The sequence below is a fragment of the Acidovorax sp. DW039 genome, assembly GCF_037101375.1.
In the GTDB taxonomy this organism is placed as follows: Bacteria; Pseudomonadota; Gammaproteobacteria; order Burkholderiales; family Burkholderiaceae_C; genus Acidovorax.
Genome location: NZ_AP029019.1, coordinates 3,176,553 through 3,231,721, shown reverse-complemented (window position 1 = coordinate 3,231,721; position 55,169 = coordinate 3,176,553). Strand labels below are relative to the sequence as shown.

Below are 55,169 nucleotides of genomic sequence, written 5' to 3'. Positions count from 1 at the left end.
GAACTTCCTGTCCTTCGACAAGGGCAACTATCGCTATGTCGTTTATGCCGGTGACGGTGAAAATGAGCGCAAGGGAGTAGTGGTGGAGCAGAGTGGCAAGCGTATTGCGGATTTGCGCTGTCAGATCGACGCGATGTCCGCGATGAGCGCGAAGGAGCTTGATCGCTATGGGATGCGTGTGGACTCACGGCCTCTGCAGCTTCCCTGATGGATCACCCAACAAAAAGAGCATTCATATGACCAGACGATTTCTCAAGGCTCTTTCTCGCCTAACCGCCGTGGTGGCTATCGGCTTGGCTTCAATGACCAGCCATGCAAATGACGATGTGATCCCTGTTGAAAAGTACCAGCCGCCTATCACCGTGCAGCATCCACCGGCATCGTCCCATGGCTGGAACATGGAGCGGCCACTGGTGAACAACGGGCTCAACTTGTTTGCCGCAAACGTTCCGTCTTATGACGGTAAGGGCATGCTGTTCTCAAGCTGGACAGCACAGAACGGTCGAGTGTTCGAGCGTCCTACCATCATCATTGTTCATGGTGGTCATGGTGTGGCACCCGGCAACCTGGACACTGCAGTGTGGGCCAAGCGTAACCTCGACGCCAACATCCTGATTCTCGATTCGTATTGGTCACGGGGTCGTACGGAAAACTGGCTCAGTTGGACTCGCTTTGGGGCAAACATGCGTGTGCTTGATCTGATCGCCGCTGCTCGGTTCACGCAATCCGAAGGTGCTGATCCCAAGAAGACGTTCGTGATTGGCGACAGTCAAGGAGGGTGGACTGTGTTGCGAGCTTTCACCAATCACAACCTCAGTGGCGAAGTGAGATCGTTGCTGGCAGGTGGTGTGTCGCTGTACCCCAACTGCTACGTGAAGGAGTCCATTTTTGGTCGTGCCCCCAGCGGCAGTACGGACAAGGAAGACGCGCCTCCGCTGGGCAACTATGTGGCACCTGTGATTGCGTTTACGGGTAGTGCAGATACCGCCACGCCGCTATCTCAGTGCAACGTGGGCAAAGTATTCAAGGGCGTCGAGAAGTGGACAAACTTTGAGGGCGCTACGCACGCATGGGACTCGCCAACCCGAGGTGTCGGTCGTCGGGCGGAAGACAACGTGTGCACTCGGGCGCTCAACAAGTACAACCCATTCCCCATCTGCAGCAGCAACAAGTTCACGGACATTACGCGGAGCGATATTCAAGCGTTTGTTGAGAGGCATCTGCTTAAAGCTCAATGAACGGCATGGCGTCGGCGTGACATCAAGCCGGATCACGCTCCCTATGCCGGTTGTTCTCAAACCGAAGCAATCTTCGGAATCATCAGAATTTTTTCTGATCGTCCGAAGTGTTCTCCAGCCAAGAAGCGCGGATGCCGTAGGTGTACGAACTCGTGCATGGTTGGAGCCTAGTCACACGCTAAACTGCGAAGTAGAGTGTTGGATGGTTATGAATGATCTTGTCTTCGCTCAGCAGCCCACGAATTTCAGTGACGGTATTGGTGACGGTATCGTCGAATTTATTGCTTACCCCCGAATGACCAACACGAAGCAACAGTGTTCAAAAATGTTCCCTGCAAAAAAGTCGTTGACGATTGAGTGGGAATGAGCCGTCGTTGATAGCGTGCTGTCAGCCAGTGCGCGTATCCGATACAAAATGCTAATAAATGGGGGGATGCATGAAAGATTGGTTTAGTCGTGTAGCAGCGTGTTTGTTTTTGGTCGTATTGGCTGGGTGTGGTGGTGGGAGTGGTGGAAGCACTGGAGGTACCGGAGGTACTGGAGGTACTGACACTGGACCGAGTAGTCCTGACGGGGCGTGGTTAGCGTTTGAGCCTGCCAGTTTGGAGGTCAGTCAGTACGAAGGTGAGAGTGTTCCTGTATCGGTTACTGCTTATTCCAGCAAAACATTCGAAACGCCTTTTAACGTGGCAATTATCGATAAGAATGGATTGATTACCACGCGGGTAAATGTCTTTGCCTTGTCGCAACTGAGTTATCGGGCCGTATTGAATACAGCAGCGAATCTTGAGGTTGGAAGGCACAACACTAGCCTGGAGGTGCGCGTTTGTGAAGACGACCCTGTGACTTGCGCCAAGCCTCTTCCGGGATCCCCATGGAGGCTTGCTTTGGGTATACAGGTTAAACCTAAGGCTGAAGCTGCGAGTCGGATGACTCTGTCTGTGCCGAGTGTTAATTTGACTAAGTACGCTGAAGAGTCGGTTGATTTTAGTATTGAGGCTCAATTCACTGGCGAATTGGATTCGCCAGTGAATATAGGTTTTTATGATCCAGGGAAGTTAACTGCGGCATCAACTAGCCAATTGATGATGCCTGCAGGTGGGCGTTATATTTTCAATCTATCAACTGTCGCTGGCTCTGCGTTACCCGTAGGTAAACACACTAGCAATCTGCAATTGAGGGTTTGTCGTGATTCGGTTGACGTGTGTCAATCGCCGGTCGCTGGATCTCCTTGGATAGTGCCCCTTGCGGTTATTGTGAAGTCTGACTTAAATTTGCTGCCATTGCAGCCTGTTCCTGGCTTGGGAGCTTGGTCTACCTATCAAGGCAATGCCAAGCACACAGGTTTCGTTGAAGCTAACTTCGATCCTGCGGTTTTTTCACGTCGCTGGAGATTTAAGTCGAATGATTTTAACTTCAGTTCTTACGCATCCAACGCTATCGATAATGGCCGCATTTTCATGGTCGGCACGCCGGGTTCCTGGGGGGGCTGGGAGTTGGTTGCTTTGTCAGAAGACCGTGGGGATGTGGCCTGGAGAGTGAATTTAAAAGGTTCCTTCTCAAATGTGAGTTCTCCCGCTGTGGGTAATGGACGCGTATACGTGACTTCAACTGCAGTTGAAGGGTCATTTTTATGGGTGTTTGATCAGTTCACTGGTGCATTAATCCATAAAATGCCAATTGCTTCGGCTCAGGGTACTTATTCAGCTCCAACCATATTTGGATCAAATGCCTATATTTATTCCGACAGCCTGAAGAATTTTGATGACCGGAACGGTGCTTTTACATGGAGCGGTGGAGCGGCATCCGTGGTGTGGCGGGGGTGGACTCCTTCGACGGATGGACGGTTTGTTTATACCTACACTACAGAAAAACGAATGCTAGCGTTCGGGGCGAACGACGGAAATCTCGCGTTTTCGATTGGTTCTGCGTCAAACTTTAGCGCTTCCTATGACGCCGTTCCCGTTGTACTAACCGACGACCAAATGGGAATCGTTGTTTCCGAAAACCTGATGGCCTTCGATTTGGTGAGTCGAAAACTTGCTTGGGCGATGAGCTTGGCTTCGTCAGGCGTGCCTGCAGTTGGCAATGGTGTCGTGTATTCGTTCGGAGCGAATGGAAGCGTGCTCGAGGCACGTGAACCCAAAACGGGTAATTTGTTATGGACCTCGCAGAGGTTGGGTGATAGGAAATTTACTGCAGTGATCGTCAGCAGGAACTTAGCTTTTGTAAGTTCTTCGTCGAGTACTGTGGCAGTTGATTTAGCGACCCACCAAGTTGTCTGGCGCTACCCTTTGGGTGGAAGTATGGCGATTTCTGCGCAAGGAGTTCTCACCATCATGAACGATGTTGGTGATTTGGATGCAGTCAATCTGCGCTGATATACCTCGGGCGACTCAGTTCTAAAATAGCTCCGCATTTGCCGCCATCTATTTCATCTTGTAGTGCAACGAAGCTAAAAAAGCCCCGATCTCGTGAAATGGGCTTTTTGGCCTGTGATATGGGGCTTACTCGCTGCTAGCTACTGCCCACCAAACAACCCCCCTTCGTCCAGCAGTTCGTAGCTGATCTCTGGCCGCTGTTCCAGGCTTTGCTTGATGGCCGCAGGGATGGACTGACGGGTTTTGCGGCACAGGCCTTGTTGTTCATGAACCAGGATGGTGATACCGCGCAGGGTCCGCACCTCGTTCGGGCCGGGGGCAATGGTGAGGCGAATGCCCAACTGCTGTTCCATCCGGTCTTGCATGCGGCGTAACTCGGCCAGGCTGGTGATTTGCTCCAGGCGCTGCAGCAGCCGTTTTTCTTCTTCGCGGGTCAGCAAAAGCACGCGGGTGTCGCCCTGCGGGTTTTGCAGCAGGGCGTCGCGGTCGCACACGCAGGCGCCGGGCGGGCATTCTGTGCGGATGGGAAGTTTTGCGGGCAGCGCACTCATGGAGTCCCATTGTGCCGCCGCCCGCGCAAAACCGCAGAGGCCTGGGGGAAAGCACGGAGGTGTAGCCTTCGCTTTTTGAACAGCTTCCTAGATAACCTTCATTGGTAACTTGCATGCAGCCCACACACGATTTCTGGCCTGACAGTGGCTTTACGCTTTTGCGGCGCGACGAGCGCGGCTGGCTGGTTCCAACGCAGGCCTATGTGCGGCTTCTGCTGGCGCGGCCAGAGCTGGCGCTGGTGCCCGAGTCTTGCGAGGCAGAAATCGCGTTGAATTCGCAACTTCAGGAGCAGCCGCTGGGGGCAGTACCCCGCCAGGCCCTGGATGCCGTGCAGGATGCGGACGCACGGGAAAACTATGCCGTGTTTCTGCGATTCAGGGACGGGCTGCTTGCTGCGGGTACGCTCGAAGCGTATTACCTGCAACTCATGCGCAGCGGCGCAGTGAATGTGCCCGCGGTCTTTATCGATGCCGTGGTGCATGCCTTGCTGCGCAACATGCTGGATGGCTGCACCGACGCCCTGGAAGCCCGTGCTGCGGAGCTGCTGTTTCGCCCGCAGCGCATTACCTTGCACGAAGGGCAGATGCTGGCGGGGGACCGTGATGCATTGGACTTTTTGCACGATACGGCGGGGCTGGGCGAGATGGGACGCTTGCTGCGGCAGAGTGGGGCGCTGCAGCCCACGGCGCAAGTCCAGGTGCTGACGCCTGACAACGCTGCACAGTATTGGCAGACCAGCGATCGCCATCACTTCTTGCTGGATTTAACCCATGAACTCACCCAAGACCTCAGCCATGGGCTGACCCTGAAAATGACCCGTGCGCGCTCCGGTCTCAAAGCGCTGTCCCGGGTGCTGGAGCGTTGGGTGCAGCACATGCTGGGCGTGCAGGTCCACATCGAGCCCGTGCATCAGATCAGCGACAGCGCCTGGCGTTGGCATGTGGGGCTGGATGTGGAGGCCACCGCTCTCCTGAACGACCTCTACCAGGGCCAGACAGTCGATGAGGAGCGGATGCGCAGGCTGGTGAGCCTGTTCATCCTGAAGTTTGAGAACCCGGCAGAGATGCGCGCAGATGTAGCCGGAAAGCCTGTGTACCTGGGGCTCGCAACCAATGCAGAGGGCATTGTTCGCCTCAAACCGCAAAACCTGTTGTTGAACCTGCCATTGCCGGAACTGACGGCCTGAGGGACAAATTCTGAAGGGTGTGCGACCTTTGCGGCTTGCTCCACGATTCCCACACAATTGCTCGATGTTGGATCAAGGTTGAGGTTGCAGACTCGCACGTGCATGTGGTGATGTCACCCGGATGGTCGGGCGCCAAGCATGTGCGCAATCTCTTCCTGGAGTCCCTTCTGACATGAGCAACGATCACGTTCAACTGCTGGCAGACGAAGCAAAATACTGCTCTTTCGGCGATACCGTCCACTACGTCAACCCTCCCAAGATCTTCGACGGCTGCGAGGGTAGCTACATGTTCGATGCAGAAGGTACGCCGTATCTTGACTTGCAGATGTGGTACTCGGCCGTGAACTTCGGCTACAAGAACAAGCGTCTGGAAGAGGTGATGATTCGTCAGTTGCAGACCTTGCCGCAGGTTGCAAGCCAGTATCTCCACCCCACCAAGATTGAGCTGGCCAAGTTCATTGCGCAAGATGCCCAGGCCAAGTGGGGCAAGCCGGGTCGCGTGCATTTCAATGTGGGCGGTGCTCAGGCGATAGAGGATTCGCTCAAGGTGGTGCGCAATGCCTCTGGTGGCAAAAGCCTGATGTTTGCATTTGAAGGTGGCTACCACGGACGCACGCTAGGTGCCTCGAGCATTACTTCCAGCTACCGCTATCGGCGGCGCTTTGGTCACTTCGGTGATCGCGCACAGTTTCTGCCCTTTCCATACCCCTTCCGGCGCCCCAAGGGTATGACGGCCGAAGAGTATTCGGAATCGCTGATCAAGGAATTCGCACGCAAGTTCGAGAACGAATATCACGCTATCTGGGACCCCAAGACCAACCAGTGTGAGTACGCGGCTTTTTATGTGGAGCCCATTCAGGGTACGGGTGGGTATGTGGTGCCACCCGCCAACTTCTTTAAAGGTCTGAAGAAGGTGCTGGATGAACACGGCCTGCTGCTTGTGGTCGATGAAATTCAGATGGGCTTCTGGCGCACCGGCACGCTCTGGTCTATCGAAAACTTTGGCGTACAGCCCGATGTGCTGGTTTTTGCCAAAGCATTGACTAACGGGTTGAATGCCTTGTCCGGTCTGTGGGCACGCGAAGAACTGATCAACCCCACCATCTTCCCTCCGGGCTCCACCCACTCCACTTTCGCCAGCAATCCGCTGGGTACTGCATTGGGTCTTGAAGTCATGAAAATGACGCACGAAATCGACTTCGGTGCCCAGGTGCGAGCCAGCGGAGCCTACTTTTTGGATGGCCTCAAGCAACTGCAAAAGCGCCACAAAGAAATCGGTGATGTAGACGGCCTTGGCCTGGCGCTGCGCGCAGAAATTTGTACCGAGGACGGCTTCACACCCAACCGTGCATTGCTGGACAAGATGGTCGACATTGGCCTGGAGGGCAACCTTGAATACCAAGGTCAGAAACGCGGCTTGGTGCTGGATGTCGGGGGGTATTACAAGAACGTGATCACACTGGCTCCTTCCCTCATGATCACCCGCGCTGAAATTGACGAAGCGCTGGTGTTGCTGGACCAACTGATTACCCGGGCCAAGCAGCACTGATGGAGTGGCGAAATCAGCTCGAACCGGGCGCCTTGATCGGCCACTTTGGTGGCAATCCACCACAAGGGTTTTCCTTGTTCCGGGGATTGCCCCTACCAGCGTTCATTGCACCTTTTGATTTGCTCACGACAGCAGATGAAGATCTGAAGAGCAAGTTGGCCGAGCTGCCGTTGTTCGCTCGCTGGTCGCGCTGGCTGAGATTGACTACAGGGTTTGTCGGGACCACGGTGACTGAATATGCACCACTTCCCCCCACGGGCCACAAGCCAGAGGAGTTGGCTGAATCGGTGCGCCAGACTTTGGGCAAGCGCTACCTTCTGTCCATCATCAAGGACATTCCGCAGCAGTGCCCCATGCTCAGCGACAGCGACAACGCCTACGCCCAGGCGTTGGTTCAGGCATGCGAGGCGCAAGGATTCGTGCTGGTGGAGGGGCAGGCGCTGGCTTATGTGCCCATAGATTTCGATCATCTCGACACATATCTGTCGCGACTTTCTTCCAGCAGAAGACAAAACCTGAGGCGCAAATGGCGCAGCCGCTCCGGCATGCAAGTGCATCACCTGCCCACAGGGCCTGCCTTTGCGGATGATGATGTGGTGGACAGCTACTATGCCCTTTACGAAGGGGTTTACGCGCAGAGCGAGGTCCACTTTGACAAGCTCACCCGCAGCTTCTTTGCAGCCTTGCTGCGAGATGCCTCCAGCCAAGGAGTCGTCTTTGAGTACCGCCGTGTAGATACGCAGGAGTTGTTGGGTTGGAATCTCTGCTATGTGCATGCAGGGCGGCTGGTAGACAAGTACATCGGTATGTCTTACCCAGCGGCCCGCGAGGTCAACCTGTACTTTGTGAGCTGGCTGGAGAACCTGCAGTACGCCATTGACCACGGTTTGACCCATTACGTTGCAGGCTGGACAGATCCTGAGGTCAAACGGAGTCTGGGGGCCAGCTTTACTTTCACACGCCACGCGGTCTACGTGAGGCAACCGTTGCTGCGAGCAGTGGCAAGGCGATTCGCTAGCCGTTTTGAAAGTGATCGCCAATGGCGCGATCAACTGGAGCAGCGCTGATGGACGCTGGAAGGCCGCCTGTGGTGCTGGATCTCGACGGGTCCGTAGGAGCGTTACCCAATGAGGTAAGGCTGATCTTGCCAGAATGGCAGGAGGCGGTGCGCTTCGGCTGCAGTCATGCCCGCATGGGCCTGTTTCAGCAACGCCTCCACAAATGCATGCCTGCGTTCCAGCAGCATGGCACAGTCTTCATGGGCAGTGGGGACTTCCATCACCTCAGCTGGCCACTGGTCACGCGCTGTGTCGAGGGTGTAGGCCATACATCTCGCCAGCCCTTGCGTGTGGTGGTTCTGGACAACCATCCCGACAATATGCGGTTTCCGTTTGGTGTGCATTGCGGCTCCTGGGTACGCAGGGTGGTCATGTTGCCTGCGGTTTCCCATGTGCATGTCATCGGCATCACCTCTGGCGATATCAGTGTCCGCCACGCCTGGGAGAACTACCTTGCACCGCTCAAGGCCGGACGATTGACCTACTGGAGCATCGGTGTCGATACCCGTTGGTCGCAATGGCTGGGATTGGGTAACTGCTTCCGCTCATTCAGCGATGCCAATGCACTCACTGCCGCAGTGTTTCGCATGCTTTCAGCGCATCGGCAGCGAACGTACCTCAGCATCGATAAGGACGTGTTTTCCCCAGCAGTAGTCCGTACCAATTGGGACCAGGGCATGCTGGAGAGTCATCATGCCTTTGCCATATTGGAGGCATTGAGAGGCCAGCTGGTGGGCAGTGATGTGACGGGGGACGTATCTGAGTACCGTTACCAGACAGCCTGGAAGCGCTGGTTGAGTGCAGGTGATGGGCAGGACACCAGCCAAGTAGGTGCCGCGTTGCCAGATTGGCAGGCGCAGCAATCTGCCTTCAATCAGGTGCTATTGGAGCAAATCGCCTTGGCCAGTTAAGGAGTAAACGCAGCCGATGTTGGCCGCTTATCCTCACACTGTGTTTTCAATAGTGGCGCAAATGCGCTCGAAGTCCGTATTGCTCAGCCAAGGGCTATTGCTGATGGCGATGACCCTGGCAGCAAAGCTGCGTGCGTTGGGTAACTCGTCAGGACCTGCATGGGGTACCTGTTCGGCATAGCAGGGGTAGTCTGGCAGTGCGTGGGCAAAAGGCAGTGAAACGCCGAGTCCTGCGCCCCAAAGCTGGCGGAGCACCTGATCTCGGAAACTGCTGTTCGGAAGCAAGATCATGATGATCGGCCATGTGCCTGCCGCGTAAGCCACATGGGTGCTGTCTTGCACTACTTTCACAGCAGGGATGCGGCTCAACCGCACCAAGCGCTCCATGGCCCGGGTTCTTCCTTCATCAAGCCATGCAGGTAGCCGCGCCAAGGCTCGGGCTCCCACACTGTTGCGCCAGCGGCCTACCCTGTGCAGGGGGATGGAAGGTGAGAAGTCATCGCCCGCTGCAGTGATTGGGTCACCTTGTGCCAGGGCTTTTCGCAAGGGAGCACCGTAGACCCAAGGTAGCATGGTCGGGCGATAAACAAGGGAGTAGGCCAGCAGTTCAAAAGACCGGCGCAGCTCCCAGACCAGCTTGAACGGTGCGAGTGTTTTGGCAGTCTGCTGGCATTCCTTTCTTAACGAAGGATCGGCTACGCTCAAAGCGCCGCCCTCATAAATGCTCAGGCCTTTGCCTACTGCAAGGCTGAAGAACACCATATCGCTTTGCGCGCCCACGCTGGCGCTGTGGATGCGAGCTCCCAAGGCCTGAGCAGCATCTTCAATCACCCAAGCTCCCACCGCCCGTGCAGCTGCATGCACGGCAGCTACACCGACCACCCGCCCGCCCAGATGGGTAGGAAGAACTGCCAGTGTCTTGGAGCTGCAAAGTCGCTGGAGATGAGTTGGGTCCAGATCCAGACTATCAGGAGACAGATCGCAAAGCCGGAGTTGCAGACCGCTGTGGGCTACCGCCAGTGCCACCAAGGGGCAGGTATAGGCAGGGACGATCACCTCGGTTCGGTCTGGTGAGTGCCTGGCCAAGGTCGTCAGCGCGATGACCAGTGCTGCCGTGCCAGAGCATTCCAGTTGCATCTCTGGCAGACCCAGGAATGAAGAGAGGGCGCTGGAAAAATCCTGCCCACGTCTGGGCCACAGATCCGCTATCTCCAGTGGCAGTCCCGCTGTGGGTGGGACTTCACGTCCCATGGCCATATTGTTTGGCGTGTACGGTTTCGTCGCCCTGGTCCGTCTCACTGCGTGCAAGACAGGCTATTCCTGCCAGGATCAGCACGGCACCCAGGACCTGGGGCCAGCCAATGTGTTCTCCGAAAAGCCATGCAGAAAACGCCAGTACCGAGACAACTTCGAGGTGCGAGGCTGCAAACGCAGGACCGATGGGCGCGTGTTCCAGCAGTGTCATCCAAGTAAAGAAGGCCCCCACGTAGCCGATGAAGGCACCGTAAATCCAGGGCTGTCCGAACACACGCCACAGCCAGCCAGCAGACAGTTCCAAGGGCAGGGCATGCTCACCGGCCAGCTTGAAACTGAGCTGGGCCAACGTGTCAAACGCCACCAGCGCAAAGAAGCCTAATAGATAAAAGCGCTTCATGCTTTCATGCCCACGACAGCTACCCCTGCAGAGACCAGCAGAATGCCCAGTACACGCATGCGCGAAAGCTTCTCGTGAAACAGAAAGCGGCCTGCCACCATCACTGCCACGATGTTGATGGAGCCTAACAGCACGCCGTCAGACAAAGGTACCAAGGACAGGAAGGCCAGCCACACCAGAAACTCTGCGATGTAGCAGCCCACTCCGATCCACAGCCAGGGCCGCTGTGCCATCCAGATCCAGCGGGAGAGTCCACTCCCTGCCTGTGGATCGGTCATCGCTGCAGCCTTGAAGGCCAGCTGTCCTCCTGTGTCCACCAGCATGTTCATCGTCCACAACACCACAACCAGCGGTGTGATGCTGCCCTCCGTGCTACCTGCCATCATGAAGACCCTTTGGCGCTGAGGCTCTGTGCAAACCGCACCGCGCGAGCCAGCACCGTGCGGCGTTCGCGGTCAATGGTGATCATGTGATAGCAGTCGTTGAGAAGTACCAACTCCACCGGGGCATTGCGCGCGCCATGCACAATGGCCTGGGCGTTGGCAATAGAGGCGATATCGTCTTCTCTCGCGTGTATGACCAGACAGGGAGCTTTCACCTTTTCGAGGTGCTCCCTCACAAAGGCCGAAAGAGCCTTCATTTCAATCACTGACCACCATGGGTTGCCTGGAAGGCCCGCCGCGGCACTGTCACCAGAGTGCATCTGGGCCACCACGCGCTCACGCAAAGCCACGTCCTTGATACCGTAGGGGGGCTGTTCCATGAACACGCTGTTTCGCCCAATCCCCAATGCCTTGAAAAGGGGGAGCAGGAAGGACAACCGGGTGTACAGAGGAATGCTCCAGCCGTCATATTGGAAGGTGGTGGACAGTGCGATGACACCCGCTACCTGCTGTGGGCTGTTCTCGGCGAGGGCGAGGGCCAGCACCGCTCCCATGGACAGGCCGCAGGCCACCACAGGTCGTCCCGTCATCTGCTGCAATTGGCTGGCTCCGCGCTGTACGCTGGTGAGCCAGTCTTGCCAGCTGCTGGCGAGCAGGTCCTCCTGGGTGCCGCAATGGCCTGCCAGTTGCACGGCCAGCACGGTAAAACCCTCGCGGTGCAAGCCTTTCGCGAGCAAGCGCATTTCATTGGGTGTACCTGTGAGTCCGTGGATGAGCAGGATGCCGGTACTGGCATTGGGGCCACTGCCGTGCATCACGTATTCATGCTCCAGCGTGACGACGGACCTCACGGTCGCGGGCAGATCTTCCCGCAGACTGGTGGAGGTGAAGGGCATGGCGGTTGCGTTCATGCTGCCAGCTCCATGCCCTGGGGCAGCATTGCCAGTGCCTCAGAGAAATTCGAGAACGTCGAATGAGCGATTCCGTGGCGTACGCAATGGTCTACCAACTTGTCTTTGGCCAGCACATAGTCTGCTTTGGCAGACACACAGAAATCGGAGCTTCCGTCGCCGATGTAGAGCACCTTCCCGTGGGTCAGTTGCTGTTCTGCCAGACGTTCGCATTTGCAATTTCCACTGGCGCGTGCACACGCTGCGCTGGCCCAGGGAGACTGGAGCTGCCAGTTGCGAGTCCCCGTTTGCACCAGCCTGTTGGCAATCACCGGGAGATGGCCCAGGCCATGCCGCTGCAATATGTAGCGGATGGCATAGTCAATCCCGTCGCTGACCACTTGCACAGGAATACCGCGTTCGTCGGCTACGGCTATGAAGTGGCTGAAATGCGGGTCCAGCTCGATGGTGTCGAGGTGGGCGTGGAGTTCATCGCGATCCATGTTGAGCAGGGCTACCTGGCCCTGCATGCATTCGCGTGAACCAATCTCTCCTCGCTCCCATGCGTCTTCCAGGGCTTGCCAGCCAGGCAGGCCGAATTTCTGAAGAAGGGAGTCAGTGACATCCACCTTGCTGATAGTTCCGTCAAAATCGCTCTGCACCATCCAGCCGATGTCTGATCGGGGGGGCACTGCTGGCGAGCGCAGGCTCAGGTTGATCTGTTTATTCATGAAAACTGACCCTCACGTTTTGACCCACTCGGACTGCTGGCGACTGTTCGAACTCCAGTACGCACTCCACGACCCGGACAGGGCCGCGCTGCGCATCGTCATGGAGGCGGCCATTGCCCAGAACGGGGCTGATGCGAACCACCTTGGCCGCAGGTAGTGCAACCGGTGTGCTGTCTCCGTCCGTGATCACCGAGGCCGTGGTCCCCACTTGCACCTGTTTGGCAAAACTCTCGTTGACCTCTGCTCGCACGATGAGGGGACGGCGCGGCAAAAGAGTGATGGCAGGTTGTGCAGTAGTTCGCTGGCCCGCATGTGTGGTGACCCGCACCACGTTCCCCGCCTCGGGGGCACGCAGTTCCAGCTTGCTTTGTTGAGCACGAATCTGTGCGATGCGGCTTTGGGCCACGCGTATTTCCGCCTGCGAAATGCTCAGTTCTGATTCGGCATCTTTGAGCGCTTGCTGTGCTTCTTCCGCACGCTGGGGCTCTGTAGCTCCTTCTGCCACGGCTTCAGCCAGTCTTGCCGCATGACGCTGCAGCGATGGCAGCCTTTGCTGGCGGGCTTGGTGTCTGGCCTGTGCCAAGCTCAGCTCAGACTCGGCGACAGCGATGTCGGCAACCGAGGTGTGATCTTCCAGGCGAAGCAGCAGCTGCCCTCTCTGTACGTCCTGTCCCTCTCGCACGGATAGCGTCTGCACAATCCCTTCCTGGGCCGGAGCAAGCTCAAGTAGCCCGCCCTGCACCTCGACTTTTCCTCGGGCCATGGCGATTTCTTTGCCGTGCGCGGCTTTGGGTGCTGCCGCGGGTGCCGTACCTGCAGGTGGCTGAGCAGATTGGGCATCACAACCCAGCAGCAATGCAGCAGTGAGCAGCGATGCGCTGCTGAGGGTGAGTCGATGGAACATGTCTGCAGTCATGAAATCTTGGTTTCTTCTTGAAGGGCGGACGGACGCCAGTCACTGCGGATGGCGCCGTCTTCCATGCCGAGCACGCGATCTGCGTGTCGTACCAGTCGCGGGTCGTGGCTAACGCACAGCACCGTGGTGCCATGGGTACGCGCAATGCGGTGCAGGATGTTGATCACACGCTGACCGCTCTCAGCATCCAGCGCGCTGGTGGGCTCATCGGCAAACAGCAGTTGCGGCTGCTTTGCGATGGCGCGGGCAATCGCCACTCGCTGTTTTTCACCTCCCGAGAGTTCTGCCGGGCGCATGTGGGCTCGGTGCGAGAGGTCTACTTCCTCGAGTGCGCGTTGAGCCCGCTTTTCGCTCTCCTTGGCACTCATGCCGAGATACCCAAGAGGTAGCTGCACCTGCTCCAGCGCTGTCAGTGCAGGGAAGAGGTTGAAGCCCTGAAAAACGAATCCTGTGTGGTGAAGTCTGAATTGTTCCAGGTCCCGCGTACGGAGCTTCCCGAGGTCCTCTCCCAGCGCCATGGTTTTGCCTGCATCCGGGCTTTGCAGGGCAGACAGAAGAGACAGCAGGGTGCTCTTTCCACATCCTGAAGGCCCTGAGATGAGGGTCAGCTCTGCTGGGTAAACGGAGACCGTCAAGCCTTGTAGTACAGGAACCTTCAATAGTCCAGATACAAAAGACTTGTGCACCTGCAGAGCTTGCAGGCTGGGCGGTACCGCCACTGCAGCGTTGGGGTGTGTAGGGCTTTTCATCGCAGAAGGAGCGCGGGATCTGCACGTAGGAGAGCGCGAATGGCAAATACTCCGGAGAGCAATGCGACGAGTCCGATCAACACGGCGCAGCCACCAGCCACTGGTGCATTCATCGCCACTGGCACTCCGTAGGCCACGGCAACGCCGAGCAATACGGCGCTGGCGACCGATGCCAGGACCAGACCCAGACCGCCAATCCAGCACGCTTGCTCAATCACCAGGCGCGCCAGAGCACCGCGGCTGGCCCCAAGTGCATTGAGTACGGCGTATTCCTTGGCTGTGCCCGCGACCACTCCCATCAGCGACTGGCTGGTCACCACCGTACCTACCATGCAGACGACGATGGCCATGAACAGCACCGCCACCCCGGCCCCGGTGTCAAACATCCAATAAAGCTGTGATCTCCGGGCAAACTGCTCTGCAGTCCACACCTCGAAGGGACCAAAGCCGACATGATGGCTTTGGGTCAGGCGTGCCTGGGTTGCCTCGGCATTTTCTGAAGTGCGAGCGACCAGGTAGGTGCTACCACTAGCTGGATCGTTGCCGCCGATCTCGCGGGCGGTGTCTAACGAACTGAGCACATTGATTCCGCCGAGACCGCGCAGGCCATCGACGGCTGCAACGACTCGCACGCGCTGGTTGTTGATCCATGCAGACTGACCGACCTCTACACCCAGCGTGTCCAGATCTGCGTTGTCCACGATAACCGCGCCGGGCTCACGCAGGGCATTGCGGTGCCATGCAGCCAGAATTCGCGCAAAGAGCATTCCGTCCGCTGCTGTACGGATGCCGGAAAGGTAGACGGATACTCCGCCTGCGCCAGCCTTGGCACTTCGCCAGTCTCCGTCCACCCACAAATAGGGCTCTACAGCCGACACGGAAGGGTCCATGCGCAAGCGCATCTCCACATCCGGATTGATGGATCTTCCGAAGTTCACGCTCTGTGTGCCTGGGTAACCTGCCCACAGGTCAGCACTGGATGCCCTCACATAAACGGCAGCGCTGCCAAAAATTCCCAATACCAGCGCGGCTTGCACTACCAGCAGCAATCCGGAAAAACCTACCGCAAACACCGCTGGCACAAAGCGGCGCCATTCATAAATCAGCGTCTTGCGTGCGAGTGGAATCATTGATCCACCTTTGCATGAGCGGATGCAGAGGTTTGCGCTGCTACGTCTTGCTCAGGCAGCGGGGCTCCGCCCAGTGCCTTGTAAAGTGCAACAAACGCCAGCGCATGAGCGTGGTGTGCTGCCTCCAGTTCTTGCTGCGCTTGCCATTCGGCCCGCTGGCGGGCCAGCACTTCATACTCACTGGCAAGGCCGAGGCGTCGTTGCTTCTGGGTGGCTTGCGTGCGCTGCCGCACCAGTGAAAGCGCTTGGTCCAAAGCTTGAGCGCGGGCTTGTTGTGCGGCCATGGCAGCGAGTGCACCCTCTGTTTCCGCCACGCCCTGGTTGACGCTGCGCTGGTAGCTGATCAAGGAGGCATTGAGCGCTTCCTCTTTGATGTCTACTTGCGTCAGTCGTCGGCCCCAGTCAAACAGCGGGATATCCACGATGGGACCTACCGCAGGTGCGTTGTTGGTCTTGGTGCGGAAGTTGCGCGTGATGTTGTAGGAGTAGAGGAACGACCCCGCCAAGGTGATGCGTGGATAGAGTTCTGAGCGAGCAAGTCCCGCTGCTGCGGCGGCACGCATGACGTCCGCTTCGGCAGCTTTCACGTCGGGGCGGGTACGAAGAAGATCTGTGGGAAATTGCGGCAGTGAGAATGGTGCGAGCAGGCCGGAGGTATGGGTTGGGTGTTCAAGCCACGCCGGGTCGGGTGTTGCGCGCCCGAGCAAAATGGCAAGAGCCTGGGCCGCATTGCTGGCAGCCAGTTTTACCTGCGCCTGGGATGCGCCCAGTTGAGCGACCTGTAGCTGGATTTGAACCACCTCTTCTGCGGTGCCTTGCCATGTGCGCAACCGCACCTGCGTGAGTGCAGCCAAGCGTTGTGCTGAATCGACGAGCTGCTCCAACTGGGCCTGCTGGCGTTGCGCCGAGCGCAGGTCAAGGTAGTTGCGAACTACGTCGGCAATCACCGAGACGCGCACCCCCTGCACGTCAGCGTCTGCATAAGCGGCTGCGGCTTCCGCGATTTGCCGCGTGCTTTGTGCAGCACCAAACAGACCCAGTTCCCACACCATGTCGATGCTGGCGTGGAAGTAGGTATCGGTTGCCGAGATGTCCTGCAGATTGCGCGCGTTTGCACTAAAGGCTGGCTTGAACTGTGCGGAGGCTCGGCCGGTTTCCAGTCTCGCTTCGCGAAGGCGGCTCAAGCTGATCTTGAGGTCGAGGTTGCTGTGTATTGCCTCTTGAACCAGGGCGTCAAGAGTGGGGTCGTTAAAACTCTTCCACCATTGGTGGAGATCCACAGCAGGAGCGTTGGCCGCCACAGGCTGCATCCAGGTGGGTGGCACAGTGGCAGTGGCACGCGCATCGTTGGGGCCTGTGCCTGGAGCCGCACACCCTGCCGCCAAGACGCAGAGGGTGACAGAGGCCGTAAAAATATGGATGCGGTTCACGCGAGGGGCGATTCGTTAGGACGCTAGCCGATGGTGTGTGACCAGCGGACCAAGAGCCTCCATTCAAGCCGATGAAATTTGCGTACCGGTGCATGCTCTATGGAGGAATTGTGGAGACGTGGGGACATGACAAGCCTCTCGTAGCCTGTACATAATGGCCCCTTGTTTTTGTGACTTTCTGCGGCAACTGTCGGCTTCTCTGCTTATCTGTGTACGTGTTTCATGAGCAATTCCACCCCACCGTCCGGTCCTCTGGTTCTTGTTGTTGAGGATGAGCCGGGCATATCCAGTGTCCTTACCGCGTATCTGGAGCACGCTGGATTTCGGGCGCGGCAATGCGCAGATGGTGTAGAGGCCATGCGGCTTTTCCGGCAGCTTCGCCCGGAGATGGTTTTGCTGGACATCCATATTCCAGGAATGGATGGATTGGACGTTTTGCGTGCCATCCGCGAAGACGGGCAGACACCGGTGATCATGGTGACTGCACTGGCAGACGATATTGACAAGCTGCTGGGCTTGCGTCTCGGCGCGGATGACTATGTGGTCAAGCCCTTCAGTCCCCCCGAAGTGGTCGCGCGGGTGCGCGCCGTGCTGCGTCGCTCGCAGCCGCAGCCGGACGCGAAGGCTACCGCGAAGATTCGCGTTGGGCGCATTGAAATTGATCCGCAGGCTCATGTGGCACTGGCCTACATGGAGGATGGGCGTGCTTTGCCGCTGCCACTGACCCTGACGGAGTTCCGCCTTCTGTCCTGCCTTGCCGCGCAGCCACGGCGGTGTTTTTCTCGCAGCTATCTGATCGAAAACTGCCTCCCGGAAAGTGATGCGCTGGACCGCGTGATTGACTCCCACTTGTCCAAGTTGCGCCGCAAGCTTCAGCAGGCGGGGCAGGGTGATCTGATCGAGACCGTACGAGGGGTGGGGTATCGCCTGTGGCCCGGCGAGTACAACGAGGCGAGCTGACCCTTCATGAAGCCTCTCCGTTCATCGTTTCTCGGGCGCATATGGGTTCGCTTTGGACTGCATATAGCAGGAACCTTGCTGGTCACCATGGCCTTGCTGACAGGCAGCGTCATGGTGTTTTCAGAGATTCAGCAGAGAGACTTTCATCGCAGCCTTCCTGCTGAGGTGAGAGCGGAACTGGAAGAGTTGGAGGCCAGGGGCGAGGAAGAAGGGCCCCGGGCCATGGCCATTTACGCCGAGTACTGGAGAGGTGACGTCTGGTTCAGTGAAAAGTGGTCGCTGGCGCTTGGTTTGTTGATCTGCCTGCCGATCGGGCTTGGCGTCGGTTTCTTCGTATCTCGGGTGATTTCCCTGCCCCTGGCATCCATGGCCGAGGCGGCCACCAAGGTGGCTGCCGGAGACTTCACCATGCGGGCACAGCCAATGCACAACAAGGGCGAGATGGCGGAGATGGTTCACCATTTCAACCAGATGATTGATGCGCTGGAGAAAACTGCGCGTGAGCGTAAGGCGACCACCGCTTCCATCTCTCATGAGTTGCGAACTCCTTTGGCAGTACTGCAGGCGCGTCTGCACGCCATTTGCGACGGCGTCATTCAGGTGGATGCGGCAGAGTCTCGGTTGCTTCTGGACCAAGTCGAGCATCTTGGACGGCTGGTTGCAGACCTGCAGACACTGTCCATGGCCGAGGCAGGATATCTGTCCCTGCAGCTGGAACCTCTGGACCTGGTTGAAATGGTGCGCGAGGACATGGCAAGTTACGCCAATCGGCTTGAGCAGCATCACATGGCGCTTGAGCTTGCATTGCCTTCCGCACCTCATTTTGCTGTGATTAAGGCGGATCGTGGTCGCATGCGGCAGATCCTTTTCAATCTGCTGGAGAACGCGCTGCGCCATGCCAAACAGGGCCGCTGGTTGGGGGTGGAGGTCTTGCTCGACACCGCGGTCAACGAGGTGGTGCTAAGTGTGAGTGATGCCGGCCCTGGCATGTCTGCGGCCTTGTTGGCAGAGCCATTTCAGCGTTTCCCGCATGCTCCCGGACATTCAGGGGAAGGCCTCGGGTTGGGCCTTTCCATTGTTCGGGCGTTGACCGAGCGACAGGGTGGATCGGTTCAAGTGCGAAACAGGGAAGAGGGCGGCACCTGTTTCACGCTTCGGTTTCCTGCGGCAGAGATCGTACGCGCCTAGCCACCCTCTTCTCGCACCATCAGAGTTTGCTGCTCGCAAGCTCTTTTGCAGATTACATCAGGGTCATCAGGCTGGCATTTCCGCCCGCAGCCGCCGTGTTGACGCTCAGTGCGCGTTCCATCAACAGCCGCTCCAGCGGGATATCGGTGGAGCCCTTGGGCAGCGTTGTCACCCCCACGATGGGCCCGGGGCGCTGGGCCAGTCCCTTGCACACTGTCTGAAGCGATGCGATGTCGCCCTGGTGCAGCACGGCATCCATAGCCACTGCGGGCGATTCAATGGCTTTGTCATGCAGGGCCACCTGGGCTTGCACTGCAGGTGGTAGCTGGCTGTGCAGATTTGCCTGCCCTGTAGGCCACAGCGCGGTGCCGCCCACGGCCAGCACGGCGGCGGTCTGGGTCAGCAGATCGGCATCGTTGTCTGCCAGGCACAGCACATGGCTGCGTGCGCAAAGGGTGTAGACGTTGCGTTCGCCCGTAGGGCCCGGCAGTGTGCGTGCCGTGCCGCTTTGCGTGGTGCGGGCAAAGTGCTCACAGGCTTGCGACAGGGAGGAACGGCCTTGTTGGGCCGCCCACTGTTGCAAGGCCGCCAAGACTGAAGAAGGGGCCAGCAAACGCTCACGCAGAGAGACATCGGGCGGGGTGGTGCGGTCTGCTTCAGCAAAGGTGCGAGCCAGCGCATCGGCAGGTCGTTGCGACAGCAGGCGCAGCAGATACAGCGGGCCACCCGCCTTGGGGCCCGTGCCCGACAGGCCTTCGCCTCCAAAAGGCTGCACCCCCACCACCGCACCGACCATGTTGCGGTTGACATATACGTTGCCCGCATGGGCGCGGCTCACCACGCGGGCGATGGTTTCGTCGATGCGGGTGTGCAGGCCCTGCGTCAGCCCGTATCCGGTGGCATTGATCTGGTCGAGCAGGCGGTCCAGGTCATTGCGCGCATAGCGCACCAGATGCAGCACCGGGCCGAATACTTCGCGCTGCAGTTCGCCGATGTGCTTGAGTTCGATCAGCGTGGGCGGCACAAAGGTGCCCGAATTGCTGGTGGCTGCGACATGGTTCGGGTGCTGGAACACCCGGTAGCCCCGGGCCTTGAAGCCGTCGATGTGTTTCTGGATGCCTGCCTGGGCCTCCGCATCAATCACCGGGCCCACGTCCACGCGCAGCTCGGCGGGGTTGCCTACGCGCAGTTCGCCCATGGCGCCTTGCAGCATCTCCACCACGCGGTCGGCGGCTTCTTCCTGCACGCACAGCACGCGCAGGGCAGAGCAGCGCTGGCCTGCGCTGTCAAAGGCAGACGACACGGCATCGCCCACCACTTGTTCCACTAGCGCGGATGAGTCCACGATCATCGCGTTCTGCCCACCGGTTTCGGCAATCAGCGGGATGGGGCGGCCTGCGGCATCGAGGCGGCCGGCCACGGTGCGCTGCAGGATGCGGGCGACTTCGGTGGAGCCGGTGAACATCACACCCATCACGCGGGCGTCGCCAATCAGGCGGGCACCGACCGTTTCGCCCTGGCCGGGCAGCAACTGCACGGCGGCGCGAGGTACACCGGCCTGCCACAGCAGGCGCACGGCTTCGGCGGCGATCAGCGGGGTTTGCTCTGCCGGCTTAGCGAGCACGGGGTTGCCTGCGGCCAGTGCGGCAGCAACCTGGCCCATGAAGATGGCGAGCGGGAAGTTCCAGGGGCTGATGCATGCCACCGGGCCCAGCGGGATGTGAGTGGCGTTGTCGAAGGTACTTTGCACTTGCGCGGCGTAGTAGCGTAAGAAGTCCACCGCCTCGCGCACCTCGGCTACGGCGTTGCTGGCGCTCTTGCCAGCTTCGCGCATCAGCAGGCCCAGCAGGGGCTGTATGCGCGCCTCCAGCAGGTCGGAGGTGCGCTGCAGGGCGGCTGCGCGCTCGGCGGGCGGCGTAGCGGCCCAGGGGGCTGCAGCGGCCTGGGCGTGGGCCAAGGCCTGGTCCACGTCGGCGGTAGTGGCTTCTTGCACCTGGCCCACTACATCGCTGTGGTCAGCTGGGTTGCGTACGGGCTGGGTGGGGCCTGCGGCTACTTCAGTGGCCAGCATGGGGGCTGCCTGCCAGGGGTGGTGGGCCGTGGCCTGCAGGGCTGTGGCCAGCTCGGTCAGCGTGTTTTCGTTGGACAGGTCCAGTCCGCGTGAGTTGGCGCGTTGTGCGCCGTACAGCGCCTGGGGCTGGGGGATGCGTGGATGCGGCAGGCCAGCAGAGCCCTCTTGGGTGGCTTGCTGGTCTACCACCTGTACGGGGCTCTTCACCAGTTCATCCAGCGCAATGGTTTCGTCGGCAATGCGGTTGACGAAGGAGGTGTTGGCGCCGTTTTCGAGCAGGCGGCGCACCAGGTAGGCCAGCAGGGTTTCGTGCGTGCCCACGGGGGCGTAGATGCGGCAGGGGCGTCCCAGCTTGCCCGCGGTGATGGCGCCCACCACCTGTTCATACAGCGGCTCGCCCATACCGTGCAGACATTGAAATTCGTACTGCCCCGCGTAGTAGTTGCTGCCCGCCAGTTGGTAGATGGTGGCCAGTGTTTCTGCGTTGTGCGTGGCAAATTGCGGGTACACCGCCTCTGGCGCTGCCAGCAGCTTGCGCGCGCAGGCGATGTACGAAATGTCGGTGTGCACCTTGCGGGTGTAGACAGGGTAATCCTCCAGGCCATCGACCTGGGCGCGCTTGATTTCGCTGTCCCAGTACGCACCCTTCACCAAGCGCACCATCAGGCGGCGGTGGGTGCGGCGGGCCAAGTCCACCACGTAGTCGATGACAAAGGGACAGCGCTTCTGGTAGGCCTGGATCACGAAGCCAATGCCGTTCCAGCCGGCCAGCGTGGGCTCGTGGCACAGGCGCTCCAGCAGGTCCAGCGACAGTTCCAGCCGGTCGGCTTCTTCCGCGTCGATGTTCAGGCCTATGTCGTATTGCCGGGCCAGCTCGGTCAGGCGCAACACCAATGGGTAGAGTTCTTCCATCACCCGGCCAAACTGGGCACGGCTGTAGCGAGGGTGCAGGGCCGAGAGCTTGATGGAGATGCCAGGGCCTTCGTAGATGCCGCGCCCATTGGATGCTTTGCCAATGGCATGAATCGCCTGTTCGTAGGAACCGTAGTAGCGTTCAGCGTCCTCGCTGGTCAGGGCAGCCTCGCCCAGCATGTCGTAGGAATAGCGGAAGCCCTCGGCCTCCATCGTGCGGGCGTTGCGCAGGGCTTCGTCAATCGTCTCGCCCGTCACAAATTGTTCGCCCATCATGCGCATGGCCATGTCCACACCCTTGCGGATCAGGGGCTCGCCGCCCTTGCCGATGAGGCGGCTGAGGGACGCGCCCAGGCTGCCTTCGCTGTGCGTGGCCACGAGCTTGCCTGTCAGCAGCAGGCCCCAGGTTGCGGCGTTGACGAACAGTGACGGGCTCTTGCCCAGGTGAGCCTCCCACTGGCCGTGGCTGATCTTGTCGCGGATCAGCGCGTCGCGCGTGGCCTTGTCGGGAATGCGCAGCAGCGCCTCAGCCAGACACATCAGCGCCACGCCTTCTTGCGAGGACAGCGAGAACTCTTGCAGCAACCCTTGCACCAACCCGGCCCGCCCCGCGCTGGCCTTGCGCTCCCGCAGGGCCTTGGCAATACGCAGTGCCAGTTGCTGCGCTGCCGCTGCCGTTTCCTGCGGTAAACGAGCCTGCTCCAGCAAGGGCGCGAGGGCTTCGGGTTCGGAACGGCGGTAGGCTGCGGTAATGGCAGCCCGCAGCGGCTGGTTCAGCGGAGTGCGCGGCGCAAATTGTGCGAAAGGTGAACCGGGGCCAAGAGAAGGGGTGGCGGTGTAAGTCATGTCCAGATCTTTCTATGTTGTGAGGCAGCCCGGCACCGTGCTGCGTAGTGATGACGGCAATATTCCATGAATCAGGGGTGAATAAATATTCGAAAAATGCGGTATGTTGCGAATAATTCACTAATGAGGGATGAGTTGGAAAACGATCTGGACCGCATTGACCGAAAGATCCTGTCAATCCTGCAGGAGGATGGCCGTATCGCGAACCTCAAGCTGGCAGAAGCCGTGGCGCTGTCGCCCACCGCCGTGCTGGCCCGCGTGCAGCGGCTCACGCGGGAGGGGTACATCCTGGGTTATGAGGCGCGCCTGAACCCCCTGAAGCTGGGGGCGGGCATGCTGGTGTTTGTGGAGGTGCTGCTGGACCGCACCACGCCCAACGTGTTTGACCAGTTCAAAGCCGCCGTGCAAGTGCACCCCGAAATCATGGAATGCCACATGGTGGCGGGCGGGTTTGATTACCTGCTCAAGACGCGCTCAGCCGACATGAATGCCTACCGGGTGTTTGCGGGCAATGTCCTGTGGCAGCTGCCGGGCGTGCGAGAGACGCGGACTTATGCAGTCATGGAAGAGGTCAAGCACACGAGCCACTTGCACTTGAACATTTGATTGCATGCTGAGTCCATCCGGGGTGGAACGATGTTGTATCGGTCTGTTTCGTCCGGGCTCCAGTAGTGTTGAATGCAACGTTTGCGTTTGGGCGTCTGTGGGGGTGCCCCGCATAATGCTTCTCCACCAACACACCGCCGATTACGAGGAGAAGAACATGTCCGCACTGCGTTACACGCCTTTTGCGGCTGCAGCCGCCACGCTGGCCGCAGCCCTGTTCAGCCCGGCAGCCTCTGCTGCCTGTTATTACATCTATGCGGCAGACTCCGAGCTGATCTATCGCTCGTTTGAAATCCCGGTGGACCTTTCCCGCCCTCTGCACCAGACATTGCCCACTGTGGCGCCCGGCGGCAAGATGGTGTTCACCCTGGACACCCAAGGCTGCGAAGTGGTCATCAACAAGCTGCCAACCCGCACACAAGCGGCGTCGGCTGCGGCCCCAACGCCTCGCCCACGTCGCGCAGACCGCGGTTGAGAGGCTGCGGCAGATGCAGTCTCGGGCCGGACCATTGCCGAGCCTGAGACAATCGGGGGATGAGCGAACAGACAGAACCACTCTCCCCACCTGAAATTCCTGACACTTCCGACCAGCCCGTGCTGCCCGAGGGCTGGTTGGCCGTTCAATCCATGGACCTCGACGCGCAAGGCGTCGCCCGCAAGCCGGATGGCAAGGTGGTGTTCATCGATGGCGCTCTGCCGTTTGAATGGGTCAGTGCTAACACCCATCGCAAAAAGAACAACTGGGAGCAGGCCAGCCTCACCGACATACACCGCGAATCGTCGCAACGTGTGCGGCCCGGCTGCCCCCACTTTGGGCTGCATGCAGGCGCTTGCGGGGGCTGCAAGATGCAGCATCTGGATCGCCGGGCCCAGGTGGCCGTCAAACAACGCGCGCTGGAGGACAACCTCTGGCACTTGGGCAAGGTCAAGGCTGAGACCATCCTGCGCCCCATTGAGGGCCCTGCCTGGGGTTACCGGTATCGCGCCCGTTTGTCCGTGCGCCATGTGATCAAAAAGGGTGTGGTGCTGGTGGGCTTTCATGAGCGCAAGAGCCGCTATGTGGCCGACATGGAGGTTTGCCCCGTGCTGCCGCCCCACGTCAGCGCCATGCTCATGCCCTTGCGTGCGCTGATCGCCAGCATGGATGCGCGCGATACCTGTCCGCAAATCGAGCTGGCCTGTGGTGACGAGGTGACGGCCCTGGTGTTGCGCCATCTGGAGCCCTTGTCGGCCGACGATCTGGCCCGGCTGCGTGCGTTCGCAGAGCAGCACCAGGTGCAGTGGTGGCTGCAGCCCAAGGGGCCGGACACGGTGCACCTGCTGGACGCTGGCGGGCCGCAGCTGGCTTATGGGTTGCCTGACTTTGGCATCACCATGCCCTTCAAGCCCACAGACTTCACGCAGGTCAATCCGCACATCAACCGTGTGCTGGTGTCACGTGCCTTGCGGTTGCTGGATGTGCAAAAGCACGAGCGCGTCATCGACTGGTTCTGCGGCCTGGGCAACTTCACCCTGCCGCTGGCCACCCAGGCCCGTGAGGTGCTGGGCATTGAGGGCAGCGAGGCCCTGGTGGCTCGCTCGCGCGAGAATTACAAGCAAAATCAGTCTCAAAGGGCCGGTGGTAAAGCGCTGGCAGCTACTGAATTTGTAGCGCGAAACCTCTTTGAGATGACCCCCGCCATGCTGGTGGCCGATGGGCAGGCCGACAAGTGGCTGGTAGACCCTCCGCGCGAAGGCGCATTTGCATTGGCCAAGGCTCTGGCAGACATTGAACAGGCTCGCCGTGGTGCGGAAGATGCCCCCCCTCTGCCCGAAGGGGCCCACACCTGGCAAGCGCCCAAACGCATCGTGTACGTCAGTTGCAACCCTGCAACCCTGGCGCGGGATGCCGGGCTGCTGGTGCATCTGGCGGGGTACCGCTGCGTGGCGGCAGGCATGGTCAATATGTTTCCGCACACCGCGCATGTGGAAAGCATTGCGGTGTTCGAGCGCGACTGATGCCGGTTTTGGAGCCTGCGGCAACAGCCGGGGCTCTTCAAACGGATGGGGCGAGCGAGCGATTCTTGAAACGTGACCCCAGCGGTACGACGAGCCGTGACGGCATGCCTCCAGGGCTGGCCGCCCAGCTCCCTCAGCCGCCCTGTTTGCTTGAGCCCTTGCCTTCAGCCGAGGCGCTTTTCTTCTCGGGCTTTGCCTCTGCCTTCTCGATCACCGAGGGCGCGCCTTCAATCTTGTTTTCGCGCATGTACGCGTCCATTTCCTTCCAGCCTGCAAACACGGCGGCCTTGGAAGCCTTGGGGTTGAGCGTGTAGCAGTCTTCCAGCCCGCGCAGAGCGTGGCGGCATGCACCGCCGATGGCTTTGGATTCTTCTTCCCGTTGCGCAATGCGAGGGTCGGGCCAGATACCGGGGATCTCGCAGCCAGCCAACAGCATGACCGCCGAGAGGGCAACGGCTTTGAACAGGGCAGGGTGGAGGCGTTGGACTGGCATGTGTTCTGATTATCGGCACCGCAGAGCAGATATTGAGGCTTGGCTGACGCAGCCTGTCAACAAAGCCTGCGCTGCAGTGGGGGTTGGGCTTGTGACTGCAGTGCGTTTTCAGCCCCGTGCGCCGCGCAGTGCCCGCCGTGCCGCTATGCTCAAGGAGTCTGCCCGCTGCGCATTCAGCCAGGCGGGGAACCTCATTTTTTACACACAGAAGGTGCATATCCATGAAGACCAAACACGAGCTGGAATTGGCCGATATCAAGCTGATTGCAGCGGCCGCTGAAGCCGAGGCCCTGAAGAACCAATGGGCCGTGACCATTGCCATCGTTGATGACGGTGGGCATCTGCTGTGGTTGCAGCGCTTGGACGGTGCGGCGGCAGTGTCGTCCCACATCGCGCCCGCCAAGGCCCGCACAGCGGCCCTGGGCCGCCGCGAGAGCAAGGGCTATGAGGATGTGATCAACGGCGGCCGCACCTCGTTCCTGAGCGCTCCAACGCTGGAAGGCATGCTGGAAGGTGGCGTGCCGATCATGAAGGACGGCCAGTGCCTGGGCGCCGTCGGCGTCAGCGGCGTGAAGTCTACGGAAGACGCCCAGATCGCCCGTGCAGGCATTGCTGCCATCGGGCTGTGATGAGGGCCTCCGGTGCCAGAAAGTGCGCCGGTTAAACGAAAAAAACCGGCCTGGAGCCGGTTTTTTTATGCAGGTGAGAAGGAAGGGGTATCGCAGGGGAAAAAAGAGGCCTGGCTACGCGGGATAAACCGTTGGCTGGCAAAAACGACCCTTGCGGACTGCTTAGGAGTCCGGGAGTCGCCCCACGATGAAACTCATTTGGTCAGAATCAATTTGCCCAGCTTGGTGGCCTGCAGGCGGTACAGCGAGCCGTTATGGCTGATGGCCACGGCTTTTTGACCTTGCAGCAGGGTGCTGCTGTCCACGGCATGCACGGTGCCTTCTGCCGTGGAAGGCTGCAGCGCAGCAGCATTGCCTGCGGGGGCCATGGAAGAACGCAAGAACGAGGCGGAGGTCAAGGTGGCTTGCATGTCTGTGTTCCTGAAGCTGTGTGATGCTGATCGATGTGCTAATGATAACGATTCGCAATTACTTGACAAGCGGTTTCTGCAAAATATTTTGAAGATTTGTGTGCCCAGGTGTGACAGCAGGTTTTGATGGGGTGTGACTCAACGGGCGTGGAGCGTGTCACTCCAGTGGGACATGCGTCGCAAGCCTGCCCCAGTCACCGTTCTGTGTCGTTACCGTGCTTGCCTCGGACGGCGGAGACAAAAATCTCGACCGCAATCCACATCAGGTAGAGAACGCCTGCCAGCCTGCCTTGTCCGGCGAACAGCAGGCCGATGAAGATGAGAGCGCAGACGCAGTGAATGGCGGGGTGAAATGTCGGCTTCATCAGCATCTCCTGAATGTGAACGTGAGCGCTCGGCTGGCCCACTGTAGCAAGCCGATGATGTGGATGGCCCCGCTGTGCATCTGAGTCTTTGGGGCTTCAATGCAAAAAGCCCCGTGCGCCAGGCCCGGGGCTTTGAAGGGGCACCGCGTGGTGCCAGGGTGGTGGAGGGTGATCCACAGCATTAGCCAGTTACTGCTGGGGGTCCGTCACAAATCCGATCTTGCGCACGCCTGCGCGCTGTGCTGCAGCCATGGCGGTGGCTACCTTCTCATAGCGCACCGCCTTGTCGCCGCGGATGTGCAGGTCGGGCTGAGGCTCTTTCGCGGCTTCTGCCTGAAGGCGCGGGAAGAGTTCTTCCTCCGTCACTTCCGACTCGTTCCAGTAATACTTGCCTTCAGCCGACACGCTCAGGCGCACGGTCTCGGGCTTGACGTCCTCGGGCTGGTTTGTGGCTCTGGGCAGGTCCACATTGACCGAGTGCTTCATCACCGGCACGGTGATGATGAAGATGATGAGCAGCACCAACATCACGTCCACCAGGGGCGTCATGTTGATTTCGTTCATCACCTCATCGGAGCTGTCCTGGGTTCCAAAAGCCATGGCTTAGCCGCCTTTCTTCATGGGCAGCACTTTGCCTTGTTCGCCTGTGGTGTGCACCCGTGCGCCAGTCACAAAGTAGGCATGCAGGTCATGGGCAAAGCTGTTGAGGCTGTTGAGGATGGACTTGTTGCCGCGCACCAGTGCGTTGTAGCCCAGCACGGCAGGGATCGCCACGGCCAGACCCAGAGCGGTCATGATCAGCGCCTCACCGATAGGGCCTGCCACCTTGTCGATGGTGGACTGGCCTGAAGTGCCAATCGCCACCAGCGCATGGTAGATGCCCCACACGGTGCCGAACAGGCCAATGAATGGAGCTGTAGAGCCCACAGAAGCCAGGATGGCCAGGCCCGATTGCAGGCGGGCGGTGAATTCGTCAATGCAGTTGCGCAGGCAGCGTGTCACCCAATCGCTCACGTCCAGTGCATCGTGCAGGTGGGCCTTGGTGTTGCGGTGGTGGGCGGTGGCTTCGCGGCCTTCCAGTGCCAGGTGGCGGAAGGGGTTGGAGGGGTCAGTGCCCAGCTTGCTCATGCCTGCAGCAAAGTCCTCGCTGTGCCAGAAGTCCTGGGCGGAGCGGGCGTGCTTTTTGAACTTGATGATGTCCAGCGCCTTGATCAGGATGACGATCCAGGAGGCGAGGGACATACCCAGCAGCAACACAGCCACTGCGCGGGTAACAAAGTCGCCCTGGATCCAGACGTTGGCGATACCGAATTGCGATTCCATGAAAACTCCTGATGATTATTCGAGAACAAAATTGATGGGGACCAGGTTCCACATGGTTTCGGGAACACCGTTGCGCTTGCCGGGCACGAAGCGCCAGCGCATCACAGCCTCCTGGGCTTGGCGGTCCAAGCGCTCATAGCCGCTGGACTTGTTGATTTCCACCTTCTGCGGCAAGCCATCGGTGCCGATGAGGACGCGCAGCACCACCTTGCCTTGCTCGCCCATGCGCTTGCTGATGGCGGGGTAGCCGGGCTTGGGGTTGTTGAGGTAAGCCGCGTCGCTGGACGGCAGCTCGATCTTGGGCGGCGCGGGTGGGGCCGGGGGCGCTGCAGGCGCAGGGGCTGCCGCCACGGGCTCGGTGATGGGAGGCGCGGGCGGCTGCGGTGTCGTCACGCCGGTGGGTGCGTTGGGCGCGGGCGTGGGGTCGTTGATGGCCAAGGGCATGGGAGCCGGGGCAGGCTTGGGAGCCTGCGTCTTGGGCGTGGGTTTGGGTGGGGTTGGCGCTGGAGGCTTGGGAGGCGGCGGCGCAACCTTGGGCGCGGGCGGCGCAATGAATTCGCTGAGAAGCTCTGCCGGCACGATCACCTCGGCGGCCTTGCGCACCAGACCCGACTGCAGTGCCCAGATGGCGGCAATGTGGAAAAGCACGACGCTGCCGACGATGACAGTATTGCGGCTCACACCCCCGGAAGGGGCAAAACGATCTGGCTGCGACATAAAAATGATAGCTGCCAGCGCTTGTGTAGCAAGCGCTGGAGGCCAATTAGACCCTTGTTATTTGCGAAAGATCCACCAGGCGGAACCCGCCACCAGGATCAGGCTGCCTGCGAGTGTAGAGAGGAGGTCCATGCCTTGCTTTCCGTGATGGAGCTGGCAAGCTGGATCGTCTGCGGCACAGCGGCATTGTGCACCGCAGCAATCGGATGGGTGCTGCTGCATTGCGCCACGACATCGCGGGCGCAGCTTTCGCAGCGGCCGCACTGGGTGGCGACGCCCAGTTCGAACTGGATTTCGTCAAAGCTCAGACCCGCCCGGGCGTGGCGGGCAATCTCTCGGTCCGAAACTCGGCGGCATACGCAGACGATCATGGCGGCAAGCACATTGGCTGGCTGTTGTGGATGATCGCATTATAAATACGAATCTCTCGCATTTGCAATGCATCCCCTTGCGTTGTAGGGGTTGACAGTGCTGCGCGGGCTTGCAGGTTGAGGATGGCAGGGTGACTTTGATGGGCACCGGCACCGTGCTCAACGCGTTGGGATCAATCTGGCTGCAGTACCTGTGGGGCCTCTTCCAGAGTCTTGCAGCCCGTCAGTGCCATGGCTACCTCCAGCTCGTCGCGCAGCAGGCGCAATACATGGGCGACTCCGGCTGCCCCAGCATTGGCAAGGCCGTAGACCGCAGGGCGGCCCACCAGCACGGCGCTGGCGCCCAGCGCCATGGCCTTTAGCACGTCAGTGCCCCGGCGGATGCCTCCGTCTACCAGCACAGGTACGGCACCTGCTGCCGCTTGAATCACCTTGGGCAAAGCCACTGCGGTCGCTGGAGCCGTATCCAGCGTGCGCCCGCCGTGGTTGGAGACAATCAGCCCGTCGGCTCCGCAGGCGACGGCCTGCGTGGCATCGGCCGGGTGCAGCACCCCTTTGAGAAGCACAGGGAGGCGGGTGATGGACTTGAGCCAGGCAATGTCATCCCAGGTGGGGGCCTGGTGCAGCAGGCCGTCAAACAGGGCACTTTGCCCAGGCTGCAGCGGCGTGGCGGGGGCGGGTGCCAACCCGGCCAGGTTGACGGGACCCATGCCTGGGGGCAGGCGAAAGTGGGCACGGCGCTCGCGGTCGCGGATGCCGCTGGTGGGGGCGTCCACGGTCAGCACCAGCGCCTCGAAACCTGCGGCCTCTGCGCGCTGCACCAGCGCCTGGGTAAAGCCCCGGTCATGCTGCAGATAGAGCTGGAACCACAGGGGGCCGCGCCCTGCATCGCTGAGCACTGCCTGCGCGATGTGCTCCATGGGCATGCTGGCCTGCGTGCTGAGTACCAGTCCCGCGCCCAGGGCGGCCGCAGCGTAGGCAGTGGCCAGCTCCCCGTCCTTGTGGGCCATGCGCTGAAATGCGACAGGTGCCAGCAGGATCGGGTGCGCCAGTGTCCGGCCCAGCAGGCTGACCCGCGTGTGCCCGCCTGCCAGCGGGCGCAGCACCCTGGGCCACAGGGTCAGTGCATCCCACGCGCTGCGGTTGGCCTGCAATGTGATCTCATCCGCCGCGCCACCGCTGAAGTAGGCCCAGGCGTTGTCATCCAGATGCTGTCGGGCGTATTGCTCGTGGTCTGTCAGGCTGACTACTTCAGCGGGCAACTTTTGCAATGTGGGGGTTGAGTTCATATGCAATAAAAAAGCACCTGGCGCTTATCGAACAAGCGCAAGGTGCTATCAAAAAAGGAGTGATGAGCCAGACCCACGCACAGACCGATGTTGCCATGGCCTCGGTACGGGCTCCTCTGCCCTACACGTCGGCCCACATGCGCAGCAGGTTGTGGTACGTGCCCGAGAGGGCAATCACGGCCGGGTCAGTCTCTCCGGCGCTCTGGCGCAGCTTGAGCAATGCCATGTCCATGTCGAACAGCAACTGGCGCTGCTCCAGGCTCCGCACCATGCTTTCCACCCAGAAAAAGCTGCAGATGCGATGTCCGCGGGTGACGGGTGACACCTGGTGCACCGTGCTGCTGGGGTACAGAATCAAATCCCCTGCGGGCAGCTTGATGCGTTTTTCGCCCAGGGCTTGGGCAATCACCAGTTCGCCGCCGTCGTATTCCTCAGGAGGCGTCAGGAACAAGGTGCACGAAAGATCGCTGCGCACCCAGCAACCGTCTGCCTTGGAATGCATGACGGCGCTGTCCACATGGTTGCCGTAGTAGTTGGCATCGTCACCGTAGTTGTTGAACAGCGGGTTGAAGATGCGCCTTGGCAGTGCCGCAGAAAAGAAGAGGGCGCTGCGGTGCACCGCTGCTTTGACCTTGGCCTGCAGCTGTGCGGACAGTTCGCTGCTTTGGGACAGCTGCAGGTTGTTTTTCTGATGCAGGGCCTGGCCACCCGCACTGCGTGCTCCGTCTACCCAGGGTGCGTCTGCCCCCAGTGATTGCCTGAAGAATGCAAGTTCTTCCGGGGTCAGAACGTTCTGGATGTGCAGGAACATGGTGTGCAAGTGGCTGGGCAATGGATCAGAAGCGGGTCTTCAGCGTCAGCTGGACAGAACGCGCTGCACCGGGGATGTAGAAGCCGCGGTACAGGGATTCTGCATAGACCTTGTCAAACAGGTTGCTCACGTTCAGCTTGACGGAGGTCTTGTCGTCAATGGCGTACTCGACCATGGCATCGACCACGCTGAAGCCACTTGCGTACACAGCGCGTGAACCTTCGGGGTTTTGCTTGCCACGGTAGGTAATGCCAGCGCCCGCACGGATCTTGGGGGTGATGGCATAAGTGCTCCACACGCTGCCGCTGTGCTTGGGCGTGAGGCCTGGACGGTCGCCCTGCACCTGAGCGCCGCCGCCGTTGGCTGCGAGCACTTGGTTGCTGCGATCGATCTTGGCTTCAGGAATCCAGGTGTGGTTCCAGAACACTTCCCACTTGGGCGAGATGCGGCCTGCAAAGTTGAATTCCATGCCGGTGGCGTGGCGCTTGCCGGACAACAGCTCTTGCGTAGCCGCGGTGTCAGGGTCGGTGTTGCGCTCGTTGTACTTCTCGCTGTAGAAGGCTGCGATACCCAGCAGTGCGCGGCGTTCAAACAGTTCCAGCTTGGTGCCGATTTCGAAGTTGCGGCTCTTCTCGGGCGGTGTGTTGGCCGCGCGATTGGTGCTGTTGCTCAGGGAGATGCCGTACTGGTACGTATCGCCAGACGTGTTGTACGAAGTGCCGTAAGACACGTAGTACGAAGACAGTTCATCGGGCTGGAAGATCAGGCCGACGCGTGGGCTGACCAGGCTGTCCGACACTTCGTTGCTGATGCTGCCTGTGGGGTTACGGTAGGACGCCTTGAAGTCGTCATAACGCAGGCCGCCCACCAGCTTGAGGGTGTCGGTGAGGGACATCGTGTCCTGTGCATACAGGCCGAGGTTGCGCGAGGTGAAGGTATTCCACTGCACTGGTGCACGGCCATCCACCACCGATGCGCCGTTGTTGGGCGCGCCAACAATGGTGTTGGGGCGGGGTGTCGTGTTCGCGTAGTTCTGGTTGCGCTTGGCATCGTCGTCGTAGTAGTCGACGCCCGCGAGCAGCGCGTGCTTCTTGCCACCCCAGTTGAAGGTGTTGCTGTAGTCGCTTTGCGCCTGCAGCACATCGCTTTCACCAATGCGGCCCTTGGAGCCACGGGTCAGCACTGTGCTGTCGTTGATCTGGTCCAGCGTGATGGAGCTGTTCTGGAAGCCGATCGTGCTGGCCAGCATGTCGCGCTTGTAGTTGCCCCAGCGCAGACGCGTGTTGAGTTCGCCACCATCGTTGAAGCGGTGAATATGCCCCAGGGTGACGTACTTCGACTCGGTGTTGTTGTAGTCGCTGTTGAGACCGTAGAAATTGTGTGCTGGCAGCGTGGTGTTGATCTTGCCGTCTGCCGACAGGCGCCATGGGTGGTTGTAGATGGGGCGGCCCTCGGTTTGAAGGTAGTACAGCCCGATCGAGAACTCGTCGCGTGTGCCGATGCCCCAGGCAAAAGTGGGCGCGATGCCGCTCTTGTTTTGCTTGGCACCGAAGTTGGCGTAGTCCTGAACCATGGCGTTCAGGCGGAAGGCTGCATCTTCGCCGGTGACGAAGTTGAAGTCGCCGGTCACGCGGTTGTATTTGCCCGTGCCAAAGGTGTAAGAGGCTTCGTGCTGGTTGATCAGCAGGGGGGCCTTGCTCACCTGGTTCACGACACCACCGGTCGAGCCCTTGCCAAACAGCATGGACGCCGAGCCCTTGAGCACTTCAACACGGTCGTTGTTGAAGGTGTCGCGCTCCAGCAGGGGGGCGTCCTTCATGCCGTCGTTGTAGATGTCGCCAGCCTGGCCCAGCGAGAAGCCGCGCAGACGCACGTCTTCCTCGCCGGTTTCGCCTGCCAGGAAGGTGACGCCCGCGGTGGTGCGCAGCACTTCACGGAAGTCGTCCTGGTTGCGGTCATTCATCAGCTTTTCGGTGAACACCGTGACGGACTGGGGAATGTCCTTGATGTCCTGCTTGCCCTTGCCGACGGTGGTCTGCTTGATCAGCAGCGTGTCCTTGCCTTGAGGTGTGGCCTGTTCCTTCACAGTCACGGTGGACAGTGTGGCTTCAGGTGTGGTGGCCGTCTGGGCCCAGCTGCCCATGGAGGCAGCCAGCATCATGGCGCCCAGGGGCAACAGGACCTTGTCAGATTGAGGTGCAGAAGAAGGGGTGTTTTGCAGCGTGCTGCTGCCGCGCATAGCGCTTGTCTTTGCCAAGTTGGCCTCCGTGATGGTGATGCAGATGGCGTAACCCTGACGCCGCGTCAGCGCCAGCAGGAGGGGCGCTGGGCAATCAGAGACTGAACCAGAAGCGAACCCGTTGCATTGGCTGGCCCCTTTGGCAGGCGTGCTGAGGGCGTGGCTGTGCAGGATCGGCTGGGTTACTATTGTAACGAATGAGGGTCATTCTCATTTGTATTGATGTTTTCCAGCAACATCTTTACAAAACGGTTACTTCAGGAAGGCCGTGTGAAAGTGCGGGAGGGGGGCAGGCGATTGCGGCCTTGCCGAAAGATCAAACCCCCAGAAACAAAAAAGCCGGCGATGCCGGCTTTTTTGACGCAGTGCGCAGTTTCTTAGCTGACGTGCTTGCCGATCAGGCCAGCCAGTTCAAACATGGAAACTTGGGGCTTGCCAAACAGTTCCTTGAGCTTGGCGTCTGCGTTGATGTTGCGCTTGTTGGCTGCGTCTTGCAAGTTGTTGGCCTTGATGTAGACCCACAGCTTGCTGATGATCTCCGTGCGAGGCAGCGGCGCAGAACCCACGACGGCAGCCAGGGCGGGGCTGGGGGTCAGGGCCTTCATGAAGGCGGCGTTAGGGGTGCGCTTTTTTGCTGGGGCCGCATCCTTGGCGGCGGCTGTCTTTGCCGGAGCTTTCTTTGCAGTTGCCATGTTGGGTTTTTCCTTTTTGGACATCAAATCTTCACCAGAGAAAAGCTGCTTTCCCACTGGCCAGCCGATGCTACTGGGAAAAAAACCCGTTTCCAAGCGAGAAAAGGCTTTTTTTGCCTCGATTTGTAGCAAAGCTTCTTTCCTCGGCACAACCTCGGTGTTGTGGTTGACTTTTGTTTGACATATTTACGGTCCGCCTTTTGCATCGTCCTTTTTCCTTTGAACAGACGCTGGGCTGAGGTTTTGAGCGAATTCGATGGGTAAGAATGGCATGGGGCCCTGCTTTGCGGGCCGGACACGCTTGTTCCTACTCCTCAACAGAAAGGTTGGTTGCCATGGTTACCCCGGTCTCGTTCAGTACCTGTGATCTGTGTGATGTGCATAAAGCCGATGACAGCGGCGCTTTCCGGGTATTGCCTCCCGGTTTTCATCACTACGGCGGTAGAAGCACTTTCTGTGGACCGGTAGTCACCGTGAAGTGCTGGGAAGACAACACCCTGGTGAAAGCAGCTGTCGAATCGGACGGCCAGGGAAGGGTGCTGGTGGTGGACGGAGGGGCTTCTCTGCGCCGTGCACTGGTAGGTGGCAATCTGGCCGCAGCAGCCGTGCGCAATGGCTGGGCGGGGCTTGTGGTCAACGGTTGCGTGCGCGACGCTGCCGAGTTGCGGGCCGCCGAGGTGGGTATCTGTGCGTTGGGCCTCATGCCGCTGCCGACAGAAAAGCGCAACGAAGGTCAGCGTGATGTGGCGGTCCAGATCCAGGGCGTATGGGTTCGCCCGGGCGATTGGCTATACGCCGATGAGGACGGTGTCGTCATCGGAGCATCGTCATTGCTGCCTTGAGCATTGCCGCCCTGAAGCTTGGTCTGAGGGCAGGGTCGTTCAGCGACAAGTTATCAAGTTATCGCGCGCGAGTAGGCACGGTAGCCAACAGCACGCTGGCCAGGGCAATACCCAGCGCGGTTATCTGCAAGGCCGTGAGCTGCTCGCCCAATACCAACACGCCTACGAGTGCTGCGCTCACGGGCAGCATCACGGTGAAAATGCCGCCCTGCGCTGCGGGGACAGACTTCAGGCCCGTCATCCACAGCCACACGGTCCAGACGCTGGCTGCCAGTGCATAGAAGACCAGCAAGACCCATGTTCCCGTTGCTACCGCAGCAAAGTCAAAGCTCCACGCGGTGTAGATGCCTAGGGGGGTGGCCAGCACGAACCCCCACACATTGATGAGCGATGTGATCCGTTTGGGGCCCAAGGTGCCAGTCAGTTTCTTGCCGATCACGGAATATGCAGCCTCACACAGCACAGCGCCTATCAGCAACAGCTGCCCAAGCCATAAATACTGACCAGGGGATTGTGTTGCTGCGGCAGGCGCGCCGTGCGCAGAGTGCTCTGTTTTTGATAGCGAAAGCAGTGCAATTCCAAGAACTGCCAACGCCACCGCGGCCCAAGTGCGGCGCGAGATGCGCTCGCGCAAAAACATCCAGCTCATGACAGCAACCGCAGCGGGAATCGCCGCCATGGTCACCCCAGCGGTCAAAGCGCTGGTCATGCTGACGCCATACAACATGCACAGCGTGAAAAGAAAGTTACCGAGAAAAGACTCCAGAAACAGCAGGCGTCGGGTCTGGGGGCTCAGCGGTGGCTCTTGCGCAGGTTTGCGCAGCCATCCCAACATCGCCAAGCCGCCGATGCCAAAGCGCAGCCAGGCCAGCAAAAACACGGGGATTGCCAAGGCCAAGGGCTTGGACAAAGCAACGTAGCTGCCCACCAGTGCCATGCTCAATGCAAGGCACCCGTAGGCCACAGGGCGGCTTGGGTGGGAAACTAGGCTCATCACATCACCATCTCAACAGGAGCCCGCATCATGCCTGACACGTCAGCCCTCAAGACTGAAGAGCGTTACGTTTTTGTCTACGGCACATTGCGCCAAGGCGGTGCCAACGACATCACCAAACTGGAGCCAGCACCGCGATGGATCGGTCGTGCATCCGTTCGGGGCGATCTGTTCCATCTGGGCGGTTATCCCGGGCTAGTGCTGAACGATGAGGGCGCGTGGGTGACGGGGGAGGTGTATGCCATCGAACCCGCTCTGGAGCGCCGTCTGGATGCCATTGAAGGCCTGCTTGGCCCTCAGCCATCGGATGAATACGCCAAACGTTTCGTTTCAGTGCAATGCGAGGGCAGGCAAATGCTCTGTCTTGTGTATGAAATCAACAGGCGCTACGTTGCAAAGGCGGCACGCATTGTGCATGGAGATTGGATGAAATCCTGACGGTATTTCATATCGCAAAAACTGCATTTTGCATTGCGATAAGTTTATCGTTAACAGGGTAGATGGATTTTCTCAATATGAGAAAAATAATTTCATATTGAGATATGTGGAGGCTAAGTTATTGTTTTTAAATAAGAAAATTTATATCTTCTATAAGACATAAGAGCTTGTGTTGGTCTTATATAAGACTTAAAGTTGTCTCCATGGGCAGCCGCAAAGCAGCCCGGTGTTTTCAACCAACCTCAGGAGTGTCCACATGCCTCAATCCCTCAACGAACAACTGAGCCGCGAACAGCAAATTGCAGCCCTGGAAAAAGACTGGGCGCAAAACCCCCGCTGGAAGGGTGTGAAGCGCGGTTACTCCGCCGCTGACGTGGTGCGTCTGCGTGGTTCGCTGCCCATCGAGCACACCCTGGCCAAGCGTGGCGCTGAAAAGCTGTGGGACAAGATCAACGGTGGTGCCAAGAAGGGCTACGTCAATGCTTTCGGCGCCATCTCTGCGGGCCAGGCCATGCAGCAAGCCAAGGCGGGCCTCGAAGCGGTGTACCTGTCGGGCTGGCAAGTTGCTGCGGACGGCAACACTTCCGAAACCATGTACCCCGACCAGTCGCTCTACGCCTACGACTCGGTGCCCACCATGGTTCGTCGCATCAACAACACCTTCAAGCGTGCTGACGAGATCCAGTGGGGCCGTGGCATCAACCCCGGCGACAAGGAATTCATCGACTACTTCCTGCCCATCGTGGCTGATGCGGAAGCGGGCTTCGGCGGTGTGCTGAACGCCTTCGAACTGATGAAGAACATGATCGCAGCAGGCGCAGCCGGCGTGCACTTCGAAGACCAGCTGGCTGCCGTGAAGAAGTGCGGTCACATGGGTGGCAAGGTGCTGGTGCCCACGCAAGAAGCCTGCGAAAAGCTGATCGCTGCCCGTTTCGCTGCTGACGTGATGGGCGTACCCACCATCGTGCTGGCCCGCACCGATGCCGAAGCTGCCAACCTGATCACCTCCGACCACGACGCCAACGACAAGCCCTTCCTGACTGGCGAGCGCACCCAAGAAGGCTTCTACCGCGTGAAGAATGGTCTGGAGCAGGCCATCAGCCGCGGCGTGGCCTACGCTCCCTACGCAGATCTGGTGTGGTGCGAAACCGGCGTGCCAGACATCGGCTTCGCTCGCGAATTTGCCCAGGCCGTGCATGCTGCCTGCCCCGGCAAGCTGCTGTCGTACAACTGCTCGCCCTCTTTCAACTGGAAGAAGAACCTCGACGACAAGCAAATTGCTTCGTTCCAGGAAGAGCTGTCTGCATTGGGCTACAAGTACCAGTTCATTACGCTGGCCGGTATCCATATCAACTGGTACAACACCTTCCAGTTCGCCCATGCATACGCTCGCGGCGAAGGCATGAAGCACTACGTTGAAATGGTGCAAGAGCCTGAATTCGCAGCACGCGACAAGGGCTACACCTTCGTGTCGCACCAGCAGGAAGTGGGTGCAGGCTACTTCGACGACGTGACCACCGTGATCCAGGGCGGTTCGTCTTCCGTGAAGGCCCTGACGGGTTCTACCGAGGAAGAGCAGTTCCACTGATTCACTCAAAAGTGAGTTCAGGAGCCCGGGCGTGCCCGGGCTTTTTTGCGTCCCATCGAGGTGCGCGGGACCTTGGGGGTTAAAATGCGCACAAGTTTGATCTACAAGAGCGAGAAAGGCATTCTGGTTATGACACCGCGAACTACGACGGAGATCTGTACCGGCCACTAGTGGCTGGCCGTTCGCGCCTGCACGAGACCTTTTCTCCCTCATCAAAGCGCGGCCGGTTCCGCGCTTTTTTGTTTTTTCTTTCTATTCGGTGCATGTGTTGCGCCACCACCTGGACTTCCCCATGATTCACATTACGCTCCCCGACGGTTCCCAGCGCGAATTCCCAGGCCCGGTCACGGTGGCCGAAGTGGCCGCTTCGATTGGTGCTGGCCTGGCCAAGGCTGCTTTGGCTGGCAAGATTGGTGATAAGGTGGTGGACACCAGCTACCAGATCACATCGGATTCGCCCTTGTCCATCGTCACTGCCAAGGATGCCGATGGACTGGAGGTCATCCGGCACTCCACAGCTCACTTGCTGGCGTATGCGGTCAAGCAGCTGTTTCCTGAAGCCCAGGTCACGATCGGCCCGGTCATTGAAAACGGCTTCTATTACGACTTTGCCTACAAGCGTCCTTTCACGCCCGAAGACCTGGCTGCCATCGAAAAGCGCATGACCGAGTTGGCCGCGAAAGACGAGCCCGTGGTGCGCCGCGTGCTGCCTCGCGATGAGGCTGTCGCATATTTCAAGAGCTTGGGTGAGCATTACAAGGCGGAGATCATTGCCAGCATCCCCAGCAATGAGGATGTGAGCCTCTACCGCGAGGGTGAGTTTGAGGATCTGTGCCGTGGCCCTCATGTGCCCAGCACTGGCAAGCTGAAATTTTTCAAGCTGATGAAGGTGGCAGGCGCTTATTGGCGTGGCGACCATCGCAATGAGATGCTGCAGCGTGTCTATGGAACTGCATGGGCCACCAAAGATGAATTGCAGCAATATCTGACTTTGTTGGAAGAGGCAGAGAAGCGCGATCACCGCAAACTGGGACGCGAACTGGATCTCTTCCACATTGATGAGCATTCGCCCGGCACTGTGTTTTGGCACCCCAAGGGCTGGACGGTGTGGCAAGAGGTCGAGCAATACATGCGCCGCGTGTACCGTGAGAATGGTTACCTGGAGGTCAAAGGCCCCCAGATCCTCGACCAGAGTCTGTGGGAGAAGACTGGACACTGGGACAAATACCGCGAGAACATGTTTGTCACCGAGTCGGAAAAGCGCGACTACGCGCTCAAGCCGATGAATTGCCCTGGGCACATCATCATCTTCAAGCAGGGTATCAAGAGCTATCGCGATTTGCCCCTGCGGTTCGGTGAATTCGGTCAGTGCCATCGCAACGAGCCCACAGGCGGCCTGCACGGCATCATGCGCGTGCGTGCTTTTACGCAGGACGATGGCCACATTTTCTGTACCGAAGATCAGATCCAGTCCGAGGTGGTGGCCTTCACCCAATTGCTGCAAAAGGTCTACAAGGACTTTGGTTTCACCGACATCATCTACAAGCTGTCTACCCGTCCTGAAAAACGGATCGGCACAGAAGAAAGCTGGGATCGTGCGGAGAATGCGCTGGCCGAAGGCTTGCGTGCTTCGGGATGTGACTTCGAATACCTGCCGGGCGAGGGCGCCTTCTATGGTCCGAAGATTGAATACACACTCAAGGACGCGCTGGGCCGTCAGTGGCAGTGCGGCACGATCCAGGTTGACCCGAACCTGCCTGAGCGCCTGGACGCAGAGTTTGTAGGTGAAGATGGAGCCCGTCATCGCCCCATCATGCTGCACCGCGCGATCGTGGGCAGTCTGGAGCGTTTCATCGGTATTCTGATCGAGCAGCACTCGGGTGCGTTGCCTACCTGGCTTGCCCCTGTGCAGGTTTCGGTGCTCAACATTACCGATTCCCAGGCGGATTACTGTCGTGAAATTGCCGCAAAACTGCAAAAAGCGCTGCCCAATCAAGGCCTTAGGGTGGCACTGGATCTGCGTAACGAAAAGATTACGTATAAAATACGGGAGCATTCGTTGCAAAAGCTGCCCTACATCCTCGTCGCTGGCGACAAGGAAAAAGCAGCAGGAGCCGTCGCAGTGCGAGCCCGAGGCAATCAAGACCTCGGTGTGATGTCTGTAGATGCGTTCATTGAACTCATCGCCAAAGACATTGCTGACAAAGCCTGATTTACTACCAAATCGAGCTCTGGGGCACGCCAGTTGCGCGGGTGTAGCTACAGTTTCCGTAGCATTTTGATTCAAGGAAGATAGCCATCGCTACTGAATTTCGTGATCGTCGCCAACGTGAAGAGCGCAAACACCGCCTGAACCGTGAAATCATGGCCCCTGAGATTCGCCTTTCGGGTCCTGACAATGAGCCGCTCGGTGTGGTGAGCTTGATGGAAGCCTTGCGCATGGCGGGTGAACTGGACGTTGATCTGGTGGAGATTGCTGCTACAGCAAACCCGCCGGTGTGCCGCCTGATGGACTACGGAAAGTTCAAGTACCAGGAGCAAAAACGTGCTGCTGAGGCCAAAGCCAAGCAGACGGTCATTGAGATCAAGGAAGTCAAGTTCCGTCCTGGTACGGACGATGGCGACTACAACATCAAGCTGCGGAACATCCGCCGGTTTTTGGCTGATGGGGACAAGTGCAAGATCACGCTGCGTTTCCGTGGTCGTGAAATCACCCATCAGGAACTCGGTCTGGCCTTGCTGAACCGTATTCGCGATGATCTGGCAGACACCATCATCGTTGAGCAGTTTCCCAAGCTGGAAGGCCGTCAGATGATCATGATGATCGCGCCGGGACGCAAAAAGCCCGGTACGGCCAAGCCAGCGGCAGACGCTCCTACAGGCGGCAGCCCGGCAGCGTGATCGCAGGTATTTTGTGAAAGATTTGCCGGCTTGCCGGCAAAGACAGTGTTTACACTGTCGCCCCCGGACTCACCCTCCGGGGAAAAAAGTGGCTCGGGGCCAACAAGTTTGCAAATCGGTTTGCGAACGCCTCACGAGCACAACGAAAAGGAGCATTCAAATGCCCAAAATGAAGACCAAGAGCAGCGCGAAAAAGCGTTTCCGCGTTCGTCCAGGTGGTACCGTCAAGCGCGGTCAGGCCTTCAAGCGTCACATCTTGACCAAGAAGACCACCAAGAACAAGCGCCATCTGCGTGGTGCGGTGAATGTGCATGAGACCAACATGGGCTCTATCGCACAAATGCTGCCCAGCGCGGGCCTGTAATCAACTGACGAACTAGGAGTACATACATGCCTCGCGTCAAACGTGGTGTAACGGCCCGTGCCCGTCACAAGAAAGTTCTCGCCCTTGCCAAGGGTTTCCGTGGTCGCCGCGGTAATGTCTTCCGTATCGCCAAACAGGCGGTAATGAAGGCTGGGCAATATGCCTACCGTGACCGCCGCACCAAGAAGCGCGTGTTCCGCCAGCTGTGGATCGCCCGTATCAACGCCGCTGCTCGTGAACTGGGTCTGACATACAGCCAGTTCGCCAACGGCCTGAAGAAGGCTTCCATCGAAATCGACCGCAAGATGCTGGCCGATCTCGCAGTGCACGACAAGGCTGCCTTCGGCAGCATCGTGAACCAAGTCAAGGCCAAGCTGGCTGCTTGAGATCACGATGAGAAGCTATCGTTTTGATAGCTTCTTGCGCAATAACAGCAAGGGCTAGGGCTTGAAAAGGCACTAGCCCTTGTTTATTTTCAAGAGTCGATATGAACGAGTTGGATTCTCTGGTCGAAAGCGCCAAACAACTGTTTGAGCAAAGTGCCACCCCTGCCGATCTGGAAAACGCCAAGGCTCAGTTTCTGGGCAAGTCAGGGCGCATTACCGAGCTGATGAAGGGCATGGCGCAGCTGTCTGTCGAGGAGAAGAAATCTCGCGGCGCAGCGATCAATATCGCCAAACAGGCGATTGAGGCCGCGCTGACTGCGCGTCGCCAAGCCTTGGCAGATGCCGAGCTTCAAGCCCAGCTCAAGGCCGAAGCGCTGGATGTGAGTTTGCCCGGCCGTCAGCGCGGGCAAGGCGGTCTTCATCCGGTCTCCCTCACCCTGGAGCGCATTGAGGGCATTTTTGGATCCATGGGCTTCGATGTGGCGCAAGGGCCTGAGATCGAAACCGACTGGTTCAACTTCACTGCATTGAACACGCCTGAGGATCATCCCGCGCGTTCCATGCACGATACGTTTTACGTTGAGGGCGGCACCGCCACCGCCCCCAACCTGCTGCGCACGCACACCAGCCCCATGCAGATCCGGCACGCTGTGCAGCACGTCAAAAAGCACAAGGCGCTGCTCGATGCAGGCAAGACCATGCCCGAGATCCGCGTGATTGCCCCAGGCCGCACCTATCGGGTAGACAGCGATGCCACGCATTCCCCCATGTTCCATCAGTGCGAAGGGCTGTGGGTTGGCGAAAACGTGAGCTTCAAGGACCTGAAGGTCGTGTTCACCGACTTCTGCCGCACCTTCTTCGAAAGCGATGATCTGGTGCTTCGGTTCCGTCCCAGCTTCTTTCCGTTTACCGAACCGAGTGCGGAGATTGATATCCAGTTCCAGACCGGGCCTTTGGCGGGCCGCTGGCTGGAAGTGGCGGGCTCGGGCCAGGTGCACCCGAATGTCGTGCGCAATATGGGCCTAGATCCTGAAAAGTACATCGGCTTTGCGTTTGGCATGGGCCCTGACCGACTCACTATGCTGCGTTATGGCGTGAATGACTTGCGCCTGTTCTTTGATGGCGACATCCGTTTTCTGTCGCAGTTCCAGTAACAGCCTCGATAAGTCGGGCTGCCAGCCAAGGGCGCAGTGATCGAAAAATCGATAAGAAATCACTGCTAGCAGACGCCAAATAAGCGCAGGCAGCTCTCTTTTTCATAGCAAACGCACAAAAGAATTTTCACCATGCAATTTCCTGAGTCCTGGTTGCGCGAGTTCTGCAACCCCCCGCTAAGCACCCAAGAGCTGGCTGATACGTTGACCATGGCGGGTCTCGAAGTGGAAGAGCTGCGCCCTGTCGCACCGCCTTTCACCAAGATCGTCGTGGGTGAAATCAAGGAGGCAGTGCAGCATCCTGACGCTGACCGTCTGCGGGTTTGCCAGGTGGATGTGGGGCAGGGGGCTTTGCTCAACATCGTGTGCGGCGCACCCAATGCCCGCGTGGGTATCAAAGTGCCTTGCGCCTTGGTGGGGGCGGAGTTGCCCCCAGGCGATGATGGCAAGCCGTTCCTCATCAAGGTGGGCAAGCTTCGTGGCGTGGAAAGCCAGGGCATGCTGTGCTCAGCGCGCGAACTCAAGCTGTCCGAAGACCATGGCGGGCTGCTGGAGCTGGACGCTGCGGCCCCCGTGGGGCAGGACATTCGCAGCCACCTGAACCTGGACGACACGCTATTCACGCTCAAACTCACGCCCAATCTGGCGCACTGCCTGAGCGTGTACGGTATAGCCCGCGAGCTGTCTGCATTGACGGGTGCGCCTCTCAAGCAGCCTGAGTTCGCTGCGGTACAGGCGACTTTGGGTGACAAGCTGCCCGTCAAGGTGTCTTCGCCTGACCTGTGTGGCCGTTTCACGGGTCGCATCGTCCGCAACGTCAACACCCGTGCTGCCACGCCCCAGTGGATGCTGGACCGCTTGGCCCGTTGCGGTCAGCGTGGCGTGTCGCCGCTGGTGGACATTTCGAACTACGTGATGTTCGAGTTGGGTCGCCCTTCCCACATCTTTGATCTGGAAAAGATTCAAGGGGGGCTGGATGTGCGCTGGGGCAAGCCGGGCGAACAGCTCAAGCTGCTCAATGGCAACACCATCACCGTGGATGACAAGGTGGGCGTGATTGCAGACGACAGTCAGGTCGAATCGCTTGCCGGCATCATGGGCGGCGACGCCACAGCTGTGTCGGACAATACCAAGCACATTTACATCGAAGCCGCCTTCTGGTGGCCCAAGGCCGTGGCTGGCCGCTCGCGCCGCTACAACTTCTCGACCGATGCGGGCCATCGGTTCGAACGTGGCGTGGACCCCAGCCTCACGGTGGAGCATATCGAGCGCATTACCCAGTTGGTCATCGATATCTGCGGTACGCCCGATACGGCTTGCGGCCCCATGGACGACCATGTGGTGAATGTGCCTGCTGCCCAGCCCGTCAAGCTGCGGGTGTCCCGTGCGGCCAAGGTCATTGGCATGCCCGTGACGGCCGCCCAGTGTGTGGATGCGCTGCAGCGCCTGGGTCTGGCCGTGTCCGAGGCCGACGGTGTCATCACAGTCACCCCTCCCAGCTATCGCTTCGATATCGCCATCGAGGAAGACCTGATTGAGGAAGTGGCGCGTATGGTGGGGTACAACAACCTGCCCACCACGCCACCGCTGGCACCCATCACTCCCAAGCTGCCTGCCGAGGCCACGCGCAGCCCGTTTGCCGTGCGCCGCTCGCTGGCAGGCCTGGGATACCAGGAAACCATCAACTTCAGCTTTGTAGAAGAGCGCTGGGAGCACCAGCTGGCGGGTAACACCAACCCCATCAAGCTGCTCAACCCGATTGCCAGCCAGATGAGCGTCATGCGGTCCACCCTGTTGGGATCGCTGTTGCAGGTGCTGAAGTTCAATCTGGACCGCAAGGCACAGCGTGTGCGCGTGTTCGAACTGGGCCGTGTTTTTCTGCGCGATGCTTCGGTGACCAACACCGATACGACCGTGGAAGGGTTCCACCAGCCCATGCGGGTCGCTGGCGTGGCTTATGGCCCGGCAGATGTGCTGCAGTGGGGGCGCAAGGAGCAGCCCGTTGACTTTTATGACGTCAAGGGCGATGTGGAGGCGTTGCTGGCCCCCATGCGAGCCACCTTTGAGCCGTCCACGCACCCGGCCATGCACCCAGGTCGTTGCGCCCGTGTGCTGGTCAATGGCCGCGTCATCGGGCATGTGGGAGAACTGCATCCCCAGTGGCGGCAAGGGTGGGAGCTGCCGCAGGCCCCCGTCATGTTTGAGCTGGAACTCGATGCTGTGTTGCAGCGCGCTGTCCCGAAATTCAAGCCTGTTGCCAAGCACCAACCGGTGGAGCGTGACCTGGCCATCGTGGTGGCAGAGCGCGTGACCCACAGCGAGGTCATGTCGGCTGTCGAATCTGCGGTACCTGCCTCTACCTTGCGCTCCGCTGTGCTGTTCGACGTTTACCGACCTAAGGTTGCGCGCGCTGGCGAAGAAGCGGTGGCTGGTGGTGTGGCTGCAGGCGAGAAGAGCCTGGCCGTGCGCCTCACGCTGGGGCGCGATGATGCCTCTCTGACCGAGGCTGAAATTGACGCGGCAGTGCAGGCTGTGGTGGCTCAGGTCGTGGCCCGCACGGGCGGCCGTCTGCGTGTCTGAACGCCATGTTGGAAGGGACTCCGATGATTGAGTTTGCGGTAGACAGTCTTGAAACGAATGCTCTGACCAAAGCTCAGCTGGCAGATCTTCTGTTCGACCACATTGGACTCAACAAGCGCGAGTCCAAAGACATGGTGGATGCGTTTTTTGACCTGATCGTGCAAAGCCTGATCGACGGGAAAGATGTCAAATTGTCCGGATTTGGTAACTTCCAGATCCGGACCAAGGCACCCCGGCCCGGTCGCAACCCTCGCACAGGCGAGGCGATTCCGATTGAGGCGCGGCGTGTGGTGACCTTTCACGCCAGCAGCAAGCTCAAAGAGCAGATCCAGGGCAGTGCGGGCGACGTGCCAGCGTGAACGTTTTCCCGTTTTGAAAGCAATTTCTGGCAAGGGTGCTGGTGGTCTCGCAAGGTCTCGGGTACTCTTGACGGTCTGTTGAGCCCACCGGTCATCTGTTCATGAGCACCACGCTCCCCACCATCCCCGCCAAACGTTACTTCACCATTGGTGAGGTGGCGGAGCTGTGCGGCGTCAAGCCGCACGTGCTGCGCTACTGGGAGCAGGAATTCACCCAATTGCGCCCCATGAAGCGCAGAGGGAACCGGCGTTACTACCAGCACCATGAAGTGCTCATGATTCGTCGCATCAGAGATCTGCTCTACGACCAGGGCTTCACGATCAGCGGTGCACGCAATCGTCTTCAGGAGCTGGCTCAACTGGAGCGCGAGGGCAGTGGTGCCGCCGGGGCTCAGCCTGAGGCCTCTACCGTGCTGTTGGAGTCAACCCATATTGAGTTCCAAGCTATGGAGCCGAGTGGCTCTGCACCCGACTGGAGTGCGATGCGCAAGGAATTATTTGAAATTCGTGCCCTACTTTCCTGAAAGTACTCATTTTCTGTATATAATTTAAGTCTTGTCGGCGTGTAGCGCAGCCTGGTAGCGCACTTGCATGGGGTGCAAGGGGTCGCGAGTTCGAATCCCGCCACGCCGACCATTTATTGCATAAGCCCGGTTCCAAAAGAGCCGGGCTTTTTTGCTTTAAACGCATCACGCCAAAGGCTTTGGAGAGAATGATTGAAGGTTTGGTAGCCGGCAGAATCTGGAGTTCTGCCGAGCATCGTGTAGACAAGGCAGGCCGCCCTTACTGCGTGGCCAAAATTCGTGTCACCGGCACGGACTCCGAGGGCATTCTGGTCAATTTGATTGCCTTTGATCCCGCTGTATGCGACAGCTTGTTCCTCGTGCGGGAGGGCGACGCCATATCCGTTTCCGGCGCGATAACACCCAAGGTGTGGACGGACAAGCAGGGCAATACCAAACCGGCCATCGACATGGTGGCGCACCGTGTCCTGCATCTCGGAGAAAGTCAGAACTAGAGGCTAAGCCGCCTTGATCCAGAGCGGGGCCCCTAGGCAAGGCTGGTTCAGGACTTTGAGGTCGCCTGCGTTTGGAAGCCCAGGGCTGCGAACTCCTCAGGCGTTACCTGGATTTCTACCACCTCAGGCTGGCGTGGCTCAATGGTGACGCGCCGCTCTTGAGGCACCGGAGATTCTCCATTCACCTGCCTGCGGTCATTGCCTGTTCTGCGATCAATGGGTTTCTTGGGTTGCATTCCTTGTACCTCTCTCTGGGGCGGCATGAGCGGCTCTGGCTGCTCTCATGACAAACGCGACTTGCTTCGCCTGTTGTTGAAAGTGGCAAGTTTCCACAATCCTTCCAAATTCGCAACCAGAGTTTGCGCGCCGCGATGAGCTGTTGGTGCAGAGACTCTGCGATCACGTACTGCGCTGGTATCACCAAGGCAACAAAAAAGCCCTGACTCTTACGAATCAGGGCTTTTCATTTGGTGCCGGAGAGATGAATCGAACACCCGACCTTCTCATTACGAATGAGCTGCTCTACCGACTGAGCTACACCGGCGATAGCCTTAAATTATAGCGTCGAGTGGTAGCTGGTGACGCGCTCCACTTCGTTCTTGGAGCCGAGGATCACGCTCACGCGTTCGTGCAGTTGCTGGGGCTGGATATCCAGGATGCGTTGCTTGCCGTTGGTGGCTGCGCCGCCCGCTTGCTCCACCAGCCAGCCCATGGGGTTGGCTTCATACATCAGGCGCAGTTTGCCGGGCTTGTGGGGTTCGCGCCTGTCCCAGGGGTACATGAAGATGCCGCCGCGCGTCAGGATGCGGTGCACGTCGGCCACCATGGATGCGATCCAGCGCATGTTGAAGTCCTTGCCGCGGGGGCCTTCCTTGCCCTGCAGGCATTCGTCGATGTAGCGCTTCACGGGGGTGTCCCAGTGGCGCATGTTGCTCATGTTGATCGCGAACTCCTTGGTGTCCTCGGGGATGCGCACATTCTCTTGCGTCAGCACGAAGGAGCCTTGCTCGCGGTCGAGCGTGAACATGGCCACACCGTCGCCCACGGTGAGCACCAGGGTGGTCTGGGGGCCGTAGATGCAGTAGCCCGCAGCAACTTGCTGGTTGCCGGGCTGGAGGAAGTCGCCTTCTTCCACGCCGCGGTCACCGTCGGGCTTCTTCAGCACGCTGAAGATGGTGCCGATGCTGACGTTCACGTCGATGTTGCTGGAGCCGTCCAGAGGATCGAACAGCAGCAGGTATTCGCCCTGGGGGTAGCGGTTGGGCACCAGGTAGATGCCGTCCATCTCTTCGGACGCCATGGCCGCCAGGTGGCCGCCCCATTCGTTGGCTTCGATGAGAACTTCGTTGGCGATGATGTCCAGTTTCTTCTGGACTTCGCCCTGCACGTTTTCGCTCTCGGCGCTGCCGAGCACACCACCCAGCGCGCCCTTGTTGACGGCCTGGCTGATGCCTTTGCATGCGCGTGCGACCACCTCCAGCAGCAGGCGCAGCTGCGATGGAATGTGGCCGTCCACACGCTGTTGTTCGACGAGGTAGCGGGTGAGGCTGATGGGTTTTGCCATGGTGGGGATCTCCTTGTTTATTCAGCCAACGCGCGGTTGACAACTTCGCGCACGTCGTTGCTCAGGCCTTCGCGGGCGGCGACGCGGGCGATGGCTTCGCGGGCGGCCGTGCGCCAGGGGTCTGCCAGCTTCTTCCAGCGGTCCAGTGCGCGGGCCAGGCGGGCGGCCACTTGCGGGTTGATGGCGTCCAGTTCGATGACGCGCTCGCTCCAGAACACGTAGCCACCCGCATCCTGGCGGTGGAATGCGCCGGGGTTGGCGTTGCAGTAGCTGAAGATGACGCTGCGCGCGCGGTTGGGGTTCTTGAGGCTGAAGTCCGGGTGCTGCATCAGCTGGCGCACGGCGGGCAGGATGTTGCCGCCGCGGTCGGGGGCACCTGCCTGCAGGGCAAACCACTTGTCGATGACGAGAGGTTCGTCCTTGAACAGTGCGTGGAAGCGGGCCAGGGCAGGGGCGGCCAACTCGTGGCCGGTGGCGACCAGGGCCGTGAGGGCGTTGAAGCGGTCAGTCATGTTGCCCGCATCCTTGAAGCGCTGGTAGGCCTTGCCGGGCCAGACCGTGTCGCCAGTCACCTGGGCTGCAATGCACAGCATGTGCAGGGCCAGGCCGCTCAGTGCACGGCGGCCAGCAGAAGCGCTGTCTGGCTGGTAGCCGCCGGTGTTCTGGTGCTGCTCCCAAGCCCATTCCCAGTCGGCTCGCAGTGCCAAGGCCAGTTCGGTGCGCATGGCTTCGCGCACGGCGTGAATGCGCTGGGGGTCCACCACATCCAGTTGCTCGGCGATGTAGGTTTCGGATGGCAGGGTGAGCACCAGTTCCTTGAAGGCGGCATCCAGCGCCGGGTTGCGCAGCACAGCGCGCATGGCTTCGACAAATGCAGTGCCTAGAATCTTAGGCTCAGAAGTGGCTGTAGCGCTTTCTGGATCAGCGCTGGAAGCTATGCTATTGATAGCAATACGCAAGGCCAGGCGCTGGCCTGCTTCCCAGCGGTTGAAGGCGTCGGTGTCGTGCGCCAGCAGCGTCAGCAGTTCGGCATCGGTGTAGTCGATGTCCAGCACCACCGGCGCGCTGAAGTTGCGCAGCAGCGAGGGCACAGGGGCGGCGTCCAGGTTGGTGAAGGTGAAGGTTTGTGAGGCCTCGGTCAGTACCAGCACCTGAGACGTTGCGCCACTGGCGGCCTCGCCTGCCTGTTGCAGGGGCAGTGGAGTGCCGGAGGCGCTGAGCAGACCCAATTCCACCGGAATCACGAAAGGTTCTTTGGTGGGCTGGCCGGGTGTGGCGGGGCAGCTTTGCGACAGTGTGAGGGCGTAGCAGCGCGTGGCGGCGTCGTACACGCCCGTGGCGCGCACGCGGGGGGTGCCAGCCTGGCTGTACCAGCGCTTGAACTGAGGCAGGTGCTGCGCCAGCGGGCTGGCGGGGTTGGCGTCGGCAATGGCCTGCACAAAGTCGTCGCAGGTCACGGCCTGGCCGTCGTGGCGCTCAAAGTACAGCTTCATGCCCTTGGCAAAACCGTCGCGGCCCACCAGGTTGTGCTGCATGCGCACGACCTCGGAGCCTTTTTCGTAAATGGTGACGGTGTAGAAGTTGTTGATTTCGACGTAGCTGTCGGGCCGTACGGGGTGGGCCATGGGGCCTGCATCTTCGGGGAACTGGGCGGTGCGCAGCACGCGCACGTCTTCAATGCGCTTGACGGCGCGGGCCGACGGGCTGCCCGCCAGGTCCATGCTGAATTCCTGGTCGCGGAAGACGGTGAGGCCTTCCTTCAGGCTCAGCTGGAACCAGTCGCGGCAGGTCACGCGGTTGCCCGTCCAGTTGTGGAAGTACTCGTGGCCCACCACGCTTTCGATGTTGGCAAAGTCGGTGTCGGTGGCGGTGGCCTCGCTGGCCAGAACGTACTTCGTGTTGAAGATGTTCAGGCCCTTGTTTTCCATGGCACCCATGTTGAAGTCGCTGGTGGCGACGATCATGAAGCGCTCCAGGTCCAGTGGCAGGCCAAAGCGGGCCTCGTCCCAGGCGATGCTGGCCATCAGCGAATTCATGGCGTGCTCGGTCTTGCCCAGGTCGCCGGGGCGCACATACACCTGCAGCAGGTGGTCGGTGCCCGCGCGGGTGCGGATCTTTTGCTCGCGCGCCACCAGCTTGCCCGCCACCAGGGCGAACAGGTAGCAGGGCTTCTTGTGCGGGTCCACCCACTTGGCAAAGTGGCGGCCGTCTTCCAGATCGCCGCTGTCCACCAGATTGCCGTTGCTGAGCAGCACAGGGTACTGCGTCTTGTCGGCCCGCAGCGTCACGGTGTAGCTGGCCATCACGTCCGGACGGTCCAGGAAGTAGGTGATGCGGCGGAAGCCCTCGGCCTCGCACTGGGTGAAGAACGAGTCGTTGCTCACATACAGGCCCATGAGCTTGGTGTTCTTGGCCGGTGCGCAGGTGGTGAAGATTTCGATGGCGCAAGGCTCGGTGCCCTCGGGCAGGTTCTCCAGCACCAGCTGGCCGCCGTCCATCTTGAACGAGGTGCCTTGGCCGTTGACCAGCACGCGTGCCAGGTTCAGGTCTTCGCCGTCCAGGCGCAGGGGCTGGGCGGGCACATCGGCGTTGCGGCGCAGAACCATGCGGTTGAGCACGCGGGTCTTGGCGGGGTCCAGGTCGAACGTCAGTTCAACGCTGTCGATCCAGTAGGCGGGGGCGGCGTAGTCTTCGCGGCGAATGGCTACAGGCACAGCCTGTCCGTCTTCTTTAGACAGTTGCAACATGGAGGCTCTCCAGAAAATCGGTGTTCATGAGTTCGGTGTAATCGCGCACGGCGGCCAGCACATGGGGCCCCGCCAGTTGCGCAGGGCTGTGGGTGCTGCACACCGCCACGGCGCGCATGCCAGCGCGGCGCGCGGCTTCAATGCCGAAAGGGGCGTCTTCGAAAACGATGCAGTGCTGCGGCAGCACATCCAGCCTGCGCGCAGCTTCCAGAAAAATGGCCGGTTCGGGCTTGCCGGGCAGGCCTTCGTCCCCCCGCACGATGGCCAGGGGATGCGGCTCCATCTGCAGGCGCGACAGCGCAAACTCCACGTTGTGGATGTCTCCCGCAGTGCCCACGGCCACCTTCAGGCCACGACCCGCCACGGCGCGTGCAAACTGGCGAAAGCCCGCCACTTCGGCAAATCGGGGGCCGAACAGCTCGCGGTAGATGTCTTCCTTCTCGCGGGTCAGCGCATCGGCTTCGTCCTGCGCCACGTCGCGGCCCAGCAGCTCGCGAATGCACTCGGTGCCGTTGCGGCCCGTGGTGCGGGCCATGAGGTCGGGAACGTCCAGGTCCATGCTGCGGCGGCGCGCAAACTCCACCCACGCCTGGGCGTGCCAGGGCATGGAGTCGATCATGGTGCCATCCATATCGAAGATGATGGCCTGGGTGTGCGCAAGGGTGGGGCTCATGCCTGGCCCTCACGCTCTGTCAGGGCACACCCGGCCATGGCAACTTCTGCCACGGCAGCCCTTGGGATGGAACACAGGCACAACGGCAGCAGCACGAGGCGCATCACACGCCCTGCTTGAGCGAGGCCTCGATGAAGACGTCCAGGTCTCCATCCAGCACCTTCTGCGTGGCCGAGACTTCGACGTTGGTGCGCAGGTCCTTGATGCGGCTGTTGTCCAGCACGTAGCTGCGGATCTGGTGGCCCCAGCCCACATCGGTCTTGGTGTCTTCCAGCTTCTGCTGCTCTTCCATGCGCTTGCGCATTTCGTAGTCATACAGGCGGCTGCGCAGGCGCTGCCAGGCCACGTCGCGGTTGCTGTGCTGGCTGCGGCCATCCTGGCACTGCACCACGATGCCGGTGGGGATGTGCGTCAGGCGCACGGCCGAGTCGGTCTTGTTGATGTGCTGCCCGCCCGCGCCGGAGGCACGGAAGGTGTCGGTGCGCACGTCGGCAGGGTTGATGTTGATCTCGATGGAGTCGTCGATTTCAGGGTAGACGAACAGCGAGGCAAACGAGGTGTGGCGGCCGCCCGAGCTGTCGAACGGGCTCTTGCGCACCAGGCGGTGCACGCCGGTTTCGGTGCGCAGCAGGCCGTAGGCGTATTCGCCCTCGATCTTGATCGTGGCGCTCTTGATGCCAGCCACGTCGCCAGGCGTCTCATCTTCCACGGTGGCCTTGAAGCCCTTGCGCTCGGCGTACTTGAGGTACTGGCGCAGCAGCATGCTGGCCCAGTCGCAAGCCTCGGTGCCGCCCGCACCGGCCTGGATGTCCACAAAGCAGTTCAGCGGATCGGCCTCGTTGCTGAACATGCGGCGGAACTCCAGCTCCTCGATCAGCGGACGCAGCTTGTCGGCTTCGCCTTCGATGGTAAGCAGGCCGGCTTCATCGCCTTCTTCCTTGCTCATCTCGTACAGCTCGGCGTTGTCGGCCAGCTCGCGGGTCAGCTTGTCCAGCGTGACGACCACGCTGGAGAGTGATTTCTGTTCCTTGCCCAGTTCCTGGGCCTTCTTCGGGTCGTTCCAGACCGAAGGGTCTTCCAGCGATGCGTTGACGGTTCTCAGACGTTCGAATTTGGCATCGAAGTCAAAGATACCTCCGTAACTCTTGGGTGCGGGTGCTCAGGTCCGCCAAAGTGGTGCCGATGAGGTTGATGCGTTCTGCGTCCATGGTGCGTGTCCTGTGTGTTCTGTGAATTAACCCGCGATTTTCTCACGGGACGCCGCCGCAACCCGGGTTTACCACTGCGCAGGCCAAGGGCTGTGCAGCCAAAGTGGGTCACGCCATCATTTGCTCCCAAAAGCGTAGCTGCTTGCGCTTATGGAACGGGCGCTGGCGGGCGAAATGACCTCAAACCCATCAAGCCAGAAAATCTTCGATCAGTTGAGCCACCACTTCCGGCTGGTCGTGGTGCAGCATGTGGCCCGCATCCGCCACGCTGGCAATCCGGTACTGGGGCACCTGTTTCAGGCGCTCGTGGTACTCGGCCAGGGTGTAGCGGCCGCCCCACCACTGACCCAGGCTGTCGGAGGTGGCCTCCACCGCCAGCACCGGGGCGGTGATGCGTGCGTACAGCGCCACCGCTTCTTCCACGCGGTAGATCTGGGCGCTGACCACCTTGTGCGCAGCGTCGCCCAGGATGCGCCACTGCCCCTGCGCATCGGGCTGCGCCCAATGCTGGGCCAGCCAGGTGGCCTTGTCGCGGCCCAGGCGGGGGTTGGTTTTCATCAGCCGGTCGGCCACGCCATCGGCGCTGTCATAGGCCTTGAGGTCCTTGTCGCCCTGGTGCAATTGCTTGATCTCGTCGATCCACTGCGCGTAGCGCTCCGGTGTCTGGGCGGGGCGGGTGGCGGGCAGGCCAAAGCCCTCCAGGTTCACCAGGCGGCGTATCCGTTCAGGCCGCACCCCGGCGTACATCATGGCCACGTTGCCGCCCATGCTGTGGCCCACCAGGTCGATGGTCTGGTCGGGGGCGTAGTGGTCCAGCAGCAGGTCCAGGTCGGCCAGGTAGTCGGCCATCACGTAATGGTCGGTCTGCGGCCCGGTGGTCAGGCCAAAGCCCCGCCAATCGGGCGCGATGATGCGGCGCGGCTGCTTCAGTGCATCCACGGTGAACTGGTACGAGGCGCCCACGTCCATCCAGCCGTGTAGCAGAACCAGCAGTGGCAGGTCGCTGTGCTCAGGCCCCCACTCGCGCACGTGGTAGCGGTGGTGGCGGATGGGCAGGTGGGTGGTGCGGGCGGGCAAACGCGGCTGGTACATGCAAAGGCTCTGGCGGGTAAGTGCGGGGGCTGGCTGGCAGGGCGTAGTCCCATGGTGGGGCAGGGTGCACGGGGCGACGCAGGAAGCGCTTGTCCCGTGATTCCACAGCACATTCCCCGAAAGGACCATCCCACAGATTCCGCAGCCGCCAGCCGAAAAGGGAATGGTAGGGGCACCGTGGCGGGATGGTGGTGGGCAGCTGTCACCGGCGTGTCTGTCAGGCTATCGCAGCTTTGCCGCTCGGGTGGCGGTTCGCGGCTTGATGGTTATCTTTCTGCTATTGAAAAGATAGCTGTTTGCGCTTTATCCATAAGCGCCAGGGCTGTTTTTTGCTCAATGGCTTTGGGCGTGCCTGCCTGGCAAGCCCCGCGGCCTGCAGCCGGGCGCAATCGCTTGTACGATGTCTGCCTCCGTGGGCAGACTCTTGCCCCCGGTGTTCCTTTTTCCCCTGGGCGCTGCCTGCACTGCACACACTGCTTGCACTACAAGTTGCGCCTGCCTTCGGAGTTTGTACCGCATGCAACACATCACACTGGGTCAGAGCGATCTGCGCGTGACCCCCATCTGCCTGGGCACCATGACG

General features: G+C 59.9%; 56 protein-coding genes and 2 tRNA genes (2 of these 58 cut by a window edge). 28 read left to right on the top strand and 30 right to left on the bottom strand.

Annotation, left to right across the window (positions count from 1 at the left end; all coding sequences use genetic code 11):
* The 3 genes from AACH87_RS14480 to AACH87_RS14470 all read left to right on the top strand — a co-directional run.
* Positions 1–208 carry the end of a hypothetical protein gene (locus AACH87_RS14480; RefSeq protein WP_338795170.1) on the top strand. It extends 986 nt beyond the left edge of the window, so 208 of the gene's 1,194 nt are visible here — the last part of the coding sequence; its start codon lies beyond the left edge, outside the window; its stop codon occupies positions 206–208.
* 28 nt (positions 209–236) lie between these two features.
* Positions 237–1,238 carry a dienelactone hydrolase gene (locus tag AACH87_RS14475; protein WP_338795168.1) on the top strand — a complete coding sequence of 334 codons (1,002 nt, stop codon included), beginning with the start codon at positions 237–239 and terminating at the stop codon, positions 1,236–1,238.
* Positions 1,239–1,675: 437 nt separating this feature from the next.
* The gene (locus tag AACH87_RS14470; RefSeq protein ID WP_338795166.1) at positions 1,676–3,619 is read left to right on the top strand and encodes a PQQ-binding-like beta-propeller repeat protein; all 1,944 of its coding nucleotides are present in this window, start codon (positions 1,676–1,678) and stop codon (positions 3,617–3,619) included.
* A gap of 140 nt (positions 3,620–3,759) precedes the next feature.
* Here AACH87_RS14470 and AACH87_RS14465 read toward each other — a convergent pair whose 3' ends face one another.
* A complete protein-coding gene (locus AACH87_RS14465; RefSeq protein ID WP_338795165.1) occupies positions 3,760–4,170 on the bottom strand; it encodes a hypothetical protein in 411 nt (136 codons plus the stop codon).
* 113 nt (positions 4,171–4,283) lie between these two features.
* On the opposite strand from AACH87_RS14465, the gene AACH87_RS14460 reads away from it, so the two are divergent.
* The 4 genes from AACH87_RS14460 to AACH87_RS14445 all read left to right on the top strand — a co-directional run bounded on the left by AACH87_RS14460 (position 4,284) and on the right by AACH87_RS14445 (position 8,875).
* A complete protein-coding gene (locus AACH87_RS14460; protein WP_338795163.1) occupies positions 4,284–5,357 on the top strand; it encodes a DUF6352 family protein in 1,074 nt (357 codons plus the stop codon).
* Between the two features lie 172 nt (positions 5,358–5,529).
* Positions 5,530–6,906, top strand: a complete 1,377-nt coding sequence (locus AACH87_RS14455; protein ID WP_338795162.1) for an aminotransferase class III-fold pyridoxal phosphate-dependent enzyme — start codon at positions 5,530–5,532, stop codon at positions 6,904–6,906.
* Positions 6,906–7,973 (top strand): GNAT family N-acetyltransferase, encoded by a 1,068-nt coding sequence (locus tag AACH87_RS14450; protein WP_338795161.1) that lies wholly within the window; start codon positions 6,906–6,908, stop codon positions 7,971–7,973. The genes AACH87_RS14455 and AACH87_RS14450 overlap by 1 nt, the downstream gene beginning before the upstream one ends.
* Positions 7,973–8,875, top strand: coding sequence for a hypothetical protein (locus AACH87_RS14445; RefSeq protein ID WP_338795160.1), 903 nt, complete (start codon positions 7,973–7,975; stop codon positions 8,873–8,875). The genes AACH87_RS14450 and AACH87_RS14445 overlap by 1 nt, the downstream gene beginning before the upstream one ends.
* Positions 8,876–8,908: 33 nt before the next feature.
* Here the strand turns inward: AACH87_RS14445 and AACH87_RS14440 are convergent, their stop codons facing one another.
* The 9 genes from AACH87_RS14440 to AACH87_RS14400 all read right to left on the bottom strand — a co-directional run bounded on the left by AACH87_RS14440 (position 8,909) and on the right by AACH87_RS14400 (position 16,758).
* Positions 8,909–10,126 carry a DegT/DnrJ/EryC1/StrS family aminotransferase gene (locus AACH87_RS14440; RefSeq protein ID WP_338795159.1) on the bottom strand — a complete coding sequence of 406 codons (1,218 nt, stop codon included), beginning with the start codon at positions 10,124–10,126 and terminating at the stop codon, positions 8,909–8,911.
* Positions 10,116–10,529 (bottom strand): DMT family transporter, encoded by a 414-nt coding sequence (locus AACH87_RS14435; RefSeq protein ID WP_338795157.1) that lies wholly within the window; start codon positions 10,527–10,529, stop codon positions 10,116–10,118. Before AACH87_RS14435 ends, AACH87_RS14440 begins: the two co-directional genes overlap by 11 nt.
* The gene (locus AACH87_RS14430) at positions 10,526–10,912 is read right to left on the bottom strand and encodes an EamA family transporter (RefSeq protein ID WP_338798970.1); all 387 of its coding nucleotides are present in this window, start codon (positions 10,910–10,912) and stop codon (positions 10,526–10,528) included. The genes AACH87_RS14435 and AACH87_RS14430 overlap by 4 nt, the downstream gene beginning before the upstream one ends.
* Positions 10,912–11,727, bottom strand: a complete 816-nt coding sequence (locus AACH87_RS14425; protein WP_338798969.1) for an alpha/beta fold hydrolase — start codon at positions 11,725–11,727, stop codon at positions 10,912–10,914. The genes AACH87_RS14430 and AACH87_RS14425 overlap by 1 nt, the downstream gene beginning before the upstream one ends.
* Before the next feature lie 92 nt (positions 11,728–11,819).
* On the bottom strand, positions 11,820–12,533 hold the full coding sequence (locus AACH87_RS14420) for an MtnX-like HAD-IB family phosphatase (protein ID WP_338795156.1): 714 nt from the start codon (positions 12,531–12,533) through the stop codon (positions 11,820–11,822).
* The gene (locus AACH87_RS14415; protein ID WP_338795155.1) at positions 12,526–13,449 is read right to left on the bottom strand and encodes an HlyD family efflux transporter periplasmic adaptor subunit; all 924 of its coding nucleotides are present in this window, start codon (positions 13,447–13,449) and stop codon (positions 12,526–12,528) included. Before AACH87_RS14415 ends, AACH87_RS14420 begins: the two co-directional genes overlap by 8 nt.
* Entirely contained in the window at positions 13,446–14,198 is a 753-nt protein-coding gene (locus AACH87_RS14410; protein ID WP_338795154.1) for an ABC transporter ATP-binding protein, read from the bottom strand. The genes AACH87_RS14415 and AACH87_RS14410 overlap by 4 nt, the downstream gene beginning before the upstream one ends.
* Positions 14,195–15,328 carry an ABC transporter permease gene (locus tag AACH87_RS14405; RefSeq protein WP_338795153.1) on the bottom strand — a complete coding sequence of 378 codons (1,134 nt, stop codon included), beginning with the start codon at positions 15,326–15,328 and terminating at the stop codon, positions 14,195–14,197. The genes AACH87_RS14410 and AACH87_RS14405 overlap by 4 nt, the downstream gene beginning before the upstream one ends.
* Positions 15,325–16,758 (bottom strand): efflux transporter outer membrane subunit, encoded by a 1,434-nt coding sequence (locus AACH87_RS14400; RefSeq protein WP_338795152.1) that lies wholly within the window; start codon positions 16,756–16,758, stop codon positions 15,325–15,327. The genes AACH87_RS14405 and AACH87_RS14400 overlap by 4 nt, the downstream gene beginning before the upstream one ends.
* Before the next feature lie 222 nt (positions 16,759–16,980).
* On the opposite strand from AACH87_RS14400, the gene AACH87_RS14395 reads away from it, so the two are divergent.
* Positions 16,981–17,718, top strand: coding sequence for a response regulator transcription factor (locus AACH87_RS14395; RefSeq protein ID WP_338795151.1), 738 nt, complete (start codon positions 16,981–16,983; stop codon positions 17,716–17,718).
* A 6-nt stretch (positions 17,719–17,724) separates the two neighbouring features.
* Positions 17,725–18,906 (top strand): ATP-binding protein, encoded by a 1,182-nt coding sequence (locus AACH87_RS14390; RefSeq protein ID WP_338795150.1) that lies wholly within the window; start codon positions 17,725–17,727, stop codon positions 18,904–18,906.
* Between the two features lie 52 nt (positions 18,907–18,958).
* Here AACH87_RS14390 and putA read toward each other — a convergent pair whose 3' ends face one another.
* The gene (gene putA, locus AACH87_RS14385) at positions 18,959–22,735 is read right to left on the bottom strand and encodes a trifunctional transcriptional regulator/proline dehydrogenase/L-glutamate gamma-semialdehyde dehydrogenase (RefSeq protein WP_338795149.1); all 3,777 of its coding nucleotides are present in this window, start codon (positions 22,733–22,735) and stop codon (positions 18,959–18,961) included.
* 123 nt (positions 22,736–22,858) lie between these two features.
* Here putA and AACH87_RS14380 point away from each other — a divergent pair, with 123 nt between their 5' ends.
* The 3 genes from AACH87_RS14380 (at position 22,859) to rlmD (ending at position 25,339) form a co-directional block, all read left to right on the top strand.
* Positions 22,859–23,341, top strand: a complete 483-nt coding sequence (locus AACH87_RS14380) for an Lrp/AsnC ligand binding domain-containing protein (RefSeq protein ID WP_338795147.1) — start codon at positions 22,859–22,861, stop codon at positions 23,339–23,341.
* Positions 23,342–23,498: 157 nt separating this feature from the next.
* A complete protein-coding gene (locus AACH87_RS14375) occupies positions 23,499–23,816 on the top strand; it encodes a hypothetical protein (protein WP_338795146.1) in 318 nt (105 codons plus the stop codon).
* Positions 23,817–23,875: 59 nt separating this feature from the next.
* Complete coding sequence (gene rlmD / locus AACH87_RS14370; protein ID WP_338795145.1) at positions 23,876–25,339, top strand: 23S rRNA (uracil(1939)-C(5))-methyltransferase RlmD; 1,464 nt, start codon at positions 23,876–23,878, stop codon at positions 25,337–25,339.
* Between the two features lie 133 nt (positions 25,340–25,472).
* On the opposite strand, the gene AACH87_RS14365 is transcribed toward rlmD, so the two are convergent.
* Positions 25,473–25,832 (bottom strand): hypothetical protein, encoded by a 360-nt coding sequence (locus tag AACH87_RS14365; RefSeq protein WP_338795144.1) that lies wholly within the window; start codon positions 25,830–25,832, stop codon positions 25,473–25,475.
* Between the two features lie 221 nt (positions 25,833–26,053).
* Between AACH87_RS14365 and AACH87_RS14360 the strand changes: the two genes are divergently transcribed.
* The gene (locus AACH87_RS14360; protein ID WP_338795142.1) at positions 26,054–26,461 is read left to right on the top strand and encodes a heme-binding protein; all 408 of its coding nucleotides are present in this window, start codon (positions 26,054–26,056) and stop codon (positions 26,459–26,461) included.
* Between the two features lie 194 nt (positions 26,462–26,655).
* On the opposite strand, the gene AACH87_RS14355 is transcribed toward AACH87_RS14360, so the two are convergent.
* From AACH87_RS14355 to AACH87_RS14310, 10 genes are all read right to left on the bottom strand, one after another.
* Positions 26,656–26,871, bottom strand: coding sequence for a hemin uptake protein HemP (locus AACH87_RS14355; RefSeq protein WP_338795141.1), 216 nt, complete (start codon positions 26,869–26,871; stop codon positions 26,656–26,658).
* Between the two features lie 194 nt (positions 26,872–27,065).
* On the bottom strand, positions 27,066–27,236 hold the full coding sequence (locus AACH87_RS14350) for a hypothetical protein (RefSeq protein ID WP_338795140.1): 171 nt from the start codon (positions 27,234–27,236) through the stop codon (positions 27,066–27,068).
* A 189-nt stretch (positions 27,237–27,425) separates the two neighbouring features.
* Positions 27,426–27,836: a biopolymer transporter ExbD gene (locus AACH87_RS14345; protein WP_338795139.1), complete on the bottom strand. Its 411-nt coding sequence runs from the start codon at positions 27,834–27,836 to the stop codon at positions 27,426–27,428.
* A 3-nt stretch (positions 27,837–27,839) separates the two neighbouring features.
* Positions 27,840–28,559 (bottom strand): MotA/TolQ/ExbB proton channel family protein, encoded by a 720-nt coding sequence (locus AACH87_RS14340; protein ID WP_338795138.1) that lies wholly within the window; start codon positions 28,557–28,559, stop codon positions 27,840–27,842.
* A 15-nt stretch (positions 28,560–28,574) separates the two neighbouring features.
* The gene (locus AACH87_RS14335) at positions 28,575–29,276 is read right to left on the bottom strand and encodes an energy transducer TonB (protein WP_338795137.1); all 702 of its coding nucleotides are present in this window, start codon (positions 29,274–29,276) and stop codon (positions 28,575–28,577) included.
* 98 nt (positions 29,277–29,374) lie between these two features.
* Positions 29,375–29,647, bottom strand: a complete 273-nt coding sequence (locus tag AACH87_RS14330) for a (2Fe-2S)-binding protein (RefSeq protein WP_338798968.1) — start codon at positions 29,645–29,647, stop codon at positions 29,375–29,377.
* A gap of 173 nt (positions 29,648–29,820) precedes the next feature.
* On the bottom strand, positions 29,821–30,936 hold the full coding sequence (locus AACH87_RS14325; RefSeq protein WP_338795136.1) for an alpha-hydroxy acid oxidase: 1,116 nt from the start codon (positions 30,934–30,936) through the stop codon (positions 29,821–29,823).
* A gap of 121 nt (positions 30,937–31,057) precedes the next feature.
* Positions 31,058–31,747, bottom strand: a complete 690-nt coding sequence (locus AACH87_RS14320) for a Fe2+-dependent dioxygenase (protein ID WP_338795135.1) — start codon at positions 31,745–31,747, stop codon at positions 31,058–31,060.
* A gap of 25 nt (positions 31,748–31,772) precedes the next feature.
* Positions 31,773–33,986 (bottom strand): TonB-dependent siderophore receptor, encoded by a 2,214-nt coding sequence (locus AACH87_RS14315; protein ID WP_338798967.1) that lies wholly within the window; start codon positions 33,984–33,986, stop codon positions 31,773–31,775.
* A gap of 377 nt (positions 33,987–34,363) precedes the next feature.
* A complete protein-coding gene (locus AACH87_RS14310; protein WP_338795134.1) occupies positions 34,364–34,678 on the bottom strand; it encodes an SWIB/MDM2 domain-containing protein in 315 nt (104 codons plus the stop codon).
* Between AACH87_RS14310 and AACH87_RS14305 the strand changes: the two genes are divergently transcribed.
* Together AACH87_RS14305 and rraA are read left to right on the top strand one after the other, a co-directional pair.
* A complete protein-coding gene (locus AACH87_RS14305; RefSeq protein ID WP_338799066.1) occupies positions 34,590–34,859 on the top strand; it encodes a hypothetical protein in 270 nt (89 codons plus the stop codon). The genes AACH87_RS14310 and AACH87_RS14305 overlap by 89 nt on opposite strands.
* Positions 34,860–35,013: 154 nt before the next feature.
* Positions 35,014–35,520, top strand: coding sequence for a ribonuclease E activity regulator RraA (gene rraA, locus AACH87_RS14300; protein WP_338795132.1), 507 nt, complete (start codon positions 35,014–35,016; stop codon positions 35,518–35,520).
* Between the two features lie 58 nt (positions 35,521–35,578).
* Here the strand turns inward: rraA and AACH87_RS14295 are convergent, their stop codons facing one another.
* The gene (locus AACH87_RS14295; protein WP_338795131.1) at positions 35,579–36,514 is read right to left on the bottom strand and encodes a DMT family transporter; all 936 of its coding nucleotides are present in this window, start codon (positions 36,512–36,514) and stop codon (positions 35,579–35,581) included.
* Positions 36,515–36,544: 30 nt separating this feature from the next.
* Between AACH87_RS14295 and AACH87_RS14290 the strand changes: the two genes are divergently transcribed.
* The 12 genes from AACH87_RS14290 (at position 36,545) to AACH87_RS14235 (ending at position 47,302) form a co-directional block, all read left to right on the top strand.
* Entirely contained in the window at positions 36,545–36,952 is a 408-nt protein-coding gene (locus AACH87_RS14290) for a gamma-glutamylcyclotransferase family protein (RefSeq protein ID WP_338795129.1), read from the top strand.
* A 256-nt stretch (positions 36,953–37,208) separates the two neighbouring features.
* On the top strand, positions 37,209–38,540 hold the full coding sequence (gene aceA / locus AACH87_RS14285; protein ID WP_338795128.1) for an isocitrate lyase: 1,332 nt from the start codon (positions 37,209–37,211) through the stop codon (positions 38,538–38,540).
* A 292-nt stretch (positions 38,541–38,832) separates the two neighbouring features.
* Positions 38,833–40,752, top strand: coding sequence for a threonine--tRNA ligase (gene thrS / locus AACH87_RS14280; RefSeq protein WP_338795127.1), 1,920 nt, complete (start codon positions 38,833–38,835; stop codon positions 40,750–40,752).
* Between the two features lie 80 nt (positions 40,753–40,832).
* On the top strand, positions 40,833–41,441 hold the full coding sequence (gene infC / locus AACH87_RS14275; RefSeq protein WP_338798966.1) for a translation initiation factor IF-3: 609 nt from the start codon (positions 40,833–40,835) through the stop codon (positions 41,439–41,441).
* Positions 41,442–41,601: 160 nt separating this feature from the next.
* Positions 41,602–41,805, top strand: a complete 204-nt coding sequence (gene rpmI / locus AACH87_RS14270) for a 50S ribosomal protein L35 (RefSeq protein WP_005795135.1) — start codon at positions 41,602–41,604, stop codon at positions 41,803–41,805.
* A gap of 26 nt (positions 41,806–41,831) precedes the next feature.
* The gene (rplT, locus tag AACH87_RS14265) at positions 41,832–42,191 is read left to right on the top strand and encodes a 50S ribosomal protein L20 (protein ID WP_027475500.1); all 360 of its coding nucleotides are present in this window, start codon (positions 41,832–41,834) and stop codon (positions 42,189–42,191) included.
* Between the two features lie 101 nt (positions 42,192–42,292).
* A complete protein-coding gene (gene pheS / locus AACH87_RS14260; RefSeq protein WP_338795122.1) occupies positions 42,293–43,345 on the top strand; it encodes a phenylalanine--tRNA ligase subunit alpha in 1,053 nt (350 codons plus the stop codon).
* Positions 43,346–43,477: 132 nt separating this feature from the next.
* Positions 43,478–45,925 (top strand): phenylalanine--tRNA ligase subunit beta, encoded by a 2,448-nt coding sequence (gene pheT, locus AACH87_RS14255; RefSeq protein WP_338795120.1) that lies wholly within the window; start codon positions 43,478–43,480, stop codon positions 45,923–45,925.
* Between the two features lie 23 nt (positions 45,926–45,948).
* Positions 45,949–46,284, top strand: a complete 336-nt coding sequence (locus AACH87_RS14250; protein WP_338798965.1) for an integration host factor subunit alpha — start codon at positions 45,949–45,951, stop codon at positions 46,282–46,284.
* Positions 46,285–46,385: 101 nt separating this feature from the next.
* Positions 46,386–46,808 (top strand): MerR family transcriptional regulator, encoded by a 423-nt coding sequence (locus AACH87_RS14245; RefSeq protein WP_338795119.1) that lies wholly within the window; start codon positions 46,386–46,388, stop codon positions 46,806–46,808.
* Between the two features lie 35 nt (positions 46,809–46,843).
* Positions 46,844–46,920, top strand: a tRNA-Pro gene (locus tag AACH87_RS14240).
* Between the two features lie 76 nt (positions 46,921–46,996).
* The gene (locus AACH87_RS14235; RefSeq protein WP_338795118.1) at positions 46,997–47,302 is read left to right on the top strand and encodes a single-stranded DNA-binding protein; all 306 of its coding nucleotides are present in this window, start codon (positions 46,997–46,999) and stop codon (positions 47,300–47,302) included.
* Positions 47,303–47,349: 47 nt separating this feature from the next.
* On the opposite strand, the gene AACH87_RS14230 is transcribed toward AACH87_RS14235, so the two are convergent.
* The 7 genes from AACH87_RS14230 to AACH87_RS14200 form a co-directional block, all read right to left on the bottom strand.
* Positions 47,350–47,538: a hypothetical protein gene (locus tag AACH87_RS14230; protein ID WP_338795117.1), complete on the bottom strand. Its 189-nt coding sequence runs from the start codon at positions 47,536–47,538 to the stop codon at positions 47,350–47,352.
* 232 nt (positions 47,539–47,770) lie between these two features.
* Positions 47,771–47,846: transfer RNA gene (locus AACH87_RS14225), tRNA-Thr, on the bottom strand.
* 12 nt (positions 47,847–47,858) lie between these two features.
* Positions 47,859–48,866, bottom strand: a complete 1,008-nt coding sequence (locus tag AACH87_RS14220) for a class 1 fructose-bisphosphatase (protein ID WP_338795116.1) — start codon at positions 48,864–48,866, stop codon at positions 47,859–47,861.
* A gap of 17 nt (positions 48,867–48,883) precedes the next feature.
* A complete protein-coding gene (pepN, locus tag AACH87_RS14215; protein ID WP_338795115.1) occupies positions 48,884–51,613 on the bottom strand; it encodes an aminopeptidase N in 2,730 nt (909 codons plus the stop codon).
* Complete coding sequence (locus tag AACH87_RS14210; protein ID WP_338795114.1) at positions 51,597–52,286, bottom strand: HAD family phosphatase; 690 nt, start codon at positions 52,284–52,286, stop codon at positions 51,597–51,599. Before AACH87_RS14210 ends, pepN begins: the two co-directional genes overlap by 17 nt.
* Before the next feature lie 103 nt (positions 52,287–52,389).
* Positions 52,390–53,494, bottom strand: a protein-coding gene (gene prfB / locus AACH87_RS14205) for a peptide chain release factor 2 (protein ID WP_338795113.1) whose coding sequence is annotated in 2 segments (ribosomal slippage) — positions 52,390–53,412 and positions 53,414–53,494 — 1,104 coding nt in all. Because the reading frame shifts where the segments join, the coding sequence is not laid out codon by codon here.
* 189 nt (positions 53,495–53,683) lie between these two features.
* Complete coding sequence (locus AACH87_RS14200; RefSeq protein WP_338795112.1) at positions 53,684–54,586, bottom strand: alpha/beta hydrolase; 903 nt, start codon at positions 54,584–54,586, stop codon at positions 53,684–53,686.
* Positions 54,587–55,103: 517 nt separating this feature from the next.
* On the opposite strand from AACH87_RS14200, the gene AACH87_RS14195 reads away from it, so the two are divergent.
* On the top strand, positions 55,104–55,169 hold the 5' portion of the coding sequence (locus AACH87_RS14195; RefSeq protein WP_338795111.1) for an aldo/keto reductase. The gene runs 996 nt beyond the window's last position; the window shows 66 of its 1,062 coding nt (coding positions 1–66); it begins with the start codon at positions 55,104–55,106; its stop codon lies off the right edge, out of view.

Excerpts from the sequence above, each read along its gene's own strand:
- AACH87_RS14290 (WP_338795129.1), top strand. The coding sequence starts at position 36,545 with ATGCCTGACACGTCAGCCCTCAAGACTGAAGAGCGTTACGTTTTTGTC.
- AACH87_RS14415 (WP_338795155.1), bottom strand. The coding sequence starts at position 13,449 with ATGACTGCAGACATGTTCCATCGACTCACCCTCAGCAGCGCATCGCTG.
- AACH87_RS14365 (WP_338795144.1), bottom strand. The coding sequence starts at position 25,832 with ATGCCAGTCCAACGCCTCCACCCTGCCCTGTTCAAAGCCGTTGCCCTC.
- pheT (WP_338795120.1), top strand. The coding sequence starts at position 43,478 with ATGCAATTTCCTGAGTCCTGGTTGCGCGAGTTCTGCAACCCCCCGCTA.
- AACH87_RS14455 (WP_338795162.1), top strand. The coding sequence starts at position 5,530 with ATGAGCAACGATCACGTTCAACTGCTGGCAGACGAAGCAAAATACTGC.
- AACH87_RS14330 (WP_338798968.1), bottom strand. The coding sequence starts at position 29,647 with ATGATCGTCTGCGTATGCCGCCGAGTTTCGGACCGAGAGATTGCCCGC.
- AACH87_RS14435 (WP_338795157.1), bottom strand. The coding sequence starts at position 10,529 with ATGAAGCGCTTTTATCTATTAGGCTTCTTTGCGCTGGTGGCGTTTGAC.
- AACH87_RS14430 (WP_338798970.1), bottom strand. The coding sequence starts at position 10,912 with ATGGCAGGTAGCACGGAGGGCAGCATCACACCGCTGGTTGTGGTGTTG.
- AACH87_RS14405 (WP_338795153.1), bottom strand. The coding sequence starts at position 15,328 with ATGATTCCACTCGCACGCAAGACGCTGATTTATGAATGGCGCCGCTTT.
- AACH87_RS14460 (WP_338795163.1), top strand. The coding sequence starts at position 4,284 with ATGCAGCCCACACACGATTTCTGGCCTGACAGTGGCTTTACGCTTTTG.
- AACH87_RS14350 (WP_338795140.1), bottom strand. The coding sequence starts at position 27,236 with ATGAAGCCGACATTTCACCCCGCCATTCACTGCGTCTGCGCTCTCATC.
- pheS (WP_338795122.1), top strand. The coding sequence starts at position 42,293 with ATGAACGAGTTGGATTCTCTGGTCGAAAGCGCCAAACAACTGTTTGAG.
- AACH87_RS14250 (WP_338798965.1), top strand. The coding sequence starts at position 45,949 with ATGATTGAGTTTGCGGTAGACAGTCTTGAAACGAATGCTCTGACCAAA.
- AACH87_RS14420 (WP_338795156.1), bottom strand. The coding sequence starts at position 12,533 with ATGAATAAACAGATCAACCTGAGCCTGCGCTCGCCAGCAGTGCCCCCC.
- AACH87_RS14245 (WP_338795119.1), top strand. The coding sequence starts at position 46,386 with ATGAGCACCACGCTCCCCACCATCCCCGCCAAACGTTACTTCACCATT.
- AACH87_RS14235 (WP_338795118.1), top strand. The coding sequence starts at position 46,997 with ATGATTGAAGGTTTGGTAGCCGGCAGAATCTGGAGTTCTGCCGAGCAT.
- AACH87_RS14310 (WP_338795134.1), bottom strand. The coding sequence starts at position 34,678 with ATGGCAACTGCAAAGAAAGCTCCGGCAAAGACAGCCGCCGCCAAGGAT.
- AACH87_RS14445 (WP_338795160.1), top strand. The coding sequence starts at position 7,973 with ATGGACGCTGGAAGGCCGCCTGTGGTGCTGGATCTCGACGGGTCCGTA.
- AACH87_RS14340 (WP_338795138.1), bottom strand. The coding sequence starts at position 28,559 with ATGGAATCGCAATTCGGTATCGCCAACGTCTGGATCCAGGGCGACTTT.
- AACH87_RS14470 (WP_338795166.1), top strand. The coding sequence starts at position 1,676 with ATGAAAGATTGGTTTAGTCGTGTAGCAGCGTGTTTGTTTTTGGTCGTA.
- AACH87_RS14425 (WP_338798969.1), bottom strand. The coding sequence starts at position 11,727 with ATGCACGGCAGTGGCCCCAATGCCAGTACCGGCATCCTGCTCATCCAC.
- AACH87_RS14220 (WP_338795116.1), bottom strand. The coding sequence starts at position 48,866 with ATGGCAAAACCCATCAGCCTCACCCGCTACCTCGTCGAACAACAGCGT.
- AACH87_RS14375 (WP_338795146.1), top strand. The coding sequence starts at position 23,499 with ATGTCCGCACTGCGTTACACGCCTTTTGCGGCTGCAGCCGCCACGCTG.
- AACH87_RS14230 (WP_338795117.1), bottom strand. The coding sequence starts at position 47,538 with ATGCAACCCAAGAAACCCATTGATCGCAGAACAGGCAATGACCGCAGG.
- AACH87_RS14475 (WP_338795168.1), top strand. The coding sequence starts at position 237 with ATGACCAGACGATTTCTCAAGGCTCTTTCTCGCCTAACCGCCGTGGTG.
- AACH87_RS14295 (WP_338795131.1), bottom strand. The coding sequence starts at position 36,514 with ATGAGCCTAGTTTCCCACCCAAGCCGCCCTGTGGCCTACGGGTGCCTT.
- rraA (WP_338795132.1), top strand. The coding sequence starts at position 35,014 with ATGGTTACCCCGGTCTCGTTCAGTACCTGTGATCTGTGTGATGTGCAT.
- aceA (WP_338795128.1), top strand. The coding sequence starts at position 37,209 with ATGCCTCAATCCCTCAACGAACAACTGAGCCGCGAACAGCAAATTGCA.
- AACH87_RS14335 (WP_338795137.1), bottom strand. The coding sequence starts at position 29,276 with ATGTCGCAGCCAGATCGTTTTGCCCCTTCCGGGGGTGTGAGCCGCAAT.
- AACH87_RS14305 (WP_338799066.1), top strand. The coding sequence starts at position 34,590 with ATGAAGGCGGCGTTAGGGGTGCGCTTTTTTGCTGGGGCCGCATCCTTG.
- AACH87_RS14210 (WP_338795114.1), bottom strand. The coding sequence starts at position 52,286 with ATGAGCCCCACCCTTGCGCACACCCAGGCCATCATCTTCGATATGGAT.
- AACH87_RS14450 (WP_338795161.1), top strand. The coding sequence starts at position 6,906 with ATGGAGTGGCGAAATCAGCTCGAACCGGGCGCCTTGATCGGCCACTTT.
- AACH87_RS14315 (WP_338798967.1), bottom strand. The coding sequence starts at position 33,986 with ATGCGCGGCAGCAGCACGCTGCAAAACACCCCTTCTTCTGCACCTCAA.
- AACH87_RS14345 (WP_338795139.1), bottom strand. The coding sequence starts at position 27,836 with ATGGCTTTTGGAACCCAGGACAGCTCCGATGAGGTGATGAACGAAATC.
- AACH87_RS14440 (WP_338795159.1), bottom strand. The coding sequence starts at position 10,126 with ATGGGACGTGAAGTCCCACCCACAGCGGGACTGCCACTGGAGATAGCG.
- rplT (WP_027475500.1), top strand. The coding sequence starts at position 41,832 with ATGCCTCGCGTCAAACGTGGTGTAACGGCCCGTGCCCGTCACAAGAAA.
- rpmI (WP_005795135.1), top strand. The coding sequence starts at position 41,602 with ATGCCCAAAATGAAGACCAAGAGCAGCGCGAAAAAGCGTTTCCGCGTT.
- AACH87_RS14355 (WP_338795141.1), bottom strand. The coding sequence starts at position 26,871 with ATGCAAGCCACCTTGACCTCCGCCTCGTTCTTGCGTTCTTCCATGGCC.
- pepN (WP_338795115.1), bottom strand. The coding sequence starts at position 51,613 with ATGTTGCAACTGTCTAAAGAAGACGGACAGGCTGTGCCTGTAGCCATT.
- AACH87_RS14320 (WP_338795135.1), bottom strand. The coding sequence starts at position 31,747 with ATGTTCCTGCACATCCAGAACGTTCTGACCCCGGAAGAACTTGCATTC.
- AACH87_RS14410 (WP_338795154.1), bottom strand. The coding sequence starts at position 14,198 with ATGAAAAGCCCTACACACCCCAACGCTGCAGTGGCGGTACCGCCCAGC.
- AACH87_RS14390 (WP_338795150.1), top strand. The coding sequence starts at position 17,725 with ATGAAGCCTCTCCGTTCATCGTTTCTCGGGCGCATATGGGTTCGCTTT.
- AACH87_RS14200 (WP_338795112.1), bottom strand. The coding sequence starts at position 54,586 with ATGTACCAGCCGCGTTTGCCCGCCCGCACCACCCACCTGCCCATCCGC.
- AACH87_RS14465 (WP_338795165.1), bottom strand. The coding sequence starts at position 4,170 with ATGAGTGCGCTGCCCGCAAAACTTCCCATCCGCACAGAATGCCCGCCC.
- AACH87_RS14325 (WP_338795136.1), bottom strand. The coding sequence starts at position 30,936 with ATGAACTCAACCCCCACATTGCAAAAGTTGCCCGCTGAAGTAGTCAGC.
- AACH87_RS14380 (WP_338795147.1), top strand. The coding sequence starts at position 22,859 with ATGAGGGATGAGTTGGAAAACGATCTGGACCGCATTGACCGAAAGATC.
- AACH87_RS14360 (WP_338795142.1), top strand. The coding sequence starts at position 26,054 with ATGAAGACCAAACACGAGCTGGAATTGGCCGATATCAAGCTGATTGCA.
- AACH87_RS14395 (WP_338795151.1), top strand. The coding sequence starts at position 16,981 with ATGAGCAATTCCACCCCACCGTCCGGTCCTCTGGTTCTTGTTGTTGAG.
- putA (WP_338795149.1), bottom strand. The coding sequence starts at position 22,735 with ATGACTTACACCGCCACCCCTTCTCTTGGCCCCGGTTCACCTTTCGCA.
- thrS (WP_338795127.1), top strand. The coding sequence starts at position 38,833 with ATGATTCACATTACGCTCCCCGACGGTTCCCAGCGCGAATTCCCAGGC.
- rlmD (WP_338795145.1), top strand. The coding sequence starts at position 23,876 with ATGAGCGAACAGACAGAACCACTCTCCCCACCTGAAATTCCTGACACT.